The following is a 57,671-nucleotide window of genomic DNA, read 5'->3' on the forward strand; positions in this document are numbered from 1 at the left end:
CCGCGCGGCGGCGACGACCGGCCGGAAGGCGTGCGGAACGCGCCCCAAGGAGCCCTCGCGCTCGATGTATCCCTGGGCGTCGAGCCCTCTGTGGTGAACGGTTCCGGCCATGGGATCACTGTGCCGGGAGACGGGCCTCCGGGGAGTGCTTTTCCGGCCGCCGATCGGGGTCATCTCCAGCGGAACACCCGTAACCCGTGGCTGTAGTCGCCGGCCTCGCAGCCCACCGCGACCAGGTCGCCGGACGCGGCGACGAGCGAGTCGAAGGCGGTGCCCGGCAGCCTGCGCCGGGCCACCACCCTGCCGTCGGCGGGGTCGAGCACGCTGAGTCGGCCGCCGTACTCGTGCACGACCAGCAGCCGGCCGCGGTGGGCGAAGACGCCGTCCTGGTACGTCTCCTTGCCGTGCCACTCCCACAGGAGCTCGCCGGAGGCGACGGAGTACGCCCCGAGCCGGTTGCCCCGGTCGAGCTCCGCCCTGTCCTTGGGGACCAGGCCCACCACCAGGACGTCACCGGCCACGGCGACCTGCTCGCCGAACCTCTCGTACCCCTCTGGGAGAGCCAGCGTCACGGCCCCCGTCCCGCCGTCGGCCAGGACCAGGAGGCTGTGCCCGCCGCGCACGCCGCGCGTCCTCAGGGAGGCCACGAAGGGGCGGGCGCTGATGACGGACGCGCTCTCCACGCGCGGGTCGGTGAGTTCGTATGTCCAACTCACCTCGCCCGTGTCCACGTCGAGGGCGCGCATCACCGGCCGCGCCTCCCCGTCCTTCCAGGACTCGCCCGCCGTCGCGAGAAGACCCCCGCCGAGGGCGACCTTGGACGGTATGTGCCCCAGGGGCGCCGTGTCCTGTTTCCGGCGCCGTACGACCTCGCCCGTGGCGACCGCCAGCGAGGTGAGGCCGACGCGTCTCACGTCCCGGCGCCGGCCGCCGTCGTAGTGCATCACCACCCCCACGCCGCTCTCGGCGCCGGCGGACACCAGCCCGACGACCTGGCCGCCCGGCGGACGCCAGGTCCACAGCGGGTCGCCCGTGGTGGCCCGGAACGCCCGCACCCCGTCCGCGCGGGCGATGACGACGGTGTCGTCCGTCAGCCACAGGCCCAGCGGTCTTCCGCCGAGGTCGCCCTTCTCGTCGGGCGTTCTCCACAGCCGGCGCGCCGATCTTCGCCACCAGGAGTGTTTCCAGGCCGAATCCGACGCCTTGTCCTCGTACATCCCCACCCCTGGCGATACGCGAAGGGCCCCGCCGTACGAGCAGGGCCCTTCGAAGTCGTACGAAATGCTGTGGCTAACGCGAGCGCTTCGCCAGCCGCTCCACGTCCAGCAGGATCACCGCGCGGGCCTCCAGGCGCAGCCAGCCGCGGCCGGCGAAGTCGGCGAGGGCCTTGTTGACCGTCTCGCGGGACGCGCCGACCAGCTGGGCCAGCTCCTCCTGCGTGAGGTCGTGCACCACGTGGATGCCCTCTTCCGACTGCACGCCGAAGCGGCGGGAGAGGTCCAGCAGGGCGCGGGCCACGCGGCCGGGGACGTCCGAGAAGACCAGGTCGGACATCGCGTCGTTGGTCTTGCGCAGCCGGCGGGCGACCGCGCGGAGCAGCGCGGAGGCCACCTCGGGGCGGGCGCTCAGCCAGGGCTGGAGGTCGCCGTGGCCGAGGCCGAGCAGCTTGACCTCGGTCAGCGCGCTGGCGGTCGCCGTGCGCGGGCCCGGGTCGAACAGCGACAGCTCGCCGATCAGCTCGCCGGGGCCGAGGACGGCCAGCATGTTCTCGCGGCCGTCGGGGGAGGTGCGGTGGAGCTTCACCTTGCCCTCGGTGACCACGTAGAGCCGGTCGCCGGGGTCGCCCTCGTGAAAGAGGGAGTCCCCGCGCGCGAGGGTCACCTCACTCATGGAGGCGCGCAGCTCCGCGGCCTGATCGTCATCGAGCGCCGCGAAGAGCGGGGCGCGCCGCAGAACGTCGTCCACGAGTTCTCTCCTTGTCGACCTGCTCAGGGGATGGTGTTCCCCCTTGGTACCAGGGGACCGTGCTCCCCATTTTGCTGGACCGTCCAAACAGTGTGATCTGTCACAAGGATGCCGCACTGGTGTCCCGAGGTAAGCGGCAGGGGTCCAATTGGGGGCTGATCTTCGGGGTCCGGGGCGGATGTCAGTGGCGGGCTCTAGGCTGGCCGGGTGTCCAAATCGCCGGTGAGAGCACAGGCCAAGGGGGCTGGGCGGATGGTTGTACCTCGTGATTCCGCTGTGGGCGAACAGGGCCCTGACGGCGGCAAGGGTGGCGGCAGGAAAGTGACAAAGGGGGCAAAAGTGGTGGTCGGCGTGAAGAGCGAATCGCACACCGCCCTCGTCCGCCGTGCCCGCCGTATCAATCGCGAACTGACCGAGATCTATCCGTACGCCCACCCGGAGCTCGACTTCGAGAACCCCTTCCAGCTCGTGGTCGCCACGGTCCTGTCGGCGCAGACCACCGACCTGAGGGTCAATCAGACGACGCCGGCACTGTTCGCCAAGTACCCGACCCCCGAGGACCTGGCCGTCGCCGACCCGGAGGCGGTCGAGGAGATCCTCCGCCCGACCGGGTTCTTCCGGGCCAAGACCAAGTCGGTCATAGGGCTCTCCAAGGCGCTGGTGGCGGACTTCGGCGGCGAGGTGCCCGGGCGGCTCGAAGATCTCGTCAAGCTGCCCGGTGTGGGCCGTAAGACCGCCTTCGTGGTGCTCGGCAACGCCTTCGGGCGGCCCGGCATCACCGTGGACACGCACTTCCAGCGGCTCGTACGGCGCTGGAAGTGGACCGAGGCGACCGAGCCCGACAAGATCGAGGCCGCCGTGGGAGCGCTCTTCCCGAAGAGCGACTGGACGATGCTCTCGCACCACGTGATCTTCCACGGCCGCCGGATCTGCCACGCCCGCAAGCCCGCCTGCGGCGCCTGCCCCATCGCCCCGCTCTGCCCGGCGTACGGCGAGGGCGAGACCGACCCGGAGAAGGCGAAGAAGCTGCTCAAGTACGAGAAGGGCGGCTATCCGGGCCAGCGCCTGAACCCGCCGCAGGCCTACCTGGACGCGGGCGGGAAACCGGCGCCGCCGCTCGGGTCGGCATGACGGGAATCGTCATGACATCGGGGGCCGGATGACGGAACGATCTCGGAGGTATCGGGCGTTGATCAGTGGGAACGGGGGTGGGGGATGACGCACGCGAGCAATACCCAGGGTGTGGGGCTCAGCAAGGACGGGCTGCCGGGCTGGCTGGATCCGGTGGTGCACGCCGTGGAGACGGTGGAGCCGCTGCAGTTGAGCCGGTTCCTGCCGCCGGAGGACGGGGCGGGGCGGCAGTCGGCGGTGCTGATCCTCTTCGGAGAGGGCGATCAGGGGCCCGAGCTGCTGCTCATGGAGCGGTCGACGTCCCTCAGGTCGCATGCCGGGCAGCCGTCCTTCCCCGGTGGTGCCCTCGACCCCGAGGACGGTGATCCGACGGGCGACGGGCCCTTGCGGGCCGCTCTCCGCGAGGCCGAGGAGGAGACCGGGCTCGACCCGGCCGGAGTGCAGCTCTTCGGGGTGCTGCCCAAGCTGTACATCCCGGTGAGCGGCTTCGTGGTGACGCCGGTGCTGGGCTGGTGGCGGGAGCCGACACCGGTGGGCGTGGTCGATCCGAACGAGACGGCGAGGGTGTTCACGGTTCCCGTGGCGGATCTCACGGATCCGGCCAACAGGGTCACCGTCACGCACCCCAGCGGCTTCCTGGGTCCGGCATTTCTGGTCGAATCGGCCCTCGTGTGGGGCTTCACGGCCGGAGTCATCGACCGCCTGCTGCACTACTCCGGTTGGGAGCGGCCCTGGGACCCCGAGAAGCAGGTCCCCCTCGACTGGCGGTCATGACAAGGTGTCCGTCGTGAATGTGCTGGACATCCTGCTGTTGGTCGCCGCCGTGTGGTTCGCGATCGTGGGCTATCGCCAGGGGTTCGTCGTCGGCATCCTGTCGGTGATCGGGTTCCTGGGCGGCGGTCTCGTCGCCGTCTACACGCTGCCCGTGATCTGGGACGCGCTGACCGAGAAGGCGGAGGTCAGCACCACCGCGGCCGTCGTCGCGGTCATCGTCGTCATCGTCTGCGCCTCCGTCGGCCAGGCCCTGACCACGCACCTGGGCAACAAGCTGCGCCGGTACATCACCTGGTCCCCGGCCCGCGCCCTGGACGCGACCGGCGGCGCCCTCGTGAACGTCCTCGCGATGCTCCTGGTCGCCTGGCTGATCGGCTCCGCGCTGGCCGGCACCACCCTGCCGACGCTCGGCAAGGAGGTCCGCAGCTCCAAGGTGCTGCTCGGGGTCTCCCGGGCGCTGCCCGCGCAGGCCGACACCTGGTTCGCGGACTTCTCCTCGGTCCTCGCGCAGAACGGCTTCCCGCAGGTCTTCAGCCCGTTCGCGAACGAGCCGATCAACGACGTCCAGCCGCCCGACCCGGCCCTCGCCTCCAGCGCGGTCGCCACCCGCGCCCAGCAGTCCATCGTCAAGGTCATGGGCACCGCCCAGAGCTGCGGCAAGGTCCTGGAGGGCAGCGGCTTCGTCTTCGGCGACCGCCGTGTCATGACCAACGCGCACGTCGTCGGCGGCGTCGACGAACCCACCGTCCAGATAGGCGGCCAGGGCCGCAAGTACGACGCCAAGGTCGTCCTCTACGACTGGCACCGCGACATCGCCGTACTCGACGTACCGGACCTGAAGGCGCGCTCACTCCAGTTCGCGACCAAGGACGCCACGAGCGGCAACAGCGCGATCGTCGCCGGCTTCCCGGAGAACGGGTCGTACGACGTCCGTGCCGCACGCGTGCGTGGCCGCATTACGGCCAACGGTCCGGACATCTACCACCGCGGCACGGTCCGCCGCGATGTGTACTCGCTCTACGCGACCGTCCGCCAGGGCAACTCCGGCGGCCCGCTGCTCACGCCCGAGGGCAAGGTGTACGGCGTGGTCTTCGCGAAGTCCCTCGACGACCCCGACACCGGGTACGCGCTCACCGCGGACGAGATCCAGGCGGACATCGTCAAGGGGCGTACCGCGAACGAGCAGGTGGACAGCGACAGTTGCGCGCTGTGAGAGGTACCCGCCGTGAAAGGTGTGCGCGCTGAAATGCGTGCCCTGTAAGAGGTGGGTGCGTCAGCCTCGGGGATGACGCAGCCGTACCGAGACCCAGCGGGCCCGGCGGCGCAGAATGCGCGGGATCCCCACCCTGAGGTCTGTGCCCTGGAGTTGCGGGGCGCCCCGTTGGTGGGAGCTCAGACCGTGGTCCGAGCGGCGATTGCGTGCTGCGTCACTGTAGTCGTGCGTCCAGCCCATACCCCGACGTCTGCCCCTGCCCCAAGGTCGATAACCACCCCTTGGGGCCCCAATTGGCCTATGCGCGAGGCAAGTAGCCGTTCGTAGAACGGGTGTTCAGATCCGGATACCGGGTGCAGCGGACCGGTCACGCACCGGTCACGCGTCGGTCATCCACCGGTCAACGATCGGGTTCGGGATCCTTGAGCCAGTTGACCAGTTCGGTCGAGAAGACCACCGGGTCCTCCTCGTGCGGGAAGTGCCCGAGACCGTCGAACAGCCGCCAGCGGTACGGCGCTTCGACGTACTCCCCGGAGCCCGCCGCGCTGCGGGTGCGCAACACCGGGTCGAGGGAGCCGTGCAGATGCAGCGTCGGCACCCGCACCGGCCGCTTCATGCGCCGGTTGAACTGGATGCCGTCCGGGCGTGCCATCGACCGCACCATCCAGCGGTACGGCTCGATCGAGCAGTGCGCGGTCGACGGGATCAGCATCGCCCGCCGGTACGCCTCGACCGCCTCGTCGTCGGGCAGGCTCGCGCCGGACCAGTCCCGGATCAGCTTGCCCACCAACTCGGCGTCGTCGGCGAGGAGTTGCCGCTCGGGGAGCCAGGGGCGCTGGAACCCCCAGATGTAGGAACTCGCCGCCGACTGCCTGACGTCGGACAGCATCGCGTTGCGCCAGCGCCGGGGGTGCGGCATCGAGGAGACGGCGAGCCGGCGCACCAGCTTGGGGCGCATCGCGGCCGCCGTCCACGCCAGATAGCCGCCCAGGTCATGCCCGACCAGCGCGGCGTCCGGCTCGCCGAGGGAGCGGATCACGCCGGTGATGTCGAGGGCGAGGTTGGCGGGGTCGTAGCCGCGCGGGGTGCGGTCGCTGCCGCCGACGCCCCGCAGGTCCATGGCGACGGCCCGGAACCCGGCGTCGGCCAGCGCGCCGAGCTGGTGCCGCCAGGTCCACCAGAACTGGGGGAAGCCGTGCAGCAGCAGCACCAGCGGTCCGTCGCCCACCTCCGCGATGTGGAAGCGGGCGCCGTTGGCCGCGACATCCCGGTGGGTCACCTCGCGCCCGCCGGGAATGTCGAGCCGTACGACCGAAGCAGGTTGCGCCCAAGGATTGGCGGGGTCCGTCATGAGGACGAGCGTGCCACAGCCTCGATGGCTTCGGGGACACGGTCCTCGATCGCCGCGCGGGGATGCGGCTTGGCGTTGCCCAGGACGCCCGCGGTCTCCTTCACCGAAGCGGCCACCTTCTGCGGGCCCTTGCTCTTCGCGGCCTTCTTGAAGAAGAGCACGCCCACCAGCCCGAGGACGACCGCGACGAGCACGTTCGCGGCGAAGGAGAGCAGGAAACAGAGCGCCATGTTCCAGCCGCTCCAGGTGCGAATGCCGTACGCCAGCGCGAAGTTGAGCATCGGCAGGGAGAACAGCAGCACCACCGCGGCGACCGTGAACGCGCCGCCGCCCGCGACACCGCGCTTGACGTCCTGCTTGAGCTGCGCCTTCGCCAGCGCGATCTCGTCGTGCACCAGCGCGGACATCTCGGTCGTCGCCGAGGCGAACAGCTGGCCGATGCTGCGTTCGGCGCCGACCGGGCTGCCGTCGGGTGCGCTCATCGCGTACTCCCTCTTCTGCATGTGTTTGTACCGTCTGGTCAGATCATGCCGGACCGTCGTTGTCCTCGCCTGCCCCGCCCGCCACTTCGGCAAGCCCGCGTCGCTCGGCGGCCTTCACCTCGGCGAGCCTGCGGTGCTCCGCGGCCTTGCGCTCGTGGATCTCCGCCATGCGCAGGTGGTACGACGGCTCGTCCTGCTCGTAGATGTCGGGGATGCCGTCGAGGTCCTCGTCGCGCTCCTCGTCCTCGTACATCCTGCGGTACCTGGCGTTGCGCAGCTTGAGCAACACGGTCGCGCCGAGGGCCGCGATGACGGAGCCGACGAGGACGGCCGCCTTGACCTCGTCGGTGAGCATCTGGTCGCCGTCGAACGCGAGTTCCCCGATGAGCAGGGACACGGTGAAGCCGATGCCGGCCAGCGAGGCGACCGCGAACACGTCCGGCCAGGCCAGGTCGTCGCTGAGTGAGGCCCGGGTGAAACGGGCCGTCAGCCAGGTCCCGCCGAAGATGCCGACCGCCTTGCCGACGACCAGTCCGAGGACCACGCCCAAGGTCTCGGGCTTCGTGAATACGTCCCCGAGCGCGCCGCCCGAGATGGCGACCCCGGCGCTGAACAGCGCGAACAGGGGGACGGCGAGGCCCGCCGACAGGGGCCGTACGAGATGTTCGACGTGCTCGCCGGGGGAGTGCTTCTCGTCCTCGCGGGTGGTGCAGCGCAGCATCAGGCCCATCGCGACACCGGCGATCGTGGCGTGGACGCCGCTGTTGTACATCAGGGCCCAGTTCACGAGCGCGAGCGGGACGTAGACGTACCAGCCGCGCACGCCCCTGCGCAGCAGCAGCCAGAAGACGGCCAGGCCGATGGCGGCCCCGCCGAGTGCCACGAAGTCGATCCGGGCGGTGAAGAAGATCGCGATGATCAGGATCGCGAACAGGTCGTCGACGACGGCGAGCGTGAGCAGGAAGGCGCGCAGCGCGCTCGGCAGGGAGGTGCCGATGACCGCGAGGACGGCGAGCGCGAAGGCGATGTCGGTGGCGGTGGGCACGGCCCAGCCCTGGAGGGAGCCGCCGCCGGTGAGGCTCGTGAGCGTGTAGACGAGTGCCGGTACGGCCATGCCGCACAGGGCCGCCACGACGGGCAGGGCGGCGGCCTTGGGGTCGCGCAGGTCGCCGGCGACGAGTTCGCGCTTGAGCTCGATGCCGGCGACGAAGAAGAAGACGGCGAGGAGGCCGTCGGCGGCCCAGTGGGCGACCGAGAGGTTCAGGCCGAGGGCGCCGGGGCCGAGGTGGTAGTGGCTGACGCTCTCGTAGCTGTCGTGCAGGGCGGGGACGTTGGCCCAGATCAGCGCGGTGACCGCAGCGATCAGCAGGAGGACACCGCCGACGGTCTCGGTGCGCAGCGCGTCCGCGACGAAGTTCCGCTCGGGCAGGGACAGCCGTCCGAGCACCTTGCGGGCGGCGGTGGGGCGGGGCGCGGTCACGGGGAGACCTCCGGGGTGGCGGGCAGCACAGAGCACTTGCCGACCAGACTTCCCGGCGCACCTTGTCGCGTCCTTGACGCTTTACTTAGCTTACCTAAGGTGCGGCGGGATGAGCCCTGCGGATCTCACGGTATGCGCGAAAGGGGCGCCCGGCACGTTCGCCGCCGGGCGCCCCTCGTCGTCGTATGCGCAGGTCAGTCCTCGCTGGATGCGGCCGGGAGCTTGTCCTGGATGAGGTCCATGACGGTGGAGTCGGTCAGGGTGGTGACGTCTCCCAGCTGCCGGTTCTCCGCCACGTCGCGCAGCAGGCGGCGCATGATCTTGCCGGAGCGGGTCTTCGGCAGCTCGGCCACCGGCAGGACCCGCTTGGGCTTGGCGATCGGGCCGAGGACGGTGCCGACGTGGTTGCGCAGGTCGGCTACGAGGTTCTCGTCCTCGGCGTTAGCCGTGCCGCGCAGGATGACGAAGGCGACGATCGCCTGCCCGGTGGTCTCGTCGGCCGCGCCCACCACGGCCGCCTCGGCGACGGCGGGGTGGGACACGAGCGCCGACTCGACCTCGGTGGTGGAGATGTTGTGCCCGGACACGAGCATCACGTCGTCCACGCGGCCGAGCAGCCAGATGTCGCCGTCGTCGTCCTTCTTGGCGCCGTCACCGGCGAAGTACCTGCCCGGGAACCGCGACCAGTACGTGTCGAGGAACCGCTGGTCGTCGCCCCAGATCGTGCGCAGCATCGACGGCCACGGCTCGGTGAGGACCAGGTAACCGCCGCCGCCGTTCGGGACCTCGTTCGCCTCGTCGTCGACGACCGTCGCGGAGATGCCGGGCAGCGGGGTCTGCGCGGAACCGGGCTTGGTCGCGGTCACGCCCGGCAGCGGCGAGATCATCATCGCGCCGGTCTCGGTCTGCCACCAGGTGTCCACGATCGGCGTCTTGTCGGCGCCGATGTGCTTGCGGTACCAGATCCACGCCTCGGGGTTGATCGGCTCGCCGACCGAGCCCAGAATGCGCAGGCTGCTGAGGTCGAACTTCGCGGGGATGTCGTCGCCCCACTTCATGAACGTACGGATCGCGGTCGGCGCCGTGTACAGGATCGTCACCCCGTACTTCTGGACGATCTCCCAGAAGCGGCCCTGGTGCGGGGTGTCCGGGGTGCCCTCGTACATGACCTGGGTCGCGCCGTTCGCGAGCGGGCCGTAGACGATGTACGAGTGCCCGGTGACCCAGCCGACGTCGGCCGTGCACCAGTAGACGTCGGTCTCCGGCTTGAGGTCGAAGACGGCGTGGTGGGTGTACGCGGCCTGGGTGAGGTAGCCGCCGGAGGTGTGCAGGATGCCCTTGGGCTTACCCGTAGTACCGGAGGTGTAGAGGATGAACAGCGGCTGCTCCGCCTCGAACGCCTCGGGCGTGTGCTCCGCCGACTGCCGCTCGACGATCTCGTGCCACCACACGTCCCGCTCGTCGTTCCACGCGACGTCCTGGCCCGTACGGCGGACCACGAGCACGTGCTCGACGCCGCTGTCCGCGCGGTCGACCGCGTCGTCCACGGCCGGCTTGAGCGCGGACGGCTTGCCGCGCCGCCAGCCGCCGTCCGTGGTGATGACGACCTTGGCGTCCGCGTCCTGGATGCGGGTCGCGAGCGCGTCCGCCGAGAAACCGCCGAACACCACCGAGTGCGCGGCGCCGATGCGCGCGCAGGCCAGCATCGCGACCGCGGTCTCCGGGATCATCGGCATGTAGACGGCGACCCGGTCGCCCTTCTGAACTCCCAGCTCCAGCAGGGCGTTCGCGGCCTTGGAGACCTCGTCCTTCAGCTCGGCGTAGGTGATCGCGCGGCTGTCGCCGGGCTCGCCCTCGAAGTGGATGGCGACGCGATCGCCGTTGCCCGCCTCGACGTGCCGGTCCACGCAGTTGTACGCCACGTTGAGCGTGCCGTCCTTGAACCACTTGGCGAACGGCGGGTTCGACCAGTCCAGCGTCTCGCTCGGCTCCTTCGCCCAGCTCAGGCGGCGGGCCTGCGCGGCCCAGAAGCCGAGCCGGTCAGCCTTGGCCTGCTCATACGCCTCCGCCGTGACATTGGCGTTCGCCGCCAGGTCGGCGGGGGGTGCGAACCTGCGCTCCTCGCGCAACAGGTTGGCCAGGCTTTCGTTGCTCACGGCATCTGCCTTTCCCAGGGTGTCCGTTGTGTCCCGGGCCAGCTCATCAGACCCGGGGGTCCGATGACAAGGGTCGCCGAAATATTGGTTTAGACCTGTCATCGGACCCGCGGGCAGAGACATGTGGAGCGGGTCTTTCGTACCCACGGACGCCGGGTGAACAAGGTTCAGGCCGACATGTCCGCCACCCCCACACCGTCGAACAACTCGTCCCCGTCCTCCTCGGTCAGCAAGTACGCCTGCGCCTCACCGACATGGAAATACATCCCGTGCAGCTCCAACGCCCCCTCCCGCAACGCCCGAGCCACCGACTCGTGCCCCCGCAGATGCTCCAACTGCTGCACCACATTGGTCAGACACAACTGCTCTACGGCGTCGGCGGGCGCCCTTCCGGTCAGCCGCGCCCAGGGCCGGCCGTCGTCGGCCATCCGCTCCAGGCTCGGCAGCCCGTGCCGCAGCCACCGCTTGAGCGGCGTCTGGGCGCCCCCGGGCTCGGAGTTGAGCAGCGCCTGCATGGCCCCGCACCCGGAGTGCCCGCACACCGTGATCGATCTCACGCGCAGCACGTCCACCGCGTACTCGATCGCGGCGGCCACCGAGTCGTCGCCGCTCTCCTCGCCCGGTGGCGGCACGAGGTTGCCCACGTTCCGCACGACGAACAGGTCGCCGGGACCACTGGAGGTGATCATCGACGTCACCAGCCGCGAGTCGGCACAGGTCAGGAAGAGCTGCGAAGGTCGCTGCCCTTCCCTGGCCAGCCGGGCCAGCTCGCCCCGCACGAGCGGCGCGGTGTTGCGCTGGAACGCGCTGATGCCACGGGCCAGTTGGTGACCGCCGGGCCCGGTGCCGGTGTCCTTGCCGGCGCCGGGGCGGGCGTCCGTGCCGGTGCCGCTCGGGGTGGCGGTGCCGGGTGCGGAGGTGCCCGGTGCGGGACGGTCGGTCGATTCGGTGGTGGGGTCGTTCAGGGGCGCGGACCGCGGGGGCTCGCACTGGTGGTTGCGCCAGGGCGTCCAGGGGTGGCAACGGCAGGCGGTGGATGCGGTGGACGCGGTCGGGGTGCCGGTCCGGGCCTCGCTCGTCGCGCCGGTCGCGGTGTCGGCCGGTGTTGCGTCACTCCCGGTGCGGCCCGGCTCGGTGACGCGAACTCCCGTACGCCGCCCGGTCAGTTCGGCGGAACCTCCGCGCGCGGTGTGCGCGTTCTGCCAGTCCTGCAGTGACTCGTACGCCGCGTGGTCCATGAACGAACCGTCCAACTCCACGACGGCGTGGGCGCCTTGGGGTACGAGATGCAGGGTGCGGCTGAGCCGCGGCACCGCGAGGAACGTCAACTGCCCCCGGACGTGTACGTGATGGACTCCTTCCTTCTCGTCGTGCGTGATGCGGGTGTGGGCAAGGCGGTTGAGGGCGACGGCAACGGCCACGGTGACCCCGAGGAGCACGCCCTCCAGGACACCGAGGAAGACCACGCCGAGGGTGGTGACGGCGTAGACCAGCACTTCGCGGTGGCGGGTCACCGTGCGGATGTGGTGCAGGGACACCATCTGGATGCCGACGGCCATCACGAGTGCGGCGAGCGAAGCGAGGGGAATCAGCTCCAGCACCGGGACCATCAGCAGCGCGGCTACCACTACGAGAACGCCGTGCAGCATCGTGGAGTTCCGGCTCACGGCACCGGCCTGCACATTCGCCGAACTCCGTACGGCCACGCCCGCGACCGGCAGTCCGCCGAGCGCGCCGGAGACGATGTTGGCGGCGCCCTGGCCCAGCAGTTCGCGGTTCAGGTCGGAGCGGCCGACGCGGGCGGAGAGCCCGGGCTGCCCGGCGACCAGCTTGTCCACGGCGACGGCGCCGAGCAGCGACTGCACGCTGCACACCAGCGTGGTGGTGAGCACGGCGGCGGCGATCCCGAGCACCGGGCCCTCGGGCAGTCCGGCCAGCGCGTGGCTGCTCCAGGACGGCAGGTCGACCTTGGCCAGGCTCAGCCCGGTGAGGGAGGCGGTGAGGGTGGCTCCGGCTACGGCGACGAGCGCGGCCGGGATCTTGCGCATCAGGTGCCCGAGCCGGCCGGGGACGCGCGGCCACAGCAGCAGAAGGGCCAGGGTGAGCACGCTCATCGCCACGTCGGCGGGGTGCAGGTCGGCCAACTGGGCGGGCAGCGCGCGGAGGTTGGCGAGGACCGAGCTCTGCGGAGTGCCGCCGAGCACGATGTGCAGCTGGGCGACGGCGATGGTGACACCGATGCCGGCCAGCATGCCGTGCACGATGGCGGGGCTGACGGCGAGCGCGGTGCGGGCCACGCGCACGCAGCCCAGGGCGAGTTGGGCGAGTCCGGCGAGGACGGTGACCGCGCAGGTCGTACGCCATCCGTAACGGTGGATCAGGTCAGCGGTGACCACGGTGAGCCCGGCGGCCGGGCCGCTGACCTGGAGGGGGCAGCCGCCGAGCAGACCGGCGACGAGGCCGCCCGCGGCGGCGGCGACCAGGCCGGCCTGCAGGGGCGCGCCGGTGGCGAGGGCGATGCCGAGGGACAGGGGGAGGGCGATCAGGAAGACCGCGATGGAGGCCGACACATCGGCGCCCGCGATACGGAAGCGGCGGGGCGCGGGCGGCGGTGGGCTGTGGGGTGGGTGGACGCGCTTCGTCCGATTCGCGTTCGCATTCGAATCGGTGGCGCGGGTGGGTACGCAGGCTGACATGTCTTCCCGTCTCCTCCGGGGCAGCGCGGTCGCGGAACTGGTGGTCCCCGTCGATGGCGGGGGTCGGTCGCGGCCGTGGGTCACGGCGTGCAGCGGCGGGATATCTCAACGCTCGGTAAATGGATCGTAATGCAGAGTAAAGGTCAAGCATAGACTTTGCGGGCGAATGGGCTAATAAGTCACCTCGGTGAGTGAAGTGGAAATTTCATCGGCTTGTCGTACTAATCCCACCTTCGGCCCCGTGCGACCTTGGCGGCGCTGCCGGGATTCCCGGCACATCGCCAGAAAACGCCCTGATCGGCGTCGGTCCGAACGAAGGAAGAAGGTGGGCGGACATGGCCGCCACCCAGAGGATCACCGCGGGCGCCGTGATCGCCGCGGCCTGTGCCGCGTCGCTCGCCGGTTGCGCGATCGGTGACAAAGGTTCCCCGCAGGGAGCGCACGGTCCGCACAAGGCGGCGCCCGCCCCGGCACCCAAGAGCGGAGTCCGCCTGATCGGGGACGGCTCCACGTCGTACACCGGGGCGCAGCCGCATCTGCCCAGACCCGAGCGGCTCAAGCCCGGCCAGAAGCCCCCGCAGTTCGTGGTCTTCTCCTTCGACGGCGCCGGCGAGGACAGCCAGAAGCTGTTCTCCCACTTCCGCAAGGTCTCCAAGGCCAACCACGCGAACATGACGTACTTCCTCAGCGGCGTGTACATGCTGCCGGAGGACAAGCGAGACCTCTACAAGCCCCCGGAGCACTCGCCGGGCAGCTCCGACATCGGCTTCAACGACGAGCAGGGCATCGCCGACACCGTGAAGCAGCTGCGCCTGGCGTGGCTGGAGGGCAACGAGATCGGCACCCACTTCAACGGTCACTTCTGCGGCAAGAACGGCGGGGTCGGCGAGTGGTCGGTCGCCGAGTGGAAGAGCGAGATCGCCCAGGCGAAGCAGTTCGTGAAGACCTGGAAGACCAACTCCGGGATGAAGAAGGCGTCTTCACTGCCCTTCGACTACGACAAGGAATTGGTCGGCGCCCGCACGCCCTGCCTGGAGGGTCAGGCCAACTTCATGAAGGCGGCCAGCCAGCTTGGCTTCCGCTATGACACCAGCGGGGTCAACGACCAGATCTGGCCCAAGAAGAAGGAGGGGCTGTGGGACCTGTCCATGCAGCTCGTCCCCTTCCCCGGCCACACCTACGAGCAGCTGACCATGGACTACAACTTCATGGTCAACCAGTCCGGCACGCAGACCCAGGGCGACCCCGACAAGTTCGACCAGTGGGGCGACGAGATGCGTGACGGCCTGCTCAAGGGCTTCGACCGGGCCTACGACGGCAACCGCGCGCCCCTGGTCATCGGCAACCACTTCGAGTCCTGGAACGGCGGCACCTACATGCGTGCCCTCGACGAGGTCATCGAGAAGGTCTGCAACAAGTCCGAGGTGCGCTGCGTCTCCTTCCGGCAGCTGTCCGACTGGCTGGACGCCCAGGACCCGCAGACCCTGGCCAAGCTCCGCGGTCTGAACATCGGCGAGGCACCGAAGGCGGGCTGGACGTCCTTCCTGACCGGCCGCCCCGCCCCGGCCCCGAAGGGCGTCCCCGGGGCGCCGGCGGTCAAGCAGTAGGCGCTACTGGTCAAGCGGTGAGAGGTAGTTGGGGGAGAGCGCGCTTCATGCGGTGGCGGTGACGCTCTCGTCGAGCACGAACCCGGGGTCGACCTGCGCGGCCAGGTCGGCCCCGGTGCGCTCGTTGCCCCAACTCTGCGCGTTCTTCAGGTGGAAGTGCACCGTCTGCCGCGTGTAGCGCTCCCAGTCGCGCAGTTCGTACGTGGCGTCGGCAGCGATCTCCAGCAGGCGCAGGGCGCGGCGGTTGGCGTCCTCCAGGAGCTCGAACCGGGGCGGCCGGCCCTTCTCCATGGCGCGCACCCAGTCCGAGTGCCCCACCGTCACGAGCAGGTCGTCCCCGACCTCGGCGCGGAGGAAGTCGAGGTCGTCCTGGTCCCGCACCTTGTTGCCGACGACCTTCAGGACGACTCCGAAGTCGCGGGCGTACTCCTTGTACTGGCGATAGACGGAGACCCCCTTCCGGGTCGGCTCGGCCACCAGGAACGTGATGTCGAAGCGGGTGAACATGCCGGAGGCGAAGGAGTCCGAGCCCGCCGTCATGTCCACCACGACGAACTCGTCGCGCCCGTCCACCAGGTGGTTCAGGCACAGCTCCACCGCTCCCGTCTTGGAGTGGTAGCAGGAGACCCCCAGGTCGGCGTCCGTGAAGGGGCCCGTGACCATCAAACGGACGGCGCCGCCGTCGAGTTCCACCGGCCGCGCGCAGGCGTCGTAGACCGGATTGTTCTCGCGCACCCGCAGCAGCCGGGAGCCCTCGCCGGGCGGGGTGGTCTTGATCATCGTGTCGGCGGAGGCGATGCGCGGGTTGGTGCCGCGCAAGTAGTCCTTGATCAGGGGGAGGTGCTCGCCGAGTGCGGGCAGTGCGGCGGCCTCGGACTCGTCCAGGCCGAGGGCGGGGCCCAGGTGCTGGTTGATGTCCGCGTCGACGGCGACGACCGGTTGGGAGGTGGCCGCGAGGTGGCGGACGAACAGGGAGGACAGGGTGGTCTTCCCGCTGCCGCCCTTCCCGACGAAAGCAATTTTCATGTTCACGAAGCGTAGTCGTGACATAGCTGTACGTGGCAGGTGTGCGTGAAGAAGACCACTCAATCGTGGGGCGCGCCCCCGGGATGGCTACTGTCGTACTCATGAGTACGACAGGTGCGACCGCCGATCCGCTCGCGGCCCTGGGCACACTGCCCGGAGTGGCCGAGTCCGTCGAGTCCATGCGCAAGGCCGTGGACCGGGTCTACGGGCACCGCGTCATGCGGCGCCGCAGCAACGAGCTCACCGCCGAGGCGGCACTGCGCGGCGCGCGTGGCTCGGCGGCGCTGTCCGGGGCCGACTGGGCACTCGAAGAGGTGCGTCGGCGCACCGACTTCAGCGGTGACACGGAGGCCCGCACGATGGGCGCGGCTCTCCGGCTGTCCTCCGAGGCGGGCCAACTGCTGTCCATCTGGCGGCAGTCGCCCCTCCGGGTGCTCGCCCGGCTGCACCTGGTGGCGGCCGCGAGCGACGAGGACGCGGTCGGTCGGCCGCGACAGCAGGGCGAGCCGGTCGACGAGCCGCTCGTCGAACTGCCGCTGCCGAGCGCGGCCGAGGTGTCCGGACGCCTGGACGGACTCGCGGACCTGATCATCGCGGGCGGCTCGGCACCGGCGCTGGTGACAGCCGCCGTCGTGCACGGCGAGCTGCTCGCCCTGCGCCCCTTCACCTCCCGCAACGGCCTGGTCGCGCGCACGGCCGAGCGGATCGTCCTCATCGGCAGCGGCCTCGACCCGAAGTCCGTGTGCCCGGCGGAGGTCGGCCACGCCGAACTGGGGCGCGCGGCCTATCTGGCGGCGCTGGACGGTTACGTATCGGGCACCCCGGAGGGCATGGCCGCCTGGATCGCGCACTGCGGCAGGGCGGTCGAACTGGGGGCGCGCGAGTCGACGGCGGTGTGCGAGGCGCTTCAGCGCGGGGCCGCTTAGTAGCGAGCGCCGATATGAAAAAGGCCCCCTACTGGGGGGCTGTTACAGAGGTGCGGCGGTACGAGGATTCGTACCGCCGCTGGCATGTTCCACCGGGTTACCAAGCGTCCTCGAAATATTGCCCATCAGGTCGGGACATTGCCCGTCACCTGGTGCGGCTGGCCCGTAATCGACGGGTCGACGTCGCGTGGGTGCTCGGTGTTCATGCGCGGTCCGTGGGGCCAAATGCGGTATTAAGGTGATCCTTTCGGATGTCCTTGGTCTCGCGGGCCGTTGAATCCTTTGTACTCCAGCCCTGGAGGAAGCGGAACCCCTGGCGGTGGTTCTTTACTTTTACGTTCAAAGGGTCACTAACCGGCGTAAACGGTCGCCGCTTTGCGTCGGCTCGCGTACCAGACGAGCCCCGCCGTGGCCGCCGCGGCACCCACGGCCGCCGCCACGACCAGCGCCGGGCGGGGCGGAACGGAGAGCACGGGCAGCCGCTGCTTGAGTCGGACCGGGCGGTTGAAGTCCAGAATCGGCCACCCGCGCGCGAGTGCCTCGCGGCGCAGCGTGCGGTCCGGGTTCACGGCGTAGGGGTGGCCCACGGACTCCAGCATCGGCACATCGGTCGCCGAGTCGCTGTAGGCGTAGCAGCGGTCGAGGTCGTACCCCTCGGACTGCGCCAGCTCCTTGATCGCCTCGGCCTTCGTCGGGCCGTACGCGTAGTACTCCACCTCGCCCGTGAAGCAGCCGTCGTCGCCCACGACCATGCGGGTCGCCACCACCCGGTCCGCGCCCAGGAGTTCACCGATCGGCTCGACGACCTCGGCGCCCGACGTGGACACGATCACCACGTCGCGGCCGGCGGTGTGGTGCTCCTCGATGAGGGAGGCCGCCTCGTCGTAGATGATCGGGTCGATCAGGTCGTGCAGTGTCTCCGCGACGATCTCCTTGACCTGCTGGACGTTCCAGCCGCGGCAGAGTGCGGACAGGTACTTCCGCATCCGCTCCATCTGGTCGTGGTCGGCGCCGCCGGTGAGGAAGACGAACTGCGCATAGGCGGTCCGCAGGGCGGCCCTGCGGTTGATCAGTCCGCCTTGGTAGAAGGACTTGCCGAAGGTGAGCGTGCTCGACTTCGCAATGACCGTCTTGTCCAGGTCAAAGAAGGCTGCTGTGCGGGGCAAGGAGTGGTTTTCCACAACCCAGAGCATAGGCGCAGCCCATTCGGCGTAAGGTGAGGCGCGTGGGTTTGCCTGAGAGGCCTCTCGGGTACACCATGGAAGTCACGGATCGTTCGCGACCGTGCTAACGCGGTCCGGCTCCTCCCCCCCCCGAGTCGGCCGTGAAGGCGACCCCCACTCTCCCCCCCGGTGGGGGTCGTCGCATGTCCGGACGCGTTTTCCCTCCCTGTACGTGGTCGTGAGGCCAACCCGAGGCGGCTGATGCCGCCTTTTTTCATGCCCAGGACTCGTCACTGTGTGTAGTTGGCGGGCTGCGCTGCGGAACTCGCACAGAGGTCGGTACGGGGGTCGCCGGTATGGGTGAAGGCGATATTCACAGGCCCTGAGTTGTCCACAGTTTTCGACCAAGATCCACACGATTTCCGCGATGCCCGCACCGTGATTCCAACGCGTCCTCGCTCGCGGCGAGTTCATGGCCCGTTCCGTTTGTCGGACGCGTTTGGCCGGTTTCTGTCGGCCGTGCATATGGAGGGCCGGTCGCCGGTTCTCCGCACCTTTGGAAATCGCGGGGCCGCAGGGGTGACGCGAGAGACACAGCGATGGGGGATGGAAAACATGGCCGGAACCGTCACACACGATCCGCCGCACGCCGCCGGAGGGCGACAGGGCGGACCGCTGATCGTCACCGAGGACGTCGATCTCCTCGACGACCTGCTGCGCCTGTGCGCGGCGGCCGGCGCGACACCCGAGGTCCATCACGGGGTGCCGGAGCGCCAGGGCGGCTGGGAGACGGCCCCGCTCGTCCTGGTCGGCGACGACGCGGCCCGCCGGGTGCGCGGGGCCGCCCGACGGCGTGGGGTGGTGCTGGTCGGCCGGGACCAGGACGACTCGGGGGTCTGGCGGCGGGCCGTCGAGATCGGCGCCGATCACGTCCTGATGCTGCCCGACGGCGAGCAGTGGCTGGTCGACCGCATCGCCGACGTGGCCGAGGGCGTCGGCCGCCCCGCGCTCACCGTGGGCGTCATCGGCGGCCGCGGCGGGGCCGGAGCCTCCACGCTCGCGTGCGCCCTCGCCGTCACCTCCGCGCGTGAGGGGCTGCGAACGCTCCTGGTGGACGCGGATCCAAGTGGAGTGCGCGTGGGTTCGGCGGTGGCCTCCGCTGGAGGAAAGTCTGCATTTCAGCACGTGGGAGACCTGCGTTCGAGTCGTCCCTCGGTCGTGTGAGATTGCTGCGATTACTCGCAGATTCTGCGAGTGCCCCTCGTAATCTGCGTGTCCGTGGTGGATTCCGAGACTCGTCACCTGGCGGTGGTTCCCGCTCCGAGGGATGACTCCGGCCCGGGCGGCTGTGAGCCAGGCCTGGCGGACGTGCTGACGTTGCAGCGGCGCCGGGCGGCCGAGAGCGATGCGGAGGACGAGCAGGGCTTCTTCGTGGACACCCTCGCGGAGTACCAGTGGGCGCGGGACGCTGCCGGGCTGATGCCCCGGACCATCGACAAGCTGGTCAAGCCGGTGATCGAGGTCTGTGAGTACTTCGGTCTTGTGCCGTGGCGGTTGCAGCCCCGGCATGTGGATCACTACTTCGCGGGGCCGGGGAAGCGAGCCCGTTCGACGGTCCGCACGAAGATGAACATCATCGACGGATACTTCGCGTTCCTTGAGCAGCGATATGCCGGCGAGATCGCCCGCCGCTTCGGCGTGAGTGTCGAGTCGCCGATCGACCCGTTCAACAGGCCGCGTCACCGTGGCGACTTCGGATTACGGATCCCGCCGTCGCAGCAGGCTATGAAGGAGTTCTTCCGGCGCTGGCGCGAGGAACTGCCGCATGTCCGCAAGCAGTCGGTGGCCTGCCGCAACTATGTGATGGCGAAGATCGCCTATATCTCCGGTGTCCGGGCGGCCGAGTTGTGCACTCTCCGCGTCGCGGACGTGCACTGGGAGGCCGGGGAGTGGGGCCGGTTCTTGGTGCTGGGCAAAGGTGCTAGAGGTTCGGGTCCGCGGCAGCGGGAGGGGTATCTCTTCGCTGAGGGCCGCGATCTGCTGTGGTGGTATGTCGAGGAAGTCCGCGGCATGTTCCAGGACGATCCCGACCACCCCAGTGCCCCGCTGTGGCCGTCGGAGAGGACCCCGAAGGCGATCGCGGCCCTCAACATGCCGGTCGCCCCGGCGATCGTTCCCTCGACCTTCCGAGGGGCCCTCAAACGGGCGGGCTCGGACTACCTCCCCGGCCCGGTCACGGACCTGTTCCCTCACCTCCTCCGGCATGCCTGCGCGACCCACAACTACGAGAACGGCATGTCGTTGTGGGAAGTCCAGAAGTTGCTGGGCCACGACTGGGCAACCACCACGGTTCAGTACCTGGCCAGCGCTCATGCCGACCCGGAAATGGCATGCCGGGAGTCATCCGGGCGAGCGGCCCAGCGGCTGATCATGGACAAGGGGAATCTGCGATGAAGTGGAACTTGCGGTGGGCCGCGGCCAAACGCGACATCTGGCGGCCCACCGATCTTCTGGTGGCCTTCAAGGAGGTGGGGTTCACTCCCTCGCTCAGCAAGGTCGCGGCTTTGTGGGGGAACACGCCGGTGACTGTCCGCCTGGAGGACCTCGACAAGATCTGTGCGGCCCTGAACTGCAGTGTCTCCGATCTGTTGGAAGCGGAACCCGTCGCGTCGGCGACCGGCTCCCAGGACATCCAGAAAGCCGTGGGTGCCCCGGAGGGCGGCCCGGGGCCGGTGCGGCCGATCGCTCGACGCTCTGGTCCGCGACGGCTCCAGCCCCCGAACTGATCACATGCTGAACCAGCGGGCCAGACAGTGCAGTGAGTGCCTGAAGTGGGGTTTCTTCAAGAGTTTCACCTGTTATGGGTGCCGGTGCTGGCGGAAGAAGTATCCCGATCGGGGGCAGTGCCGTCGTTGTCGACATGTTCAGCACCTGGGCGTCGACGGCTTCTGCCGGTCCTGCTTGATCGCCCTGCGTGAGGCGGGCGGACTCGCCCCCGTTCCCGGTGACGTCCTCGTGCCGCAGCCCTCTCAACTCGCAGTGTGGTGGGCCGGCCTGCCCGTGGCCGAAGCACAGCCCTTGGCCAAATCCACCCGCCGACGCCGAAAGCACCCCCGCAAGGCCCTTCTCCTGCCTCCGGCTCCCAAGCCTCGACGGGACGATCCGCAGGTGATCTGCTCGGCCATCTCCGGGCAGACGACACTGTTCACGATGCCGCGGACGATCACGAGCGCTCACCTCGACCGCATCAGTGACCGCTCCTGGCCGGAGTGGGAGGCCCTGACCGCCGTGGTCGCCGAGGTTGCCGCAGAGCGGCAGGTCGGCGATGTATGGCGCCGGCTGGTCCACCGTCAGCTCCGGGGCGTCCTGTCGATCAGGGACTCCGACGGTGAGACGGTCGTAGCCGAAGAGGCCCTCGATCAGGTGCCCCGTGGAATCCCGGGCGGCACTGCCGAAGTTCTGCGGCGAGCGGGCCTCCTCCGCCCGAGGACACGGCGTCGGGCGGCACGGTGGCCCGTCGGCAGCTGCCAGGACTGTGGATGCTGGGGCATCACCAGTCGTCTGTGTCCTGGCTGTCGCAGCTGGGGGCGTCCCAACTTCGGTCTTTGCTGTCCGCCCGGGCGGTGCGACCGGTGCAGGCGTTCGATGCTGTCGGTGTCGACCGAGTACGGACTCTGCCGGGGATGCCTCATCCACGTTCGCGAGAACGGGACGGAGGACCACCCGGACTTCACCCAGCTGCAGGTCGCTCTCGGCGGTCGCCAGGCTCGCCAACTCCGCAATTTGGAAGGGAGGTTGGGGTATTCGCCCGATCGACACCCGGTGCGGTCCCGTGAGGCGCAACGGCAACGGGCCCGGCGGCCGCGGCCGCCAGTCTCCGACCACTTGGTCGATCCGCGCCAGCTGATCCTGTTCGACATGGACAGGGACTGGAGCCGGGTGGCGCGTCTCACCGCCGATGAACTGCCCTCCCTGACCTCGGAGTCCGAACAGGTCGCGACCGAGTTCATCCGCGTCTCGCGACGGCAGAGCCGCCTGATCGTCCCGGACCCGCACGGGCATAAAGCGTCCCTCCGTGCCTTGCGGATCGTCCTGGCGTGGCTCGGTGCCGAGGCCCCCGTCCAGGAGCGTGACTTGCGGACCCTGGCGACCCTCGACCCCAATATCAGCGGGCAGCGAGTGATCTGGTTCCTGGCCGAACGCGGCCTGCTCGAACCCGATCCTGCCCTGCGGATCGATCGCGATGCCCTGACCGCCGAGGAGATCATCAACCAGTTTCCGGTCCCGATGAGGGACGAACTCCGCTCCTGGACCAAGGTGTTGAGGGGGGAGGGGCGGCGGAAACACCCTCCACTGACGTCCCATCGCATTCTGGTGTATCTGCGGATCGTCCGGCCCGTCCTGGAGGAGTGGGCCAAGCGCACGGAGACCTTGAAATCCATCACCACCAAGGAGTTCAAGAACGTTCTTGCCGCCAGAAAACCGGGAACAGCGCGGGCCGTTCACCATGCCTTGCGCAGCCTCTTCCAAGGCCTCAAGCAGGAACGGGCGATCTTCCGGGACCCGACCCGCGGCGTCACTCTGCCCGGCGTGGTCACCCTGCCGGCATCGGTGCCGAGCGACCGGCTCGCCGGACTAATGGGGCGGGCCCGAACTCCCCTGCATCGGCTGTTGTTGGCCCTGGTCACCATCCATGCGCTCACCCCGACCCAGGCCGCCCGGATCCACCTCGACGACGTCGACCTCACCCGAGGTCAACTGATCGTCAGACACCGGTATCACCGCCGGACCGTCTATCTCGACCCGCTCACGGTCGAACTCCTCACCGACTGGCTTCGCGAACGACAACATACCTGGCCAACCTCCGGCAACCCGCACCTGCTGGTCACCAGTCAGACCGCCCTGGACATCGCCCAACCGCCAGTCAGCGGAGGCCTGTTGCAGCATGTCTTCGAGAAAATCGGGATCCCTGCCCGGACCCTCTGGCAGGACCGCGTGCTGCACGAAGCCCAACTGACCGGCGATCCGGTGCACTTGATGAGGCTGTTCGGCATCGCGGCCGAGACGGCGATGAAGTACATCCGGGCCGCCCACCCCGAAAAGACAGGGCGAACTACCACAAGGTAAGCGGATTACGCAACCTCAACTGGTCAGACTTTCTTCGCCTAACGGGTTGAAGTTTTGTTGATCGGGGGCTCGGGAGTCCCGACCGCCCTCTAGAGTCGACCCCGGACACCTCCTCCGGGCGGCACCGACCTTCTGATCCACGTGGACGGAAGGAGGTGAGCACGTGCTCGAAGAAGAACCGCCGAACTGGGAGTTCTGGACCTTTCTGGTCGCCCTGATCCAGCTGCTACTGGATCTGACCAGGTAAAAGGTCCGAACTCGCCAGTCCGGCAAGTCCACCCAAGGGGGTCGGCCAGCCAGGCCGGCCCCCTTCTCTCTGTATATCGATCGTGACTCTGCGCTTACGTTGTGTCTCGCATAGTCATCCTCGCGTACGACACTGTACGACGTGATTGCTTAGTTGGACTTGAGAACGAAGTGAATCGGCTCACGCGGAGTGAGCGGTTCCGCTGCGCTGGGACGCCCATCAAGCAGCCCAACTCCGCCCTGTGTTACGCACCAGGGCCCATGCACAGTTCAGTTCCCCCTCGAACGCGTCCAGGAATCCGCGAACCCACGCGCTTCACTGGGCGGCGGACTCGACGTACTCCTCGGCGGCGAGACGGCGGAGGGCCTGCGCTGGCCCGCGTTCGCCGCCTCGCGCGGCCGGGTCGGCGGCGGCGCCCTGGAGGAGTCCCTGCCCGAACTCCACTCGCTCCGGGTGCTCAGCTGGGACCGCGGCGACTGCGTTGCCATCCCGCCCCAGGCGGTGCGCGCGGTGCTCGCCGCGGCCCGACGGCGCGGCGGCACGGTCGTGGTCGACCTGCCCCGCCGCATCGACGACGGGGTCGCCGAGGCCCTCGCCCAACTCGACGTCGGCCTCCTCGTGGTCCCCGCCGAGCTCCGCGCGGTCGCGGCGGCCGGACGGGTGGCGTCCGCCGTCGGCATGATCCTGCGCGACCTCCGCGTGGCGGTACGCGGGCCGTACGCCCCCGGCCTCGACGACCGCGAGGTGTCCCGCCTCCTCGGGCTGCCGCTGGCCGGTGAAGTGCCGGTCGAATCGGGGCTGTTGCGGCCGCACGAGGGCAAGTCGCCGCCGGGCACGGCAGCGAGGGGGCCGTTGGCGCGGTTCTGCCGGGAGTTCCTGGAGCGGGCGTTGGTCGAGGTGGGTGGCGTATGAGGCGGCCGGCGAGGAGCGCGGGGAACTCCGAGCGGGGTGGTGCGGCCTTCCGGGGTGGTGCGGCGGGGGTCCTGGGGAGCGGGGTGCCTGGGCTTGCCGGGATGGGTGGTTCGGCGGGCGCGTCGAGGGGCGCGTCGCTCGGGGACGGCGGTTCGACAGGTGTCCCGGGGAGCGGGGCGGTCGGAGTTGAGCGGGTGAAGGACTCGGGGGGTGCACCGGGGCGGTGGCCTTCGGGTGGGGCCGGGGTGAGTGGGGCCGTCGCGGTCGGTCGGGTGCGGGATTCGGTGGGGAGTTCGGGGCGGTGGGCTTCGGGTGAGGGCGGGGCGAGTGGGGCCGTCGGGGTCGATCGGGTGCAGGGCTCGGCGGGTGCTTCCGGGCGGTGGGCTTCGAGTGCTGGTGGGGCGAGTGGCGGGGCAGGGATGCCCGTCGGACTGCTCGACGGTGTGCGGCGGTGGCTGGCCGAGAGCGGGGGTGAGCCGACGCCCGCGCGGGTGGCGCAGGCCTTGCGGGAGCAGGGGCGGGTGCTGGGTGACGCCGAAGTGCTGGGCGCCGCCGAGCAGTTGCGGTCCGAGCTGGTGGGCAGCGGCCCGCTGGAGTCACTGCTCGCCGACCCCTCCGTGACAGACGTCCTCGTGTCGGCCCCGGACCGGGTGTGGGTCGACCGGGGCGGCGGCCTGGAACTGACCACTGTCTCCTTCCCGGACGCGGCAGCCGTACGACGCCTCGCGCAACGTCTGGCCGCGGTGGCCGGACGCCGGCTGGACGACGCCCGCCCCTGGGCCGACGCCCGGTTGCCCGACGGGACCCGCCTGCACGCCGTACTGCCCCCGGTCGCCGTCGGCTGCACCTGCCTGTCGCTCCGCGTCGTACGACCGCGCGCGTTCACGCTGGACGAGTTGGTCACGGCGGGCACGGTGCCGCCGGGCGGGGACCGCATCCTGCGGGCGCTGATCGAGGCACGGCTGTCTTTCTTGATCAGCGGCGGCACTGGCACCGGCAAGACGACGTTGCTGAGCGCGCTGCTGGGGCTCGTCGGACCGGGTGAGCGGATCGTGCTCGCGGAGGACTCGGCGGAGTTGAAGCCGGACCATCCGCACGTCGTACGGCTGGAGAGCAGACCCGCCAACCAGGAGGGCGCCGGGCTCGTCACGCTCCAGGACCTGGTCCGCCAGGCACTCCGGATGCGGCCGGACCGGCTGGTGGTCGGCGAGGTGCGGGGGCCTGAGGTAGTTCATTTGCTCGCAGCCCTTAATACGGGCCACGAAGGCGGCTGCGGGACTGTCCACGCGAACGCGGCGGCCGACGTCCCCGCCCGCCTGGAGGCCCTGGGCACGGCCGCCGGCCTCGACCGGGCGGCGCTGCACAGCCAGTTGGCGGCGGCCCTGTCGGTGGTCCTGCATCTCGTACGGGACCGGGCGGGGCGGCGACGGATCGCCGAGGTCCATGTCCTGGAGCGGGATCCGTCGGGGCTGGTGCGGACGGTGCCGGCGTTGCGGTGGGGGGTGGAGACGTTTGCGTACGAGCGGGGGTGGGAGCGGTTGCGGGAGTTGATTCGGGGTGGGGGTGACGGGGGTTAGGGCGGGCGTTGGGCGGCCGGAGTGGTCGTGGGTTCCGTGCGGGACGTGCGGCAGGTGGGCCGGAGTGGTGATGGGCGTGGGTGCGGGACGGGCCGTAGTGACAGCGAGTGGGAGCGGTGATGGGTGAGGTGTCGGTCGGGGTGGTCGCGGTGTGTGTCGGGGGCCTGGTCTGGTTGATGGGTGGGCGGCAATCCGGGGCTCGGCGGGCGGAGTTGTTGTTCGCGGGTGGTGGAGCGGTGGGTGTTGGGCCGCCCTCGTGGGAGCGGGCCGTCGGCGAACTGCGGCGGATCCGGGGGCGGTTGCGGGTCGAGTGGTGGGCGCTGGGTGTCGGGCTCGTGTTGGCGGTGCTGGGGGCTTCGGTCATTCCGGTTGTCGCGGGGGCGGCCGGGGTGCCGTTGCTGCGGCGGGCGCGGCTGGCCGGGGAGGCGCGGCGGGCGCGGGAGTCGTGCGGGGACGCGGTGATCGCGCTGTGCTCGGCGCTCGCCGGGGAGGTGCGTGCTGGGCGGCAGCCGGGGGAGGCGTTGCTGCGGGCGGCGAGTGACTCCGGTGGGCTCGGTGAGGCGCAGGCCGGGGTGTTGGCGGCGGCGCGGTTCGGCGGGGATGTGCCGGGTGCGCTCACCTCGGCGGCACGACAGCCGGGCGCGGAGGGGCTGTTGGGGCTGGCCGCGTGCTGGCGGGTCGCCGTGGATCAGGGTGCGGGGCTCGCGGCGGGACTGGACCGGCTCGAAGGGGCGTTGCGTGCCGACCGGGACCAACGGGCCGATCTTCGTGCCCAGTTGGCGGGGGCGCGGGCCACCGCGGTGATGCTCGCCGGGTTGCCGGTCCTCGGGTTGCTGCTGGGCGCGGCGATGGGTGCCGATCCGCTGCGGGTGTTGCTGCACAGCGGGGCGGGGTTGGGGTGCCTGGTGGTCGGGGGGTTGCTGGAGGGCTTGGGGTTGTGGTGGGCGCTGCGGATCGTGCGGGGGGTGGAGGCGACGTGAGCGGGGGTGGGGTGAGCGCGGGGGCGGTGGTTGTCGGGTTGAGGGTGGGTGGCTTCGGTTGGGTGCGGGGTGAGGGTGCGTGGGGGCTTGTCGCGCCCGCGCGGCGGAGCCGCATATCGATACAGCCCCGCGCCTCTAGGGCATCAGCGTGTGCGTGGTGAGGGGGTGCGAGTGCGTGGAACTGGGCGCGCCTTCGCGGCGGAGCCGCATATCGACGCAGCCCCGTGCCCCTAAGGGCATCACGGTTCGCGGGGTGCCAGGGATCCCTTGGTCGTCGCGGGGCTTGAGGGGGGCCGGCGCTCGGCGAGAGCCCGGAGTGGTGTGGGCGTGGAAGTGGAAGTCGGTCGGAGTCGGAGAGAGAAGGCGGCATGAGTGCGGAAGTTGTCCACAGGCTGGGGGTCGTTTTGGGGGCGGTGTTGGTCGTGGGGTGGTTGGTGCGGTGGCTGGACGGCGTGCGGTGTGAGCGGAGGGCGCGGCGACGGCTGGCCGGGCTGCTGCTTCGGGACGTTCGGGACGCACGGGAAGTGGCGTCTGCCTTGCGGCGGTTCGACGTTCGGGACGTTGCGCGGCGGTGGTTGCCCGCGGTGGGTGTGGTGGGCGCCGGGTGGGTGTTGGTCGGTGGGGTCGCCGGGGTTGTGGTGGGTGGGGTCGTCGCCGTCGGGCTGTGGCAGTGGCGGCGTCGGCAGGTGGCCGACGACACCGTCGCCGAGCGCGATGCCGCCACCGCCACCCGCCAACTCCCGCTCGCTGCCGATCTGCTGGCCGCCTGCATCGCCGCCGGAGCCTCGCCGGTGATCGCCTCCCAGGCTGTGGGAGAGGCCCTCTCAGGGCCCGTGGGGGAACGGCTGGCGCGTGCGGCGGCGGAGGTGCGGCTCGGTGGTGAACCGGCCGACGCCTGGCGGAGGTTGGCCTCGCTTCCGGGCGCCGGCCCGCTGGCCCGGCTGCTCGAACGGGCCGACGAGTCGGGGCTCCCCGCCGCCGGACCGGTCGCACGGCTCGCGGCGGAGGCCCGCGCCGACTGGACCCGCACCACGACAGCGCGGGCCCGGCGGGCGGCCGTCCTGATCACCGCGCCGGTGGGGCTGTGCTTCCTGCCCGCGTTCATCGCGGTCGGCGTACTGCCCGTGGTGATCGGGCTCGCGGGCGGGGCGGTGGGAGGGGGTGGCGGCTGACGGGAGGAGCGAGCGGTGACGGACGTGTGACGACGAACGGCTGACGACGAACGGCTGACGTATGACGGGCGATCGCTGAACCTCAGCGGTCGGCCGAGCGGGCAAGTGAACCGACAGGAACCTCACGGGGGTTGAGATGTACAAGGCAGTGCAGGCGATGCAGGCAGTAGCGGTACGGGTCGTGCGAGCGGTGCGGGTACGGGTGCGGATGGGTGGCTCGGCGCGCGGGGATGCCGGGATGGCCACCGCCGAGTACGCGATGGGGCTGGTCGTTATCTCTAGTCTTGTACAGACCTCTGGCACGTGAGTGCTGAGCGTCTTCTTTCATGTCTCTGAAAGGTATCTGATAGGTGTCTGGCACCTCTGTTAAGTATGACGACATAGCCCCTCCGTACACGGCGGAACGGGCGGTAGACCCCGCGACGGAAGCGGTCCGGTGGGTGGTGATCTCGGCCGCCTATGAGTTGCACATGGAGGCGTGCGCCTTCCTGGCTTCTCTCCGGAGGGTGGACCGTTCGGTCAACACGGAACGGATCTATGCGGGCCGGGTCGCGTTGTACTTGTCGTACTGCACGACGCGCGGTTTGGACTGGAAGGAGCCGGGTCTGCCCGCGCTGGCTCGGATGCTTCACTGGCTGGTGGATCACCCGGCGCCTTCGAAGGGACGGAAGCCCGGTCTGGAGCCACGGTTCCGCTCGAAGAACACCGCGAATCAGATCATGACCACCATCTGCGGGTTTCTTCAGTTCTGCGGCCAGCAAGGCTGGGTGCCGTCCGAGACGGTCGGTCAGCTGTCCGAACAGAAGTACCTGGGCTACATCCCGCCCGACTTCGACCCAGGCGAGGACGGCCAGTTCCGGACGGTCAGGGCCAGGGCGATCAAGTTCTCCGTGGCCGTTGAGGGCTACGAATGGCTGAATGCAGACCAGTTCGCAAAGCTGGTCGGGTTGACGACGCGTGCCCGCGACCGCTTCCTGGTCGTGCTGCTGGGCGGCACCGGCATGCGGATCGGTGAGGCCCTGGGCTTGCGCCGGGAAGACATGCACTTTCTTTCGAACTCATCGGCCCTGAACTGCCAGCTGGCCGGCCCGCACGTGCACGTGCGGCGCCGGAAGAACGTCAACGGCGCACTGGCCAAGGCTCGCTCTCCCCGATGGATCCCGGTGACGGCCGAGCTGGTGACGGCCTACTCCGAGTACGTCCACGAGCGTGACGCGGTGGCCGAGGCCGCCGACTGCGACATGGTGTTCGTCAACCTGTTCCGTCCGCCGCTGGGCAAGGCGATGACCTACCACAACGCCAAGGACCTCTTCGACCGCCTGGCGGCGAAGGCCGGCTTCCCGGCCCGGCCGCACATGCTGCGGCACACGGCGGCGACCACCTGGATACGCTCGGACACGCCGCGGGATGTGGTGCAGAACCTGCTGGGCCACGTCTCGCCGTCGTCGATGGAGCCGTACATCCATGCCACCGACGAGGACAAACGCGAAGCCGTGGAACGGGTGGCGGCGATCCGCAGGAGCCAGGCATGACCGGGAATCTTGCAGTCGTCCTTCCCATCGGTGAGGACGACGGAATCGATCTCGGTCCGTGGGCCGAATGGCTTCGTGGCCAGCTGGCGGAGGACTGGCGGCCGGGCGAGTGGAACAGTGAAAGCTGGCTGTTCACAGGGGATTTCGAGAATCCGAACACGACCTCCTGGCGATGTCTCACTGAGGCATGCGGCGCGATCGAGAAAGTTCGCTACCGCCGTTGCAAGACGTGCGACAGGGCTTTCCAGATCAGCGGAATGAGTGCGGACGACTTCCATAAGACGTTCGTGCCGGAGGTCAACCGTCGCTATACCGAGGTTGATCTGTGTGCGGTGGAGCGGGACGGGAAGCGGTGTGCTCGAGAGCGGTCCGTGTGGGGGCTCTGCCGGAGCCACTCGACTCGGTGGGTAGCGGCCAGCCGGACGAACAAGACGCTGTTCACCGGCCCGCTCGAAGAGTGGATCCGGGACGTGGCTCAGCCCTTCGACGGATGGGCGCGATGCCTGGTCAAGGGCTGTGAATTGGAGGGGTGGCCTGGGGAGGGGCTGTGTCGCATCCACACCAGGAGGCGGAAGATCCACCGAGAGGCGAACAAGACTGCTGATCTTGCTGGTTGGGTGGAGCATCAGCCGCCCTACCTGGCCGGTCACCAGTTCTCGTTGGCGCCGCTGGGACAGGTCGCCCGGCTGGAGGTGCTCTTCATGCTTCAGCAGCGGGAGGCCAGGAACCAGAAGATCGAGCCGTCAGCCGTTCGCGCGGTGGTCCAGCGGCTCGAGGGTATTGAGAGTGTTTTGACTGCGGAGCGCGAACGGGTCGATGCGACGGGGTGGAAGGCGGCCAACAGCGCGACTCACCTGCGGGAACTCGCCTGGGCTGTCGAGCGGGGCCACGAGCGGTTTCTCGGTATTGAGCCCACGGACAAACTCGTCTGGGACATGACCGCCGTCGGTCATCAGTCGTTCTACCGCAAGGCTGGGCCTCCCGGCGTCCGGTCGACCAAGGTCGACTTCTCCGTCATCAAGCAGCTGTGGCTTCGCGAGGCGGCGATGGAATGGGCCCGCTCGACGCGTCCCAACAGCAAGCGGTTCCGCCACCACGTGTCGGCCTGCCTGATCGCAGCCAAGGCCCTGGGGAGGCTGCCGGGCGGCGGAATGGACCCCGCAGCCCTGTGGTTCGGCGACATGACCGCAGTGGTCGAGGGCTTCCGCACGCTCACGGACGACGAAGGGGAACCGCGCACCAACAAGTACCGCCGAGATCTGCTTGCCGGACTGTTCACCGTGCTGGACTTCGGTCGCAGCGCGGGCATGCTGGCGACCCTTTCGGGCAGCTTCGGCAGGCACAAGTCGCACCGGATCGTGGTGGATGAGTCGAACGAGGACGAGATCGGCAAGGCTGTTCCGGAATCGGTGATCCGGCAGCTCGATGCCCAGCTGGGCCTCTTGGGCCAGGGCATTTCCTACGGCTCGTGGGCGGGCCCCGAGGACGTGGTGGCCATGTTCCAGACGGTCTACCAGGTTCTGCGCGACACCGGCCGACGGCCCCGGGAGGTGCTGAGCCTGCGGCGTGACTGCCTGGAGTTCACCGGCAATGACTGCTTGCTGATCTGGAACAACTACAAGGGCAAACGGCTGCGGAGACGTTTGCCGATCACCATGGAGACGGCACGGATCATCCAGCAGTGGGACGAGCGCCGGGGCAAACTGAAGCTCGCACCGACCCGCTGTGAGGCCTTGCTGTTCCCCGCCATCAGTGACATCAGCCGCGACCCGCATCTGGGCACGGGCAATTTCGGGCGGGCCATGCGCAAGTGGGTCACCGAGATCCCGGAGATCCACTCGGAGGGAACCGGCCAGGACGGGAACCCGATCCCCTTCGAACGGGAGAAGATCTACGCCTACGCCTTCCGGCACTCCTACGCTCAGCGGCACGCAGACGGCGGAGTGGCCATTGACGTGCTCAAAGAACTGATGGATCACCGAAGTGCCGACACCACGGCCCGGTACTACAAGGTGTCCCTGAAACGGAAGCAGGAGGCCGTGAAGACGATGCGGCTGCATGTCGTGGACCGACATGGAAACCCGGCGCCGATGGCCTCGAACCGGGCATACGAGCTGCGGTCGGTGGCGGTGCCGTTCGGCGGCTGCACTGAGCCGTCCAACGTCAAGGCCGGCGGGCAAGCCTGCCCGATCCGCTTCCAGTGTGCTGGCTGCGGCTTCTACCGTCCGGACCCGTCCTACCTGGCCGCGATCGAGGACCAGATCCGGGACCTGAAGGCGGACAAGGAGACCGCCGTGGCCATGGACGCGGCCGAGTACGTCATCCGCAACCTCCAGGACCAGATCGACTCCTTCAAGAAGGTTGCCGTGACCATGCGCGAGCAGATCGAGAAGCTGCCCGCCGACGAACGAGAGGCTCTGATGCAGTCGGTGAAGATCCTGCGGAAGACCCGGGCGGCGGTCGGCCGGGCCATGCTGCCGCTGACGGTGATCAACCGCAAGGAGTCCCCGGCGTGACGGCCAAACGGAGCCCTGGCGAGGTGCTGACGGACGCCCGCCGCAAAGACAGCCGGGAGAAGCGGGCGAAGGTGCTGGCCGTGGTGGAGGAGATGATCGCCCGCGGCGACGCGGTCACCTTCGCCTCCGTCGCCAAGACCGCAGGGGTCTCGAACTGGCTTGTCTATGCCGAGGGAGTGCGCGAACACGTCGAGACCGCCCGCAAGCAACAGGCCGGGAAGGGACGCCGGGACCGTCAGGAAGGGTTGTCGCCGAGTGCCGCGAGCCTGCGGACGGATCTGGAACTGTCCCGGCAGGAGGTCGCCGCTCTGCGGGGCGAGCGGGACCGGCTCAAGGCCGCTACGCAGCGGCATCTGGGTCAGCAGCTCGATCAGATCGGCTCCGCCGGCCTGATCGCACGGGTGGAGGAGCTGACACGGCAGAACGAGGGACTGGCCTCGGAACGGGACGGCCTGCGGTTGGAGAAGTCCGAGCTGGAGGCCCGGGTGGAGGAGCTGGAAGACGACCTAGCCGCCGTCCGCAGCAGCTTGCGGCGGATGATCCGGGCTGAGAACAGCGGCCCGGCCCCGGCCTGAGCCTACATCGGTACGCCATCTGCGACGTTCGCCCGTGCTTCCCCCTCGAGGAGGTGAGGAAGTACGGGCGAACGTGCTCAAGCGGCGATGCCGAGTTCGGTGCGGGTGCGGTGGATGATTTCGCGGACGGCCGGCTCTCGCCGCCGAGGACGGTGTTGAACTCGCGGAGGTAGTCCTTGGTCCGGGAGGACTGGACGCGGGCGAGACCGACGGACCGATTCCCCAGCTCCAGGCCGTGGTCGAGATCGCGGGCCTGAAGATGGGCGGTTCCGACGATCGCACGAGGATGTCAGGCACCAGTCAGAGGCAGAGTAGTCGCACCTTCAACGAACCGTGGCATCGGCCTCGCCGCCCCGTCACCGCCCACATGGGCGGTGACCGACTATGAATCCAGGCTTCTGAGACGGGAAATCTCTGCGTTGGCAACTTCGAGGAGAAGTTCGAGCTCTCGATTCCTTGCCATCAACTCCGCCATTTCGTGTCGGCACCTGGCGGCGTCATGGTTATTTCGAGTCAGGCGAGCGGATATTTGGCCGCTGTGTTCACCCGCGGCAGTCTGCGGCACTTCCGACTGCTTCCTTGAGCGGAGTCGAAAAATTTGGGCAGCGAGGTCCGGCTGTTTTCGCAGATAGTTAGCCGAGACGCCAGATGCCCGAGCCACGGCCGCGAAATTCACCGCCTCGCCCGAGCCAATTACTGCGGCCAGACCGGCTTCCGCGGCCTGCCGAGCTCGCCTGGCCTTCCTGACTGACGCTTGGCGCAACCCCCTGGTTTGGCGATCCGGTCGGGAGCTGGACTGACTGGATGGCACTGAGAGGCGCCCGCTCATTGCGATGACGTGTCGCCGCGTCCAGCTCCATGCAGCTGCACTACCTCGGCCAGATGGGACTCGGTGGCCGCAACCGCTGTTTCAGGTTCGCGCGTCACGTCGCGCGCCCATTCGGTGACTTGGCCCTCCAGCAGTTGCCGCACCAAGTCGGGGCGCCAGGAGAAGATCTGCTCTCCCAGGCTGTCGACCGTTACAGACTTTCCGAATGCTTTCTCGGCCACGGTTGCAAGGAGCTTGGGACGTTCGACTTCCCGGTCTCGCCAGCCTGGTTCCCGCACCCGCAGACGCTCACCTGTCGATTGGTCACGTCGATTGGAAAGCTGCTTATACAGGTTTGTGCGCTGCCAGTCTGACAGTATTCCCGTGCGATATCCATGCTCAATCAGCGAGGCAAGAGACATGCCATAAACTCGCTTTAGCGGCAGGAGGGACATCAAGGTTGGAGTCTCGGGCCACTCCCGCTCAAGCACATGCTGAGGCAAGAGGAACTCTGCGCCGAAGGTATACGCCTCACGCTCCAGTTCGCCTTCACGCCGCGTGTGATGCATGGCCAGGTGGCCCAGTTCGTGAGCGATGGAAAGGCGTGTCCTCTCCCACGAGTCTGTTGCGCGAACGCCTACAAGCGGGCGATCCAAAAGGAAACCGATCCACGTGGAAAATGCGTCGTGATTTCTCGCGTGAAGGTCTCCTTCGAAATCGATCGTCGCCACATAGACTCCTCCGCGTTCCAGGGTTCGGATGAGATGCGGCACTGGTGCATCCGGTTCGATTCCGAACGATTTTCGAGTGATCTGCGCTGCCTCGACAGGGGGCATGTCCGACGGGATACGGGGGACGCGGAGATATGGCAGCCGCAATTTGGGTTCAGCTGAGTGGACGAGGTCGCCGACTAGTCGAGCCCAGGAGACCAGCTGGTCCTCCTCTGATTTGGGGAGGCTCTTCTTGGCGCGGAAGAGGAGGCTCCCTCTTTGCACCTGAGTCACCGGCGTCGCGGACAGGAATTCGATCGAGAAGTTCAGGGCAGATGCCAACCGTTGGGCCTTCGGCTTCTCAAGCATCGTCGACACGGTGTGCTCAACCTTGGAATACCAAGATTGGGAAACCCCAGCCTCCTTCGCTACGTCACCTGACCGTAGTCGCTGGATCAGGCGAGCATCGCGAAGCCTTTCCCCGAAAATCTCGACTTCATTTTCCTGCCACAGTGGAATCGCCTTCGTCATTACGCTCGTCCTCGTCGCGACCATCGGAGATCTCTTGCTCCGACTGCCTCTCCTCGGCCTCGCCCCACAGGGCGACGACATCGGACAGGTCGTCGTCCTCGTTTCGCGAACCTGCTGGAACGGCATGTGTCAGTGGGTTGATCAACGTCTCCATCAGTGGAGCGTTGATGGCGATCTCTTCCAGAATGGAACACTTGATTCCCCAGCGTCGCATCGACTCGACTCGAGTCAGGGAAACGGAGCGAACCGCGCCAAGGGATTTGCTCCAGTCCCACATCACGACGAGAGAACCAGCCGGCCCCTGCAGCGTGTCCTCGTCGAACAGCCAGGGGTCTGTGAGCCTGGCCTTCGGGGGACGCATGCGCAGCCGTGGTGAGCATCCCGATCCCTCCAGCCCGACCCGGACCCACTGGTCCCCGGACTCCTGGAGCCGTAGACGGGAGTTGGCCACCAAGGCCGAGTCCTCGGCGAGGCCCAGAAGTTCCGTCCGTGCCAGAGCGGACATGGCCGGACCGTTCGGGCGCCGACGGGCCCTCTTGGTCATCTTCGCCACCTGCTGCACCGCCTGATCGAGCAGGTGATGCAGCAGTGACAGCTCGCGGTCGTACGTCGATGCGACGTTCTGCAGGAGGAGGGGTGATCCCATGAGGAAAATTTATACCCGGAATTTCACATGGGGTCCACTGTGATCCTGTCGTCTCAGTGAGCTCACGCATGGAACGATGTTAGCATGCAATCAGCGTCTTGACCTGCAATGATTTACCGTCTCTGGTGACAGTTTGGCCCGGCTTCCAACATCAAAATTCACTCAGGGCTGGACGCGGGCAGGCTGTCCGGCTGGCTGGCCGACCACCACGCGGCGGCGGTCCGAGAGGCACGGGAGCGCCTCAAAGTCGCCGTTCAGCGGCACCTGGGCCAGCAGCTGTATCAAGCGGGGGCGAAGGATCTGGCGGCCCGCGCCATCGAGCTCCAAGAGGCCAACAAGGACCTGGAGAAACGACTCGCGGATTCCGAGGCCGACCGGCGGGGCCTACGGGACTCCAACCAATCATCCTGAAGGCCGTGGTCGCCGATCGAACAGATGGCTGAGCACGGACAGGTGCCGGCGGGACTGACGGGACCCAAGGGCAGATGCTTTGGCGATCCATCTGGAACGAGCGATACAGCCGTCGGCGGCACCCACCCGGCCGTACAAGCCGGGTACGAGCCGCGCACTGGGCACTGCACCCGGCCCCACTGACCGTGGCCCGAGCCGCACCGCCCGCGTTACAGCTGACCGCTCTTGTACTGGCCGCGCACACAGCGGCTGGCACCGGACTGGGCCGACGCCGAGAACCTCACCCGCCTGTGCGGACTGTCGCAGCCCCAATTGGACGACCTCTTCGACCGGCTGATCCGTACGAACGTCCTGGAAACCTGGAACTGCGACCGCGACGCCGGCGAAGTCCACTGGAAGCCGTGTCTGAGACATCAGCCTGAGCCGTAGCAACCGACGGCTGCGGGCTCTGTGGAACGAGACAATGTCTGTCTCTGAGGAAACCGTCCGCCACTGCCAGGAACTCGTCGCCAGCAACAGTGCCACCTACCTCCCCAACCGCGCGGCGTCGCTGAGCAACGACGCGATGCGGCTGGCAGAGGCGGACCTGCGAACCAGGCGGTAGCGGTTTTAAGAACGCCGGTCAGGGCCCTGCTGGTCCTCACGAGCAACGAAGTCGCCCGCGGACCGGTGATCTTCACGAGGACCATGACCCGTGACCAGCCCGAGCATTCCGCGACCTACCTGCACCGGACCACCTGGCCCGCGATTTTCACGATGCACACTGATCAGTCGTCGAGCGCGTCCTGGCCATCGGGGCCTGAGAAGACAAGCTGTGTGACCGTCGGCCCGTAGTCGGCCTTAGCAGTCACGCGGTAGAGACCCGGGCTCGGCAATGTGACCTGGGCGCCGAGCTTGTCGTCGTCGGTGGCTTCGAGTCGCACTGTCGTCTGCCAGTCGGTGTCCGTCGCTGCGACGGTGCATGCAACTTGGGCGGGGTCGTCGGTACCGGTGACGATGCAGTCCCAGAAGGTACCGGCGGGGACGTAGTCGGGCACATTGAGGCCGATGCCGTCCTCGGCCTGGTCGGGACCAAGGTGGTCGTCCTCAAGGAGGAAGTCAGCGATGATGCGGCGCGCTTCGCGGCCGCTGGCGATAGCGCCGTGTTGGGCGAAGACGGGGATGGTGCGGCGGGCGAGGGAGGCTGATTCGCGGTGGACGGTGCCGTCTCCCCAGACCTGGTAGCGGCGTGGTGCCCCATTGGCATCGCATTTGACGGTGTCGTCGGAGTCGGTGCGGAAGCAGTACTCGGAGGCGATGACGAGTCCGTCGATGAGCTTCATCGACTGGACAGTGTTCTGGCGGATGCCGACGACGGGGCGGTGGTGGGGCAAGGGTTGGTTATAGAGGGCGGTGAAGAAGTCCTCGGCAGCCTTGGCCAGATCCTTGTCGCCTCCGAGGTCGGCGACGTCTGAGGGGGTCAGGCGACGGACATCGAGGGTGTCTTCCAGACAGAGGAAACGAGGGAGAAGCTCGTGGACGGCCGGCATGGTGGCGGCTGCGGTGGCGAGGCGGCCGTGGGGCAGCGGCAGGGGCCCGCCCTGGATGGCGTTGAGGATGTTAGCGGCGACGACCGAGCCCTGGAAGGGGGTGCCGAGCGTCATGACTCCGCGGGTGTCGTTGGGCAGGTCGCTGTCGTCGCCGAGGGTGAGGGCGGCATAGGTGACCAGGCCGCCCATGGAGTGGGCGATGAAGACGAGGCGGGCTGGGCGTTCGTCGACGGCTTGTTGGCGAGCGGCAGCGTGGGCCGGATGAGCGAGCCAGCGCTGGAGGTGGTCGCGAGCGTTCCGGGCGAGCCTGCGGGCGTTGACGGCGACGGGCAGGCGCCAGTCGTAGGGGAATGTCATGATCGCGTCGCGATGGGCGACGGTGTCTTCGATAGTGCGCAAGAGTTTGTGGTACGGCTCGATGCCACGGAGGAAGGGGCTCCAAGCCGGGGTCTGCAGCAGACGGGGGGCCCTGATGCGGCTGTAGTCGCCGGCGAGTTCGGCGGGGGTGAGCTGGAGCGGAGCGAGCCCTTTGCGAGTGAGCCAGGCTTTGGTGAGCCAGCCGGTGTTGGCTAAGCCCCAGATCACCTTGTCGGTGGAGGCGTCATAGAGCTCGCTGCCCATGATGCCGGGGACGACGACGACCGCATCGTGCGTGACTGCAGGGGTCAGGCCAGGTTCCGTGTGCGGTGCTGGATTTGGCAAGGTTCCCCCCGAGAGTGAGTGCATGGCTGTCACACTAGTGACATGCAACACACGGGGGATGAAGTTCTGCAGGATCCTGCGTTAGCGGGCGAGGACCCGTCGGCCCAGCGTGTCCTGCTTACTCTGGCGGTGCGCGACTACGGCAACGATGACGATGCCGACGCGTTCGCCGAGGGCATCGACCAGCAGTTGGATGCCGTGCGTGATTGGTGGCAGACGTCGGGCCCACTGCCGGCATTCCGGCAGGTTCGACCCCCGGAGCTGAAGACGCGGGACGACGTTGAGGACTTCCTGCGGGAGCAGGGCGTCAGGGAGTTGCGTGGTCACGCACTGCTGCTTTTCGTGACAGGACATGGCATCCCCGGCAGGTCGGACACCCACTTTCTGCGGCTGCCTGCATCGGTAGAGCAGCGGCCTCTCGCCACAGCGGTGCGCACGTCGGACATCATCGCCGCAGCCTTGGATTCACATGTAGACAATGTGCTGGTCATCGTCAACACCTGCTTTGCGGGCGGCATGCACGGCGAACTCGCGGCATTGCACAAGGACATCCGGCACAGCCGCCGGCGCAAGTGCAACCTGGATGTCCTGGTCACTTGCGGTCACGACAGCAAGATCCAGGTTTTGCGGTTCCCCACGTTGTTGCGGGCCGCGTTGGAGCGCCTGCGCCGCAACGCCGGTATCACCACTCCGTACCTGAGCGTCCCGGATTTCATGGCTGAGTACGCCCGTGGACTGCGGGAGGATGAGGAACGGACGTTCAAGCTGCAACGCCTTGTCGACGGTGGCGACTACCAGCCATCACCGTGCCTACCCAATCCTGGCTACGTGCACCTGACAGAGGTGCTGGGGGCGACGCAGCGGCACGAACCGCTGGCCGCAGAGTACTGGTTGGACCGGGCCACGGGCCGGACCCAGGAAAGCGATCATGGCTGGTACTTCCGCGGGCGCAAGAGGCTGAACCAGACTGTCGCGTCGTTCCTTGGCCCACACTCCCCGCGGGGCGTATTACTGATCACCGGGTGTGCAGGCAGCGGTAAGTCGGCGGTGCTCGCCAGGGCGGTGACCCTAAGCGACCTGGTGTTCCGCAACGAGCCTTTGTACAAAACGGCCCAGGATTCGGCACCACTGGAAACAATTCCACCGGAGGGATCGGTAACCGCCGCAGTACTTGCTCGCCATCTGGATGCTGCGCAGGTCGCTGCCGACCTACTCCGCGGCCTGGGGGAGAGACCAGCAGCGGTGGAGGCAACCAGCGATCCAGCGGAGGTGTGGTCGCGGCAGATCCAGGACTATGTGCGAGCCTGCGGACAGACCGTGACTATCGTGCTTGACGGCTTGGACGAGGCAGAGGAACAGCTCCGGATCATCGGGGATGTACTCGCCCCGCTGGAGCCATTCTGCCGTCCGCTCGTGCCCGGGCAGCGCCATGAAGAAGGCGTCACAGCAGCTGTGCCCGCAGTGCGGCTGCTGATCGGCGTGCGCTCCAGTCGGCCGGACGGAAGCAGCCCGGGCGGCTCAGCCAGTGACGAACTGGGTCTGCTGAGGACGCTGAAAGACACGTTTCCATCCGCCAGCGTGCAGCGCACCGACAGCGACAGTACGAAGGACGACATCGCGGAGTACATCGCGGCGCTGATCGGTGACGCCATGGACGCCAGCAGCGTTCAGGACGTCGCGACTGCGGTCGCCAAAGCCGTATGGCCTTCGTTCATCGACGCAAGACTGGCAGGAGATCAGCTCCGCAGCACCACGGACCCAATGACACTGGCGCGCAGCGAGGGCTGGCACACAAAACTCAGGCGCGGTATCCGGGGGTTGCTGCAACACGATCTGCAGCAGGTCCAAGGCCTATCCCCAGACGTTGCCCTGGCGCTGCTGCAGGCCGCAGCGTACGCCAAAGGGCAGGGGGTGCCCTGGGGGGAAGTGTGGCCGGCCATCGCCGGCGTCTTCCTGATGCCGAAGCGGTTAACGGCTGAGGAGTGGGACACCATGATCGAAAAACTTCTCAGCGGAAGGCTCAGCGGCTATCTCGCCCATGCGGTTGAGGACGACCGGCGGGTCTACCGGCCCGCGCACGAGGAACTGGTTGACGTGCTACTCGACCCGGATGCAGGCCTGCTGGATTCCGGAGGGCGGAATGTCTGAGAGCGCCGACAGCCGCCATACAGCAATTCACCGTGAGATCGCCGCTGCGCTTGCCGGACTGGTTCACGCTGATCCGACCATTCCGCCCCATCCGTATCTGCGTCGGCATCTAGCCGAGCATGCCGCAGACGGTCATGTGCTGGATGACGCGCACGTACCACCGGCCTTGCTCGCCTGGGAGACCAGCTCCGAGGTACGCCGACTGCTGGCGACGGATGGCAACAGATCAGAACGACGGCAGTGGCTGCAGGCTTGGGCCATGGTGGAGCAGTTCGCACGTCACGCAGATCCGGTGTCCCGTCTGACCAGTCTGCAGCTGTCCCACTACGCTGCAGCCTCGCCGTCACGAGCGGGGGCAGAACCGGTGGCGCCGCCGCAAACGTTCAACGCGTCGCCTGTGACTCCGTTGTGGAGCCACTACGCCAGCCCGGTGCCAGCCTGGACCACCACGCCCAGCGACGTCGCGTCGCTCGCCACAGTGGAGAACGCAAACGGCACGGCCACCGCCATCGCTGTCGGCGACAAGGCCGGAACCCTGCGTCTCCTGCGACTCGATGGGAGCCTGGCTCACGCTCCCATCGACGTACATCAAGGGGCCATCAGCCACCTGATGGCACTCAGAGGCGGCCTGATCATCACCGGGGGCACGGACGGCTGCGTCGCCGCCGTGGACGCGGTCCACGGCCAGCTCATCCGTAAAGTCGTCATGTGCCGGGAGCGCACTTGGGTCAGCTCCCTCACTGCCTACCAGCCCAGTGGACACCTGCCGTTTCTGCTTGCCGCGTTCAGCGACGGCCATATCCGAGCCTTCGACCCGGGACGGTTCCAGACCCACGCCCTCCGACTCCCTGAACTCCAGGACTCCTCCGCAGTCCTATGCAGCGTCCAGATGCCTGACGGGCACGCATGCCTGCTTTTCACGCAGCGCGGCACCGTGAACTGCTTCGACGGCCACACAGCCTCCCTGCACTCCCGCCACCCAGCCCGCGTCCGTGCCCTGTTGCCTATGCCCCAAGAAGGCCAGTACGCCGTAGCCGACGAAGACGGCAACGTGTCCCTGTACGACCTGACGGCCACCGCAGGCGAGCCGGCACCCATCGCCACTGCGCACCATGCCGCCCCCGTTACCGCTTTACTCGTCACCTTCCTTGACCAGCGGCCAGCCCTTGTCTCAGCAGCAGGCGACGGCACACTGCGCCTGTGGGAGATCCCGAACCTAAAACCCATCGAAGGAGCTTTACCTGCGCATACGGCGCCAGTCACTGCGATGACCCGGTTAGAACACGAGGGCCGGGACCGTCTCTTCACGGCAGGCGCAGACCGCATAGTGCGCACTTGGTCAGTTGACCGCCAGACCTTCAAGCTGGCATCGAAAGCCTGGAATCACATCACCGCCAGCGCTCTGTCACCCGCTCCGGCACGCCTCCTTGCCGCAGCACGAGCGTCACGAATCGTTGTCTGGGATCTTGCGACCAACCGACATCGGACCCTCCTGAAGGGCCGGAAAGTTACCGCCCTGGCATGGCCCCGCCGACAAGGGCGTCTCCTACTGGCTGCAGCCTTGAGCGACAACAGCATCGTCTGCGCTGACCTCGACGCCAAGCAGCAGACCGGGCCGGTGCTGCGGGGCCACTTCCTGCCGGTCAATGCACTGGTGGCATTGTCGACTGGCCGGGGCGACCTGCTGGCCAGTGGTAGCGCTGATGGCCGGGTCTGTGTGTGGGATCCGCAGACAGGAGAGATGCTCAAAGACTTCGGCCAGCACAAGCTCAGCGTGCGCTGCCTGGCCACCCAACACTCCGCTGGCAGGACCCTTCTGGCATCCGGCGGAAGCGATGGTGCCCTCCGCGTGTGGGACGTCGATGACCTCAGCCAGTACGGGCGAACGATCAGGTGTGATCAGGACATCATCAATGATCTCGCATTCGTTCCCTGGCATGACGGGAGGCTGCTCATCGCCAGCGCGGGGCAGGACGGGACCTTGAAACTGTGGGACGTGGAAACGGGGCGCGCCGCCAGCGAGCTCACCCTCAACGACGGCGAACTCGGAGCTGTCACAGCCCTGCGCCTGCCGCTGGAGAGAACTGCCCTCGCAGTAGCAGGCCGGACGAGCATCCACCTCTGGGATGCAACAGCCGACCGCCACCTGCTGCGCATCGTGACCGGTGCGCCCCTGCGCACCCTGAAGACGGTGCAGGATCCCGATGGTGCGGCGTCCTCGATACTGCTGGCTTCCGGCGAAGCAGGGACCATGGCCTTCCGCCTCCACCATGATCAGCTGTGAGGCCCGTGCGCCGCCCCATTGCACCAACGCTCCGCCTGTGCGCCGCACACGATCCCTGCTGGCAGCGGACACACCGGATCGCGTAACGAGAGAATCTTCAGCCACGTTGGTCAGACATCCATGCCCTGACCACCCCCGCCAGTGCGGCACGAGTGAGGATCCATGACTGTTGCGTTAGCCAGCCCGCCCCTGGGACTTGATGCTGCAGCGCGCCCTTCGACGGACGCAGCGCAGCAGGAAGCGAGACAAGTCAGTAAGCAGGAGGGGCACCAGCAATGACCATCCCACCCGTAACTCTGACGGCTGCCCCGCCTAAGGGCGTGTGGCGTCTTGGCTGGGCCCACAACCCCGTCGAGTACAACCGAGTGGAACCGGACACTTTCGATGGCTCGGCAGCTGGCCTGTACAGCCTGTACTCCTACAGCACGCTCTACTGCGCCTCGACCCCGGCCGGATGCTACGCAGAAGAGCTCGCCCGGTACCGAATCGGCCCCAAGATCCGGGAGCTGATGGGTAACGCTGGCGTCAACAAGCCGCACCTGATGGCTATGGGCCACATCCCCTCAAGCTGGCGGGAGGAGCGCATCCTGGTGCGCCTCATCCCCGCTGCCTGGACCCAGTTCCTCGACATCGAGACGGAAGAGACCCGGGCCGTCCTCGCCGCTGACCTCAAGGACGAGCTCAGCGCCTTCGGTGTCACCGGGCAACTGACAGACGATCACCTGCACGGTCCCGACCGGCGGATCACACGCCAAATCGCCGCATGGGCCGTCGCCCAGCGCAACGCTGACGGTCACCACCTGGTCCAGGGAATCACCTTCCGCTCCGGCTATGGGGGACGACGCTGCTGGGCCATCCTCCGAGACACGGACCTCACGGAGGCGGAACGTTGCGCCATCCGGGTGGAGGACGTCGCCCTTCAAGAGGTGGCCGACGAGTACGGGCTCACCGTCAGGTGAGCAAAATGCGTCGCTTGGCCGTACGTACTGTCGCCCGATCAGGTTGTCGCGCACACCGGTCGTCACACTTCTGCAACTTGATGCACCGTCACAAAAGCGCAGCTCACGGCGCCACACAGGCAACAACTAGTGGAATTTAAGAGTGTTTTTAGTGTGGAAAACCGTAGTGTAAGTACACCCTAAACGGGTACTCTTTCGTCAACGCCACTGAGGAGTAAGCATGTTGACCAACAGCACCTTCAAAGCGCGCCACTTACCCAGAGGTACACAGCGGTGCGAACAAGGCGCCGCGAGCGCGTCCCTCATCGTCAGCGTCTCCTCCAAGCCGAGGTGGTGTGCTGTCTTCAGCAGCCAACCGGACACCGGCGACCGCGGTACTGCTCACCACAGTCGCCGCGGCTTCCAGCCGAGCCCGACCACCCCCGCAGCTTTCGCGCTCTGAGCGCCGATCCTTTGCCCGCTTCACCAGCTGGCGAGGAAACGAGGAGTTCATGCAGACTCAACAAGAGACCACCGCAGAAGCCGAGGCCCGCGCACACAGCGACACGGCCGGCCAGCCCGTCGCCGAGATCGCCCGCTTCCTGCAGGAGACTTTCAGCCAGCGCGTTGCCGCACTCATCGCAGGCGTAGACGACCCGCGACAGGTCGGTCGGTGGGCGAGGGGCCAGAACGCTCCGCGATTCGACTCAGAGTTCCGCCTGCGTACCGCGTACCAGGTCTTCACTTACATCTCGAACTGCGAGAACCGGCACACCGCCCGGGCTTGGATGATGGGGATGAACCCTCAGCTTGACGACGACTCCCCCATCGAGGCCATCGCCGGTGAACGCTTCAAGGACGTCATGGCTGCCGCCCGCTCCTTCCGCCGCGGTGACCTGTAGGGGCGCACAGAACGCCGCCGTGTCCGTCTGAGGCAGTTGATGGAGTTGTTCACAGCTCTGCAGTTGGCGGCTCTGCGTATGTTCATCGGTTTGGTCCGCTTGAAGAAGCAGACCTTGCGCCGTTGTGCGTGACTGGCCTCGAGAGGTGGGGCTGAACGTCCGCGCGACGGCGCGTGATCGTGGGCAGATAGGACTGCCACTCTCTTTCAGGTCGCCGCGATACAGGCTTCACAAATTAGGGTCCTCCGGAGGCGCCCCAAGCTGTCTCGGCGAGCCGGTCAGCGCGCAGGACCTTGCGGTTGCGCAGCCAGGTCTCCAGCCGTTTCACGCCACCTGCGCGCGCTGTGTGAAACCCTCGTCATCCACATGCCCGCGACCAGCGTTGCCGAATTCGTCACCGACCAGGTGCCCGAGCCGCGCAGCGCGCTGGTCCTCGCCTGTGTCCTGCAGCTGACGGACACGGACGACGGGGCACGCTACTGGTGGCAGTACGCCGCCGGCGCCGGACAACCCGCGGCCGCCTACTGCCTCTACCTGCACCACCTGGCCCTGGGCGAGACATCTGCCGCCGCGTGGTGGCACCGCCAGACCGACCACGTCCAGCTGGCACCAGAAGTACCCGCTCGAGCGCACCCCTTCATCGCGCAGCCCGTCTACTCCTGGTTCGGGCAGGAAGTCGAGGCCTCTGCCACCTCGATCCTGCGGGCCCTGCTCGCCATCACCAAGTACACCGCCCGGCCCCGCCCGGCGGCGGTCACGGAACTCATGGCCTACGTTCCCCTCGCGGTCGCCGCCGGCTACCTGCGCCAGCCGGACATGGAACTGCCGCTTCCCGGAATGGGGTTCGCCCGCAAGATCCGCGCCCTGCTCGCCGCGGCTGCCCACAAACCGTGCGTACCCGGCGCAGTCCCTGCCCGTCCCGACACCCGCACACATCCAGGGCAGGGCCCTCACCAGCCTTCGGCCGAAAAACCCTCCGCCGAACACTCAACGGCAGTCACCTCACAGATGGGAAAGACCGCCACACATTGATCAGGACCCCGAGAGCCCGGCCGGAGGCGAACTCCTCACACCCAGCCATGGGTTGAACGGGGCGCCGAGGAACGGAGGGTACGACCGCGGCGAAAGGGCCGACGGCCATTAGGTCGCCGGCCCTTCAGGATCAACAACTGTCATCTGCCAAGCTGCTTGTGCTGGGCTGCGCCAGTTCAGGAAAGGCTTCTTCCCATACCTCGCGGACGTGACGGCCGATCAGCTTGCGCAGGACGGACCACTGCTCGACCAGCAGACCGCGGTCGAGGCACGCGATCAGATCGCCACGCTGTCCCTCGGCGAGCACTGTCCGATACAGGCTCATCCGTGATTTGGCCCCGTCCAGGGCATAGCTCGTACGCCCCGACCAGGCCACGTGCAGGGGAAGCGCGACCGTGCCACAGGTGGGGCCTGTCAGATCATCGAGCCTCTTGGGAAGGCGGCGGCGGTAACGCGCCCGGAGGATCTCTCCGACGTCCGCCAGCTCTGTCGGAGTACCCGTGTCCATGCCTTCAGTGTCTCCCGGGCGGCATAGTCCCGAAGTCGACAACCGGTGGCTGCGGCGCACGGCGAAGGACCAGAAGGCCACGGTGGGTCCCGAGACAGAATGCTCGTGAGTGCGCCGCCGTGTATGTGGCATTGGCCCGGCCCGGGGCGCACGTATGAAACCAGACCCGCCTCGATCTTGCAGTCCTGTCGCCGCGGCGGCATGGACCCACTGCATCCGGGGGACGGTCCCACGCCACGGGGGCGATCGCTGGTAGGTGTCTCGGCGTGATCACCCCACGCTTCGGGCGTCGACTGACCGTTCCTGTTCTCGTTGCCCTGTCCATGCTCGCTCCGCTCGTCACCACGCAGGCCACCGCCGCGGCCGCGGTCCCCACCCGGGCGGCTGCCTCCTCAGCGGTCCGCCGGGATCTTCCGGAGCCGCCGCCCACCGACATCGCCCGCGCCGAACTCGACGAGCTGACCGTTGCCGCCCCGCACCCGATGACCGGCTACTCCCGGTCCAAGTTCCCCCACTGGATCACCCAGCACGGCACCTGCGACACCCGAGAAACAGTTCTCGTCCGCGACGGCCAGGATGTTCTTCAGGACGACCAGTGCCGTGCCGTCTCCGGCACGTGGACCAGCGCCTACGACGGGAAGGTCTCCTCCAAGCCCTCCACCGAGGTCGACATCGACCACATGGTGCCCCTCGCAAACGGCTGGCGCTCTGGCGCCGACGAGTGGACCACCGTCAAGCGCCGACAATTTGCCAACGACCTCGAAAACCCCCAACTCATCGCCGTTTCGGCGTCATCGAACCGGCAGAAGGGCGACCAGTCCCCCGACCAGTGGACACCGCCCCTGCGCACCTACTGGTGCACCTACAGCCGCGCCTGGACCCACGTGAAATACGTCTACTCCCTCAACGTGACCGCGCCGGAGAAGGCCATGCTCGACACCATGCTGGACACCTGTACCCCGTGACCGGCAGTCCGGACAGCAACTCGTACCAGGACGCCCTCACCGCCGGGCCCGGCGGGGCGATGACCGACGAAGTCGGCATCATCACCGGTAACCTGACCGTCCGCACGACGCTGGACGACGACAGGCACTGTGCCCATGCCGCTGTCCAGTACACCGGGGCCGACGAGTGGTACACGCTCACCGGCAGCCCCTCCCCCCTGCCAGACGATGACCTGAGCACCTATCACGACGACCTCCTCGACCGCATCCGACACGGCGAGGGCGCTCACGCCTGACCCGGCTACACACGGCATCCTGCCCGGACCACAGCCAACTGGACGAGGACGATGTGGCAGACCATCGTGCTCAACTGAACGTGGGAAGCCGCACCAGCGACTGCGGACACAGCCTTGCACCGCAGGTCACATGTGAGAACTCCGCACAGCCCATCACTCCCGACGCACTCGTACGGGCCTCGCAGCCCAGCACCTGACGCCTGGATGAACGACAACGTGGGCGGAGCCGCCACTTCTGTCGGCATGAGCGGCGCGCCCCGGAAGCATGACGGCGCTGCTCATGGCCCCTCGACCCACTCGTAGTGCTCATGCGGGACATCGACTTGGGCTGCGCTTGGTTTGGACGGTGCGGCAGAGCTCGCGGTGATGCGCGCCGGGGGTTCTGGAACAGTGGCGGCGGAGGGGATTGCAGCGGCGCACGCGCCGCAGGCATCGGCGAGGTGCCAGGTCCTGCCGTGGTCCCCTCGAATGAGCAGGAGCCGCAGGAACCCGGAGCACGGTCCTTGACGTCGGTGCCACGTGCAGGACCGCTCGCGGCAGTGGCAGATTCTCAGGTGCGCGGGCAGTTGGGACTCGATGAGGTGTTCTGCAAGGTGCCGACGGATCTCCGCGGCCCCCGTCACCCGAGCGGGCAGGGGACAGGCGCTGCACGTCAGCGCGGGATGCCCCGCTGCACTGGTGATCGTGACACTCCACGCGCGCGAGGGCAGGGCGGTGGTCAAAGGTTCCCTCCAAGCCGTGATGGACGGTTGCCGGTCCGCCTCCTGAGGGGGCTCCGGGCGCGGCCACCGTAGTGCAGACCCCTGCCCTGGTGGAGGCGCCGCCGCACCCGTACAAATAGGGCAGAGGTCTGCACTGTCAGGGCAGGGGTCTGCACCGTCCGATGGACTGGTGACGATCTCCCCGCCGCCGGAGCCCGACCCCATGGCGCTGCGGCAGTCCCTCTCCCGCCTGCGCGCACAACGTGGTTGGAGCTACGACCAGCTCGCCGCCCACAGTGGGCTGTCCCGCCGAACGCTCATCGAGATCGAACAGGGCCGGACCATCGGCACGCTGGCTACCTGGCACGCCCTCGCTCACGCCTTCAATGTCCCTCTGGGCGAGCTCCTCGACCCTCTGTGTAGCGGACACGAACCCCCAGGCCTCGAACGCTGAGCCACCCGCTTTGCGGTCACCCGAAGGGGAACCCCGGATCGCACGCCCGCGCGAGAAACATATGCATGTCTCGTTCCTGACACCCGATCGAAGGCACTGGACGGTGCGTACGCGGGCCGTGGGTGTGTCTGCTGGCACTTTTCACTCCGGCATCTGCCTCAAAAGATCAGGCCCTCTCTTTCGCCCGCGCTGAGCGTGGCGGGGGGCCGCCACGGCTTCCGGAGTCCCCCTTCATGGCTTTCACCCCCACCGACGAGCAGGCCGCTGCCCGGGATGCGTTCACAGAGGGCGACCATCTCGTCATCCAGGCCGGCGCCGGTACAGGCAAGACGTCCACGCTGGCCTTCCTGGCCGAGCAGACGTCCGCCCGCCGCGGCCGCTACCTCGCCTTCAACCGCTCCATTGCCCTGGACGCCGCCGCCCGCTTCCCTGCGACGGTGCGGTGCAAGACTGCCCACTCCCTGGCCTACGCAGCCCTCGGCTACCGCTACCGCGATCGCCTCAACAGCCCTCGCAGGCCCGGCTGGAAGGTGGGCCAGGATCTTGGGCTGAACGCCCCCGTACGCATCCACGGGCGCGACCTGATGCCCGCCACCTTGTCCAACACGGTGCTGCGGACCGTCACTGGCTACTGCCAGTCAGCGGATGCCGAACTGGCCCACCATCACGTGCCGCGCCTGCGCGGCATCGACGGCGACGAGGCCCACGCGGAACTCGCCGACCTCCTGCTGCCGTATGCCGCCAAGGCCTGGGACGACGTGCAGGATCCCAAAGCGGGCACGGTGCGCTTCGAACACGACCACTACCTGAAGCTGTGGGCCCTGACCGAACCCGTGCTGCCCGGCGACTTCCTACTGCTGGACGAAGCCCAGGACACCAACCCCGTCCTCGAGCAGATCGTCCTCGCACAGCGGGAACGCACCCAGATCGTCATGGTCGGCGACTCCGCCCAGGCCATTTACGGATGGCGCGGCGCCCGCGACGTGATGACCGGCTTCGACGGCACCCACCTCACCCTGACCCGCTCCTTCCGGTTCGGCCCGAGGCTCGCCATCGAAGCAAACCGCTGGCTCGCCCTTAGCGGCGCCGCCATCGAACTCACCGGAACTCCCGAGATCCCCACCACCATCGGTCCCCACACGGGCCGCCCGGACGCGGTGCTGTGCCGCACCAACATCGGGGCCGTCACCGAAATCCTTGACCTCCTCGACGCTGGCACTACAACAGCCCTGGCCGGTGGGGGCGACGCCCTGTGTGCCTTGGCCCAGGCCGCCCGCGACCTCATCCAGGGGCGGCGCACCAATCACCCCGAACTCGTGCTGTTCACCACCTGGCGCGAACTGCGCGACTACGCCGAACTCGACCCGGCCGGCGCCGACCTGCAGCCCTTCGCCAACCTTGTCGATGAGCACGGGCCCGACGCCATCCTGCGGGCCGTCGACCGTCTCGTCCCCGAAGACCAGGCTCAGGTCACCGTCTCCACTGCCCACAAAGCCAAGGGCCGCGAATGGGGCAGCGTGCGCATCGCCCCCGACTTCACTCCGCCGCCCGACACCGACGAAGTCGACGATGCGGGCCGACCCGTTCCCGGCCCCGTCAACAAGTCGGAAGCCCGCCTGGCCTACGTGGCCGTCACCCGCGCACGCCGTCACCTCGACCCAGCGGGCTTGGACTGGATCCATCACCACCCCGACAACCCCGTGCTGTCCGGTCCCTGAAGACACCGAACCACGCTCTCAGCCGTCCGGGGCGATCCCGCCGCAGACGACGCCAGCGGATCAGGACACCACGGTCAAGGCGTTCGCGGATTACGTGAACGCCTACTACCTGGCTCTGGACGCCAGCGATGGTCGACGAATGGCTCGGTGACCTGCGCTCACCGCGGGACCTGAAGTGCTCCACGATCCGCTCGTACTCCGAGGCCGTGCGGGCTTCTGCCCACTTCGTGGCCGATCCGCTTTACAAGTGGACGGCAGGACCAGGACGCGGGAGTGTGCGCTTGTGGTCGTGCACGCTGAGCATGCCGATCATTCTGGTCGGCACGCCGGCCACGGTGTCCTCAACCCTGCAGATCTGGAATCGACGGGGTTCACGGGAGGAAGCCAGGTCGGCCGTCGGCGGCGGTGAAATGGTAGGTGGTGGCCTCGGAGAGGACACCGAGGGGTGGATCCCCGTTCTCGATGATCACAGCCTGGCCGGGGAAGGCGAGCATGTCTTCGTAGAAGCGGTCCACGACGGTGGATGTGATGCGGACGTCGGGCAGGTCGGGGTCCTGTGGGGTGTTCTTCACTGGCTGGCGGTAGGTGACCACGGGGGAGTCCAGGATGACGAAGCCGAGATGGGGGAGGTCTCGGTCGATGCAGAAGCGGGCCAGGGCGGTGGTGAAGGCCGAGTGAAGTACGGACCGCACGCCCTTGCCACGACCGGCGCGCGGGCGGCCCCCGGCCCGGATCTCGGCGTTGTACTGGTCGTACCCGGAGTTGTCGACTGCCGGTACTTCCCAGCTGCCCAGGGTGCGCTGGAGAACCGAGTCGAAGTCGTTGACGACCCGGGCGGCGATGTATTCCGCAGGCCGGGCAGCGGGCACCGCTCCTTCCCCGTCAAGGCGAGAGCGCTTGTCCTCAAGTTCCGCGATCCGCGCATGCAGTTCCAGCCCCCGCTCGACTACAGATCGTGCGTCCAACAGCTCTTGAAGGCCTTCCCTGAGCGGTGCGAGCTGGCCCTCGGCTTCAGCGATGACTTCGTCCAGCGCCTCCAGGTCGCTCTTGACGGTCTGCCAGGTCCGGGTGCCTTCTTCCTGTTCGCGGGCGAGGTCGGCGATGGTCGGCAGAAGGTCGTTGAGCAGGGCGGTCGTCTTCACAGCCTCTGCCTGCACCGCAGTGTGGAGCTGAGTGGCCTCCTGCTGGCTGTGGCCAGGGTGTTGATGCTCGGGATCCGCCCCGCAAAAGACGCAGGTTCCGACGCGGAAGTAGCCGAGGATGCTGCCAGCCTCGTTGACCATGACCAAACGCTCCAGATCCGAGCGGTATTGGTCCTCCAGCAGGCTGAACCGTCCCAGCAGATCGCTGACCTCGGCCAGCCGCTCGTCGAGCACAGCAAGTCGGCGGGCGTGCGCCATGCGCTCGCGTACTGCTTCGCGATGACCCGCGTCGGCCGTGCGCAGGGCAGTGTTCTGCGCGTCGATCGCGGTTTTGACCCGCGCCAGGCGGTCCTTGAGGTCACGCTCAGGCTCGTCCGACTCAAGCTTCGCCCATAAGTCGATCACGAGCTGGTCCAAGAGGTTGATCTGTCCCCTGTTCACACGCCGCTGTCCCGCGTTGGGCCCGGTGTCGACGGCAGGGTCCCCCTCCCCGGTTAGGAGGAACCGCATGACCGACGTCTCCGCAGTGCGGGTGCTGGCGGTGCCGGTGCGCAGGACCGGAGAGGGCATGGCGATCATGCGGTCCTCCGTCACCACGGACAGGTGCACCAGATCGGTCAGCGCCAGGGAACGGGTGCCACCGGCTTCGTTCTTGCGGATGAGAACCTCATCAAGACCCATGGCGCGCATCAGGTGGACCGAGAGGCTGTTCTTGCTACGGACGTTGTGCACCGAGTTCACGATGACGTCCGCCGGGCGGTGAACCCGGTCACGGAGGTCCTCATAGTGCAGATGCGTGGAGTTGGTGCCGGGGCGACGGACGAGCGTCAGCGGACTACCGTCGGGCAGTAGCAGCCCGAGCAGTATCTGGGTATACCCGTCGGCCTGCGGGACCATCTCCAACTGGGCGCCGCCGAGCATGTACTCGACCGACCTGACGATGAAGGTCTTTCCGGTGTCGGATGCACCGTAGATGGTGGTCAGCTCGGGGCCGAAGACGATGTGCGCTGATGGCTTGTCCGAGCCGGCGTAGGTGAGGTGGACCAGCTGGAGATTACCCACGATGGTCCTCGAACGGGCGGCGGGTCATGGGGGTGGAGGGAGCCGTCATCAGGGACTGGGTGGTGGCGCGTACGTCAGTGTCCGGGGCCCAGTGGTGGACAGCCCACTCGGCGCGCTCGCGGAGCCGCAGGACGTAGGGGGCTTCGAGAACGTCCACGAAGGCCGGGCCGCGTTCCGTGGCCCGGTAGACCAGGCCGGTCCCGTCCGCTTCGAGTTCGGCCAGGCCGGCGCGGATGAGCACCAGAAGTGCCTGTTCGAGGATGGCGCGCTTCAGGCCGAGCTCTCCGGAGCGGGCGGGCAGGTCCGGGTGCAGGCTGGGCGGTCCGTCGAACTCGGCGCTGTGCAGCACAGCATGGTCCAGGAGTGCGAGTTGGGCCAGGTCCAGAGCATCGGGATGGCTTTCCGAGAGCAGCACCAGTGCCCGCACCCCGATCTCCAGCGGGCTGTTCAGCGGTTTCATGTCCCTTCTCCCTCGCACCACGTGAGCTCGTTCTCGTTCGCCAGGTGATGGCATACCCCGGTACGGTCCAGAGTTCTCACGTGCTGAGCGAAAATCGTCTGCGTCAGCCCGGCACTGATCGCCTGGGAGGTGACAGCCTGCAGGCGCTTCCACCCCGTGGGGTGGTCATCCCTTGCCACGTCGACCACGGCGTCGTATATGTCCTTGACGATGGCCTCGAAATGACCTTCGGGGTAGGCCTCCTCCCCGAAGCGGCGCAGAGATTCGGCGCTGAAGAACGCTTCGCGCTGATGGCGCAGGTGCGGACCAGCCGTGGGGTGCTGCGCAATCTGGTTAATGGTGCTGGCATTGCTGGGCCAGCGCTCGGCGTAGACCTGGACGAGCTGCTGTACGTAGCGGGCCTCGCGTGGCTCCGGCTTCTCGGGCGGTTCCATGACAGCCGGGCGGGGCGGGGACTCCGGCGGGAATCGCTTCACCCAGAAGTCAGTCGTCTTGTGCTGTTCGAGCATCTTCTTCATGTTGACGGTCTGAAAGATCTCGAACGACGTGTCCGCCGCCAACTCCTCGGCCTCGTGCCTCAATTGGGGGCTCAGGTCTGTGATGACCTTGTCTGTGGTTTCACGCAGCGACTCCACGAAGTCCTTGCGGGTACGGAGCGGGCGTTGCAGGGCCTGTTGCAGGCTGGGGCCGATGGACGGGGCGACGAAGGTGTACTGCTCCGGCACGATGAACTGACCGGTGACTACACCCGCGAACATCTTCCGGATCTCACCCGCGGCGGTGCTCCATGCCAGTGTTCCCTTGTAGCGCTTGCACTGGTAGTTGTGCCAAGGACCTTCCAGGCCCTGGCGGGTGAGGAATCCGGCCACGTCGATGCCGTGATCGCCAGCGCCTCCTTGGCGCTCCACCCGTACATACAGGCTGTTCAGCGAGGGCACCCACTCCTCGACGAACTTCTCGAACTCGTCGGGATCGTAGGTGAAGACCAGCTTTTCAGGCGACGGCATGGCTGGAAACTGCATGGACGTTGGATAGTTGAGGATGAGCGGCGGGGCATCTGCCCGACCGTCTGTCTTCCGCGGTCCCTGACTCGGATCCAACATCTCCCCCTGAATGCCGCCGCCATTTCCCGCGATGGACCCACTAGAGGTATCACTGGCAGGTCGTTCACGAAAAGACCACAACCGGGCGAATGGGAGCCAGGGACCGGGGCGCTCAGCGGACAGGCACACGTGTCGGGTGTGGGTCGGTGGTTCGTCGGCTGGCCGGCTCCCGCGCCGGACGGCCAGCCGTCCAGCAGCGAGGTCGACGTCCTTGCGCAGGATGGTGGTTCTGGCAAGTGCGTGGACGGCGACCAAGATGACGATGAACCGTTCGAAGGGGTTGCTGGCGTGATCGAGGATGTCTGAGCGTGAAGGCCCCCAGATGGCAGTGGGGGCCTTCGGGGCTTGTAGAAAACTCCATCGCCGCAGGTCAGCGGATGGCCAGGAGAGTGCTCCAGAACGCACATCCCTTGATTCGGAGACGCTCAGTCGATTACTGCAGGTCAGGACCCGTTGCCGGATCAGGCCAGGGCGGTCGCACCGTGAGCAGCACAAGGTGGCCAGCTGAGCGCCTCACCCGGTCCTGAATGTGGCCGTTGCTTGCCTCGTGCTGGAGTTGCTCCTCCAAGCCAAAAGATGTGGTGCACTGTGGAACGTCACGTAATTCCCCACCGGTGGCGCCAACTTCCCCGCCCTAACGTTCGAACGTGCGGATCAGGACTCGGGGGTCCATTCCACGGGAGCGGGTGTGCGGCTGTAGTGGGCTCCCCAGGTGCCGTAGCTGACGAGGTGGAGGGTTTCACCGTCGATCTGGATCTCTGCCGGTGGAGGGTTGGGAACGGAAATCCGCGGGTGGGCGTAGCGATGGCCGTCGATGAAGAGAGCCTCCCGGAAGTGGTTCCGGGCATCCGCCCGGTCCTGGGCCCGCTCGCGGGTCCACGGGTTCTGCAGGGTCCGCGGGGCGGCCGGGTCGTGCTCGTAGCCGTTGAGGCTGCGCACCAGAGCTTCGCTGTAGACACCCTTGACCCGGAAGTTCTCCAGGTCATCCGCGCGTACGATCATGTGGACGTACCGGCGGCCGTTGCCTCGGTGCCGGCCCACCGCAGGCCAGCGACCGTGGCCAGGGTCCCAGCGGACAGGCGGGAGCCAGAGCAGGGCGCCTGCGCGGAAGTGCTTCGTGCCGTGCTGGATGTCGAGGCCGCTCTCGCCGTGCGCCGTTTCTCGCGCCACGTTGGCCACCAGGCACCAGCCCAGCAACCCGTCCGGCGTCTCTTCTTCGGTGGGTCCCGTGTCTGTCACGCCGAGAATTTTGAGGCACGAGACGGGGCGCGAGCTAGCTGTTATCAGCTAAGCCGACCGGAGACCCCCTGCCGATCACCAGCCGCAGGAGACATCGGCCCTGTTCGAACGCGCGGGCGGGGAAGTTGGGGCTCCTAGTGGGGAATTACATGACCGCTGACACTGTTCGTCGTCCGAGGTCGCGGCGATGATCGAAGGCTGCTGCGGCGCCTCCTGGCAGCGGTGCCGTGTGCCGTCTACCGGTACCAGTACTTGACGCCCCGGTGGTGGGAGCACGTCCCGCGGGCGTGGGCACTGAAGGAGTAGCTGCCGTCCTTGCACTTCGCGGTAGCCCCGCGCGGATGCGGCGAGTTCGCCTTGCAGACACCCGTCGTGTGCCGCGCGCACGACGCGGCCGCCGCATCGGTCGCCACGACTACAGGTACCAGCAACGCCCCCGCCATCACTGCCGCCGCAACAGCTCCCCGGACTTTCGTCAGCATGATCTGCCCCTCTGGTGGTTCGGAGAGGCGAGCATGTATCCGCCAGCTGCGGCACCAGGACAGACCCGGCGGACCGTCACGCAGCAGTGACCCTCGTAGCAAGGCCGTCACCCTGGGTTCGAAGCACACGAACAAGCGGGCGGGCCAGGGCGCTTCCCAGCGGAGTGAACTGGGCGACGGAGTGCAGCAAGGGGGGTAGCGGTGGTTGCGCAAGCGCCGACGGCTACCGCACGGCCTGAAGGCGCTCGTCGACCAGGGCCCGCAGCGTGGGCGTCAGTTCAGGGTGGTCACCGCATGAAACGGACTGCAGCAGTTCGGCGCATACGACCAGCACAGCCGCGCGCCCGGCGGCGCCCTCGAGGAACGAGGAGATCTCGCGGACGCCTCGCGCTGTGGTCGGTGACGTCGCCCTCGGGAACCGGTGCGACGGGTGCTGGGTAGGGCGTCATGAAGGGTCGTGGCAACTCGTGATGACGGCGGCTGCTTGGCCACCATCCGACTCATCGTCGGCGTGACGACTACGAATTGGATGCGCGGTGGCCAAAGAGGACCTCTGGGGCCGTTGGCTACTTCAGGTTGAGGGTGTCCCCGGCCGACGCCTTCAGCGAGGTGGTTGTGGTGCCGGGGAAGTACCAGCGCCAGCTGCCTGCCGAGGTGACGGTCACCTTGGTCGTCAGTTGCCCGATGTTGCCCGTCGTGACGGTCTTGACCGTGCTGTAGTGGGCGGCGCCCGTCTTCCTAAACTGGAGCTTGACCTGCTGCCCGGGGAACCCGTGGTACTTGCGGTCCTCCCAGTTGGCCCGCGACAGCTTGCCGGTGACCGTCACCTTGGCGTTCTTGGCGACCTTCTCGGGTGCGATCACTGTGGTGAGCTGGGCGGCCCGCTTGACCTTGTACTCGGCGATGTCGTCGGAGATCCAGTAGTCGCTGTCCTTCGCCTTGACGGTCGCGTTGACCTGCCAGACGCCGGCGAGCTGGTTGGAGTCGATGTCGTCGCTGTCGGCGATCCAGGCAGGGTCGATGGTCATCGTGGCCCGGCACACCGAGGTCGTCGCGCTCTTCCTCATGCAGGACGAGTCGCCGTTCCAGTCCGCGAAGCTGTAGAGGCGCGTCCTGTTGAAGGTGCTGACGTGCGTGAGCCCCTTCACCCCCGAGTTGTCCTTGACGGTGATGTCGACCGGGTAGCTGATTGCCTTCGCCGTGCCCACGATGACGTTGCCGCCACCATTGACGACGGTCTTCACCACCCGGACGTCACCCCGCCCCTCTGCGTGCGCCCCGGTCGTCGACGTCAGCACCAAGGCCGCAGCCCCACAGGCCGCGGCCCAGGCCGTTCTGCCTCTCATGGCCCTCCCCTTGTCGTGTGTATGCCAGGAGAGGCTATGTGATCAGAGACCATCCACCGTCTTCGGTTTCCGAGGCTGCGGCCCCTCAAAGTCTGTTCAACAGGGAGCCATCCTCCAGCCCGACGAGAGCTCTCCCTCCTTCAGCCGCCTCTATCCGCCGAGGTGAAGGACGCTCAGAGCCGTGGTCCAGTCGGTGACGATGGCCTTCTGAGCGGCGGCGAGGGTGACAGTGCCCTTGCAGACCGCGGTGTGCAGCTTCGTCTCCACAGGATCCTTGGCGTTGTTGACCCCGGAACCCTTCTTGTGGCCGGGATCGGCGGGCTCCACCCACAAGTTGCGGTAGTCATTCGGGTCCCCGCCCAGCTGCAGGCTGATCAGGTGGTCGTACTCGGCATCGCTCATGCGGCCGGTGAAGCCGTAGGAGGCGGCATTCAGCTTCTTCTCCCTGCCCGTGACGGACGTGGAAGGGCGGATGCCGGAGGTGTAGCCGCCCTTGCGGCAGATGGTCGACTTCAGATTCGACTGCGTGACCGCCGGGGAGATCGCACCGGGCGTGCACTTGGGGTCCTCCAGCGGCTCGCCCTTGAGGTACCGGTAGTGGCAGGTGCCCGCGGTCGGCTGCTGTTGGACCGTGTACGTCTTCTGCGGACCCGCACCCACCGCGATCGCCCGCCCCGAACTCCCGCCCTGGGCACCCGTGCCCGCCCCGCCGGCGGCCGGACTACCACCCCCAGAGGCGCCCGAGCTCGAACTTGAGCCGCCGAGCGACGTGGGCGAGCAGCCCGCGAGCACCAGGCAGGTGAACAGCACGGATGATGCGGCGCGGCGGGTGGAACGCATGATGACCCCTCACGGTCAGGCGGAAGCTGAGCAGATGCTGCCCTACCGGGCTGCCGTCCTACCGCGCGGGGGTACGGCGCGCAGGCGCACAGGTGTCACACGACCGACGCCGTCGGCGTGCAACACC

General features: G+C 67.9%; 47 protein-coding genes and 2 pseudogenes (1 of these 49 running past the window's edge). 27 read left to right on the forward strand and 22 right to left on the reverse strand.

What is annotated here, in order from left to right:
* The 3 genes from OG496_RS30990 to OG496_RS31000 form a co-directional block, all read right to left on the reverse strand.
* A protein-coding gene (locus tag OG496_RS30990; RefSeq protein ID WP_405973247.1) for a nucleotidyltransferase domain-containing protein crosses the window boundary here: on the reverse strand, nucleotides 1-111 show its 5' portion. The gene continues 714 nt to the left of window position 1, outside the view; 111 of the gene's 825 nt are visible here — the first part of the coding sequence; it begins with the start codon at nucleotides 109-111; its stop codon lies beyond the left edge, outside the window.
* Nucleotides 112-170: 59 nt separating this feature from the next.
* On the reverse strand, nucleotides 171-1,217 hold the full coding sequence (locus OG496_RS30995) for a PQQ-binding-like beta-propeller repeat protein (protein ID WP_405973248.1): 1,047 nt from the start codon (nucleotides 1,215-1,217) through the stop codon (nucleotides 171-173).
* Between the two features lie 73 nt (nucleotides 1,218-1,290).
* Nucleotides 1,291-1,965 (reverse strand): Crp/Fnr family transcriptional regulator, encoded by a 675-nt coding sequence (locus tag OG496_RS31000; protein WP_019063754.1) that lies wholly within the window; start codon nucleotides 1,963-1,965, stop codon nucleotides 1,291-1,293.
* Between the two features lie 252 nt (nucleotides 1,966-2,217).
* Here OG496_RS31000 and nth point away from each other — a divergent pair, with 252 nt between their 5' ends.
* The 3 genes from nth (at nucleotide 2,218) to OG496_RS31015 (ending at nucleotide 5,083) form a co-directional block, all read left to right on the forward strand.
* Nucleotides 2,218-3,096, forward strand: a complete 879-nt coding sequence (gene nth / locus OG496_RS31005; protein WP_405973249.1) for an endonuclease III — start codon at nucleotides 2,218-2,220, stop codon at nucleotides 3,094-3,096.
* An 84-nt stretch (nucleotides 3,097-3,180) separates the two neighbouring features.
* Nucleotides 3,181-3,870, forward strand: a complete 690-nt coding sequence (locus tag OG496_RS31010; RefSeq protein ID WP_366494431.1) for a CoA pyrophosphatase — start codon at nucleotides 3,181-3,183, stop codon at nucleotides 3,868-3,870.
* Between the two features lie 13 nt (nucleotides 3,871-3,883).
* Nucleotides 3,884-5,083, forward strand: a complete 1,200-nt coding sequence (locus tag OG496_RS31015) for a MarP family serine protease (protein WP_366494430.1) — start codon at nucleotides 3,884-3,886, stop codon at nucleotides 5,081-5,083.
* Between the two features lie 60 nt (nucleotides 5,084-5,143).
* Here OG496_RS31015 and OG496_RS31020 read toward each other — a convergent pair whose 3' ends face one another.
* From OG496_RS31020 to OG496_RS31045, 6 genes are all read right to left on the reverse strand, one after another.
* Nucleotides 5,144-5,323: a hypothetical protein gene (locus OG496_RS31020; RefSeq protein WP_078623198.1), complete on the reverse strand. Its 180-nt coding sequence runs from the start codon at nucleotides 5,321-5,323 to the stop codon at nucleotides 5,144-5,146.
* A 160-nt stretch (nucleotides 5,324-5,483) separates the two neighbouring features.
* The gene (locus OG496_RS31025) at nucleotides 5,484-6,434 is read right to left on the reverse strand and encodes an alpha/beta hydrolase (RefSeq protein ID WP_366494429.1); all 951 of its coding nucleotides are present in this window, start codon (nucleotides 6,432-6,434) and stop codon (nucleotides 5,484-5,486) included.
* Nucleotides 6,431-6,916, reverse strand: coding sequence for a phage holin family protein (locus OG496_RS31030; protein WP_327402382.1), 486 nt, complete (start codon nucleotides 6,914-6,916; stop codon nucleotides 6,431-6,433). Before OG496_RS31030 ends, OG496_RS31025 begins: the two co-directional genes overlap by 4 nt.
* Before the next feature lie 43 nt (nucleotides 6,917-6,959).
* On the reverse strand, nucleotides 6,960-8,396 hold the full coding sequence (nhaA, locus tag OG496_RS31035) for a Na+/H+ antiporter NhaA (RefSeq protein ID WP_366494428.1): 1,437 nt from the start codon (nucleotides 8,394-8,396) through the stop codon (nucleotides 6,960-6,962).
* 194 nt (nucleotides 8,397-8,590) lie between these two features.
* On the reverse strand, nucleotides 8,591-10,552 hold the full coding sequence (gene acs / locus OG496_RS31040; RefSeq protein ID WP_405973250.1) for an acetate--CoA ligase: 1,962 nt from the start codon (nucleotides 10,550-10,552) through the stop codon (nucleotides 8,591-8,593).
* Nucleotides 10,553-10,719: 167 nt separating this feature from the next.
* Entirely contained in the window at nucleotides 10,720-13,248 is a 2,529-nt protein-coding gene (locus OG496_RS31045; protein WP_405973251.1) for a SulP family inorganic anion transporter, read from the reverse strand.
* A gap of 335 nt (nucleotides 13,249-13,583) precedes the next feature.
* Between OG496_RS31045 and OG496_RS31050 the strand changes: the two genes are divergently transcribed.
* A complete protein-coding gene (locus tag OG496_RS31050) occupies nucleotides 13,584-14,855 on the forward strand; it encodes a hypothetical protein (RefSeq protein ID WP_405973252.1) in 1,272 nt (423 codons plus the stop codon).
* 45 nt (nucleotides 14,856-14,900) lie between these two features.
* Here the strand turns inward: OG496_RS31050 and OG496_RS31055 are convergent, their stop codons facing one another.
* Nucleotides 14,901-15,881 (reverse strand): ATP-binding protein, encoded by a 981-nt coding sequence (locus OG496_RS31055; protein ID WP_405973253.1) that lies wholly within the window; start codon nucleotides 15,879-15,881, stop codon nucleotides 14,901-14,903.
* A gap of 101 nt (nucleotides 15,882-15,982) precedes the next feature.
* On the opposite strand from OG496_RS31055, the gene OG496_RS31060 reads away from it, so the two are divergent.
* A complete protein-coding gene (locus tag OG496_RS31060; protein WP_366494422.1) occupies nucleotides 15,983-16,807 on the forward strand; it encodes an oxidoreductase in 825 nt (274 codons plus the stop codon).
* A 350-nt stretch (nucleotides 16,808-17,157) separates the two neighbouring features.
* On the opposite strand, the gene OG496_RS31065 is transcribed toward OG496_RS31060, so the two are convergent.
* Nucleotides 17,158-18,000 (reverse strand): HAD-IB family hydrolase, encoded by an 843-nt coding sequence (locus OG496_RS31065; protein ID WP_366494421.1) that lies wholly within the window; start codon nucleotides 17,998-18,000, stop codon nucleotides 17,158-17,160.
* Nucleotides 18,001-18,585: 585 nt separating this feature from the next.
* Here OG496_RS31065 and ssd (OG496_RS31070) point away from each other — a divergent pair.
* The 11 genes and pseudogenes from ssd (OG496_RS31070) to OG496_RS31120 all read left to right on the forward strand — a co-directional run.
* Nucleotides 18,586-19,214: pseudogene (ssd, locus tag OG496_RS31070) on the forward strand (septum site-determining protein Ssd); the annotation flags it as partial.
* Nucleotides 19,215-19,278: 64 nt separating this feature from the next.
* The gene (locus OG496_RS31075) at nucleotides 19,279-20,424 is read left to right on the forward strand and encodes a tyrosine-type recombinase/integrase (RefSeq protein ID WP_405976744.1); all 1,146 of its coding nucleotides are present in this window, start codon (nucleotides 19,279-19,281) and stop codon (nucleotides 20,422-20,424) included.
* Nucleotides 20,421-20,756, forward strand: coding sequence for a helix-turn-helix domain-containing protein (locus OG496_RS31080; RefSeq protein ID WP_405973254.1), 336 nt, complete (start codon nucleotides 20,421-20,423; stop codon nucleotides 20,754-20,756). Before OG496_RS31075 ends, OG496_RS31080 begins: the two co-directional genes overlap by 4 nt.
* Before the next feature lie 1,132 nt (nucleotides 20,757-21,888).
* Nucleotides 21,889-23,097, forward strand: coding sequence for a hypothetical protein (locus OG496_RS31085; RefSeq protein ID WP_405973255.1), 1,209 nt, complete (start codon nucleotides 21,889-21,891; stop codon nucleotides 23,095-23,097).
* A 565-nt stretch (nucleotides 23,098-23,662) separates the two neighbouring features.
* Nucleotides 23,663-24,256: pseudogene (gene ssd / locus OG496_RS31090) on the forward strand (septum site-determining protein Ssd); the annotation flags it as partial.
* 419 nt (nucleotides 24,257-24,675) lie between these two features.
* Nucleotides 24,676-25,833, forward strand: a complete 1,158-nt coding sequence (locus OG496_RS31095) for a TadA family conjugal transfer-associated ATPase (RefSeq protein WP_405973256.1) — start codon at nucleotides 24,676-24,678, stop codon at nucleotides 25,831-25,833.
* A gap of 119 nt (nucleotides 25,834-25,952) precedes the next feature.
* Nucleotides 25,953-26,813 (forward strand): type II secretion system F family protein, encoded by an 861-nt coding sequence (locus OG496_RS31100; protein WP_405973257.1) that lies wholly within the window; start codon nucleotides 25,953-25,955, stop codon nucleotides 26,811-26,813.
* A gap of 368 nt (nucleotides 26,814-27,181) precedes the next feature.
* Nucleotides 27,182-27,985 (forward strand): type II secretion system F family protein, encoded by an 804-nt coding sequence (locus OG496_RS31105; protein WP_405973258.1) that lies wholly within the window; start codon nucleotides 27,182-27,184, stop codon nucleotides 27,983-27,985.
* A 440-nt stretch (nucleotides 27,986-28,425) separates the two neighbouring features.
* On the forward strand, nucleotides 28,426-29,517 hold the full coding sequence (locus OG496_RS31110) for a tyrosine-type recombinase/integrase (RefSeq protein ID WP_405973259.1): 1,092 nt from the start codon (nucleotides 28,426-28,428) through the stop codon (nucleotides 29,515-29,517).
* Complete coding sequence (locus OG496_RS31115) at nucleotides 29,514-32,033, forward strand: tyrosine-type recombinase/integrase (RefSeq protein ID WP_405973260.1); 2,520 nt, start codon at nucleotides 29,514-29,516, stop codon at nucleotides 32,031-32,033. The genes OG496_RS31110 and OG496_RS31115 overlap by 4 nt, the downstream gene beginning before the upstream one ends.
* On the forward strand, nucleotides 32,030-32,608 hold the full coding sequence (locus OG496_RS31120; protein WP_405973261.1) for a DUF6262 family protein: 579 nt from the start codon (nucleotides 32,030-32,032) through the stop codon (nucleotides 32,606-32,608). The genes OG496_RS31115 and OG496_RS31120 overlap by 4 nt, the downstream gene beginning before the upstream one ends.
* An 825-nt stretch (nucleotides 32,609-33,433) precedes the next feature.
* On the opposite strand, the gene OG496_RS31125 is transcribed toward OG496_RS31120, so the two are convergent.
* Both OG496_RS31125 and OG496_RS31130 read right to left on the reverse strand, forming a co-directional pair.
* Nucleotides 33,434-34,657, reverse strand: a complete 1,224-nt coding sequence (locus OG496_RS31125) for a helix-turn-helix domain-containing protein (RefSeq protein WP_405973262.1) — start codon at nucleotides 34,655-34,657, stop codon at nucleotides 33,434-33,436.
* Nucleotides 34,623-35,303 (reverse strand): hypothetical protein, encoded by a 681-nt coding sequence (locus tag OG496_RS31130; RefSeq protein WP_405973263.1) that lies wholly within the window; start codon nucleotides 35,301-35,303, stop codon nucleotides 34,623-34,625. The genes OG496_RS31125 and OG496_RS31130 overlap by 35 nt, the downstream gene beginning before the upstream one ends.
* A 636-nt stretch (nucleotides 35,304-35,939) precedes the next feature.
* Between OG496_RS31130 and OG496_RS31135 the strand changes: the two genes are divergently transcribed.
* Together OG496_RS31135 and OG496_RS31140 are read left to right on the forward strand one after the other, a co-directional pair.
* Nucleotides 35,940-36,143, forward strand: coding sequence for a hypothetical protein (locus OG496_RS31135; RefSeq protein WP_405973264.1), 204 nt, complete (start codon nucleotides 35,940-35,942; stop codon nucleotides 36,141-36,143).
* A 34-nt stretch (nucleotides 36,144-36,177) separates the two neighbouring features.
* Nucleotides 36,178-36,318, forward strand: coding sequence for a hypothetical protein (locus tag OG496_RS31140; protein ID WP_405973265.1), 141 nt, complete (start codon nucleotides 36,178-36,180; stop codon nucleotides 36,316-36,318).
* A 163-nt stretch (nucleotides 36,319-36,481) separates the two neighbouring features.
* Here the strand turns inward: OG496_RS31140 and OG496_RS31145 are convergent, their stop codons facing one another.
* The gene (locus tag OG496_RS31145; protein ID WP_405973266.1) at nucleotides 36,482-37,969 is read right to left on the reverse strand and encodes an esterase/lipase family protein; all 1,488 of its coding nucleotides are present in this window, start codon (nucleotides 37,967-37,969) and stop codon (nucleotides 36,482-36,484) included.
* A gap of 18 nt (nucleotides 37,970-37,987) precedes the next feature.
* On the opposite strand from OG496_RS31145, the gene OG496_RS31150 reads away from it, so the two are divergent.
* From OG496_RS31150 to OG496_RS31170, 5 genes are all read left to right on the forward strand, one after another.
* On the forward strand, nucleotides 37,988-40,093 hold the full coding sequence (locus OG496_RS31150; RefSeq protein WP_405973267.1) for an AAA family ATPase: 2,106 nt from the start codon (nucleotides 37,988-37,990) through the stop codon (nucleotides 40,091-40,093).
* Complete coding sequence (locus tag OG496_RS31155) at nucleotides 40,086-42,377, forward strand: WD40 repeat domain-containing protein (protein WP_405973268.1); 2,292 nt, start codon at nucleotides 40,086-40,088, stop codon at nucleotides 42,375-42,377. Before OG496_RS31150 ends, OG496_RS31155 begins: the two co-directional genes overlap by 8 nt.
* Nucleotides 42,378-42,652: 275 nt before the next feature.
* A complete protein-coding gene (locus OG496_RS31160) occupies nucleotides 42,653-43,336 on the forward strand; it encodes an RES domain-containing protein (protein WP_405973269.1) in 684 nt (227 codons plus the stop codon).
* Nucleotides 43,337-43,827: 491 nt separating this feature from the next.
* Complete coding sequence (locus OG496_RS31165; protein ID WP_405973270.1) at nucleotides 43,828-44,217, forward strand: XRE family transcriptional regulator; 390 nt, start codon at nucleotides 43,828-43,830, stop codon at nucleotides 44,215-44,217.
* A gap of 366 nt (nucleotides 44,218-44,583) precedes the next feature.
* Nucleotides 44,584-45,249, forward strand: coding sequence for a hypothetical protein (locus OG496_RS31170; protein WP_405973271.1), 666 nt, complete (start codon nucleotides 44,584-44,586; stop codon nucleotides 45,247-45,249).
* A 130-nt stretch (nucleotides 45,250-45,379) separates the two neighbouring features.
* Here the strand turns inward: OG496_RS31170 and OG496_RS31175 are convergent, their stop codons facing one another.
* Nucleotides 45,380-45,757 (reverse strand): hypothetical protein, encoded by a 378-nt coding sequence (locus OG496_RS31175; RefSeq protein ID WP_405973272.1) that lies wholly within the window; start codon nucleotides 45,755-45,757, stop codon nucleotides 45,380-45,382.
* 323 nt (nucleotides 45,758-46,080) lie between these two features.
* On the opposite strand from OG496_RS31175, the gene OG496_RS31180 reads away from it, so the two are divergent.
* From OG496_RS31180 to OG496_RS31195, 4 genes are all read left to right on the forward strand, one after another.
* Nucleotides 46,081-46,722: an HNH endonuclease family protein gene (locus tag OG496_RS31180; RefSeq protein ID WP_405976745.1), complete on the forward strand. Its 642-nt coding sequence runs from the start codon at nucleotides 46,081-46,083 to the stop codon at nucleotides 46,720-46,722.
* A complete protein-coding gene (locus tag OG496_RS31185; RefSeq protein WP_405973273.1) occupies nucleotides 46,719-46,997 on the forward strand; it encodes a hypothetical protein in 279 nt (92 codons plus the stop codon). The genes OG496_RS31180 and OG496_RS31185 overlap by 4 nt, the downstream gene beginning before the upstream one ends.
* A 924-nt stretch (nucleotides 46,998-47,921) precedes the next feature.
* A complete protein-coding gene (locus OG496_RS31190; RefSeq protein ID WP_405976746.1) occupies nucleotides 47,922-48,152 on the forward strand; it encodes a helix-turn-helix transcriptional regulator in 231 nt (76 codons plus the stop codon).
* 233 nt (nucleotides 48,153-48,385) lie between these two features.
* Nucleotides 48,386-49,870: a UvrD-helicase domain-containing protein gene (locus OG496_RS31195; protein WP_405973274.1), complete on the forward strand. Its 1,485-nt coding sequence runs from the start codon at nucleotides 48,386-48,388 to the stop codon at nucleotides 49,868-49,870.
* A gap of 371 nt (nucleotides 49,871-50,241) precedes the next feature.
* Here OG496_RS31195 and OG496_RS31200 read toward each other — a convergent pair whose 3' ends face one another.
* The 7 genes from OG496_RS31200 to OG496_RS31230 all read right to left on the reverse strand — a co-directional run bounded on the left by OG496_RS31200 (nucleotide 50,242) and on the right by OG496_RS31230 (nucleotide 57,544).
* Nucleotides 50,242-52,074: a hypothetical protein gene (locus OG496_RS31200; protein ID WP_405973275.1), complete on the reverse strand. Its 1,833-nt coding sequence runs from the start codon at nucleotides 52,072-52,074 to the stop codon at nucleotides 50,242-50,244.
* Entirely contained in the window at nucleotides 52,067-52,534 is a 468-nt protein-coding gene (locus tag OG496_RS31205) for an ABC-three component system middle component 2 (protein WP_405973276.1), read from the reverse strand. Before OG496_RS31205 ends, OG496_RS31200 begins: the two co-directional genes overlap by 8 nt.
* Nucleotides 52,531-53,556 carry an ABC-three component system protein gene (locus OG496_RS31210; protein WP_405973277.1) on the reverse strand — a complete coding sequence of 342 codons (1,026 nt, stop codon included), beginning with the start codon at nucleotides 53,554-53,556 and terminating at the stop codon, nucleotides 52,531-52,533. The genes OG496_RS31205 and OG496_RS31210 overlap by 4 nt, the downstream gene beginning before the upstream one ends.
* 735 nt (nucleotides 53,557-54,291) lie before the next feature.
* On the reverse strand, nucleotides 54,292-54,876 hold the full coding sequence (locus OG496_RS31215) for a hypothetical protein (RefSeq protein ID WP_405973278.1): 585 nt from the start codon (nucleotides 54,874-54,876) through the stop codon (nucleotides 54,292-54,294).
* A gap of 236 nt (nucleotides 54,877-55,112) precedes the next feature.
* Nucleotides 55,113-55,358, reverse strand: coding sequence for a DUF3761 domain-containing protein (locus OG496_RS31220; protein ID WP_405973279.1), 246 nt, complete (start codon nucleotides 55,356-55,358; stop codon nucleotides 55,113-55,115).
* Nucleotides 55,359-55,924: 566 nt separating this feature from the next.
* Nucleotides 55,925-56,704 carry a hypothetical protein gene (locus OG496_RS31225; protein WP_405973280.1) on the reverse strand — a complete coding sequence of 260 codons (780 nt, stop codon included), beginning with the start codon at nucleotides 56,702-56,704 and terminating at the stop codon, nucleotides 55,925-55,927.
* A 150-nt stretch (nucleotides 56,705-56,854) separates the two neighbouring features.
* A complete protein-coding gene (locus OG496_RS31230) occupies nucleotides 56,855-57,544 on the reverse strand; it encodes a hypothetical protein (RefSeq protein WP_405973281.1) in 690 nt (229 codons plus the stop codon).
* Nucleotides 57,545-57,671 lie beyond the last annotated feature (127 nt).

This window comes from Streptomyces sp. NBC_00988 (genome assembly GCF_045162645.1).
Classification (GTDB): Bacteria; Actinomycetota; Actinomycetes; order Streptomycetales; family Streptomycetaceae; genus Streptomyces.

Coding starts and splice junctions, on each gene's coding strand:
- OG496_RS30995 (WP_405973248.1), bottom strand. CDS start 1,217: ATGTACGAGGACAAGGCGTCGGATTCGGCCTGGAAACACTCCTGGTGG.
- nth (WP_405973249.1), top strand. CDS start 2,218: ATGGTTGTACCTCGTGATTCCGCTGTGGGCGAACAGGGCCCTGACGGC.
- OG496_RS31010 (WP_366494431.1), top strand. CDS start 3,181: ATGACGCACGCGAGCAATACCCAGGGTGTGGGGCTCAGCAAGGACGGG.
- OG496_RS31020 (WP_078623198.1), bottom strand. CDS start 5,323: ATGGGCTGGACGCACGACTACAGTGACGCAGCACGCAATCGCCGCTCG.
- OG496_RS31025 (WP_366494429.1), bottom strand. CDS start 6,434: ATGACGGACCCCGCCAATCCTTGGGCGCAACCTGCTTCGGTCGTACGG.
- OG496_RS31030 (WP_327402382.1), bottom strand. CDS start 6,916: ATGAGCGCACCCGACGGCAGCCCGGTCGGCGCCGAACGCAGCATCGGC.
- OG496_RS31045 (WP_405973251.1), bottom strand. CDS start 13,248: ATGTCAGCCTGCGTACCCACCCGCGCCACCGATTCGAATGCGAACGCG.
- OG496_RS31050 (WP_405973252.1), top strand. CDS start 13,584: ATGGCCGCCACCCAGAGGATCACCGCGGGCGCCGTGATCGCCGCGGCC.
- OG496_RS31055 (WP_405973253.1), bottom strand. CDS start 15,881: ATGAAAATTGCTTTCGTCGGGAAGGGCGGCAGCGGGAAGACCACCCTG.
- OG496_RS31060 (WP_366494422.1), top strand. CDS start 15,983: ATGAGTACGACAGGTGCGACCGCCGATCCGCTCGCGGCCCTGGGCACA.
- OG496_RS31065 (WP_366494421.1), bottom strand. CDS start 18,000: ATGCTCTGGGTTGTGGAAAACCACTCCTTGCCCCGCACAGCAGCCTTC.
- OG496_RS31080 (WP_405973254.1), top strand. CDS start 20,421: ATGAAGTGGAACTTGCGGTGGGCCGCGGCCAAACGCGACATCTGGCGG.
- OG496_RS31085 (WP_405973255.1), top strand. CDS start 21,889: ATGGACAGGGACTGGAGCCGGGTGGCGCGTCTCACCGCCGATGAACTG.
- OG496_RS31095 (WP_405973256.1), top strand. CDS start 24,676: ATGCCCGTCGGACTGCTCGACGGTGTGCGGCGGTGGCTGGCCGAGAGC.
- OG496_RS31100 (WP_405973257.1), top strand. CDS start 25,953: ATGGGTGAGGTGTCGGTCGGGGTGGTCGCGGTGTGTGTCGGGGGCCTG.
- OG496_RS31105 (WP_405973258.1), top strand. CDS start 27,182: ATGAGTGCGGAAGTTGTCCACAGGCTGGGGGTCGTTTTGGGGGCGGTG.
- OG496_RS31115 (WP_405973260.1), top strand. CDS start 29,514: ATGACCGGGAATCTTGCAGTCGTCCTTCCCATCGGTGAGGACGACGGA.
- OG496_RS31125 (WP_405973262.1), bottom strand. CDS start 34,657: ATGACGAAGGCGATTCCACTGTGGCAGGAAAATGAAGTCGAGATTTTC.
- OG496_RS31130 (WP_405973263.1), bottom strand. CDS start 35,303: ATGGGATCACCCCTCCTCCTGCAGAACGTCGCATCGACGTACGACCGC.
- OG496_RS31140 (WP_405973265.1), top strand. CDS start 36,178: ATGTCTGTCTCTGAGGAAACCGTCCGCCACTGCCAGGAACTCGTCGCC.
- OG496_RS31145 (WP_405973266.1), bottom strand. CDS start 37,969: ATGCACTCACTCTCGGGGGGAACCTTGCCAAATCCAGCACCGCACACG.
- OG496_RS31150 (WP_405973267.1), top strand. CDS start 37,988: ATGCAACACACGGGGGATGAAGTTCTGCAGGATCCTGCGTTAGCGGGC.
- OG496_RS31155 (WP_405973268.1), top strand. CDS start 40,086: ATGTCTGAGAGCGCCGACAGCCGCCATACAGCAATTCACCGTGAGATC.
- OG496_RS31160 (WP_405973269.1), top strand. CDS start 42,653: ATGACCATCCCACCCGTAACTCTGACGGCTGCCCCGCCTAAGGGCGTG.
- OG496_RS31165 (WP_405973270.1), top strand. CDS start 43,828: ATGCAGACTCAACAAGAGACCACCGCAGAAGCCGAGGCCCGCGCACAC.
- OG496_RS31170 (WP_405973271.1), top strand. CDS start 44,584: ATGCCCGCGACCAGCGTTGCCGAATTCGTCACCGACCAGGTGCCCGAG.
- OG496_RS31175 (WP_405973272.1), bottom strand. CDS start 45,757: ATGGACACGGGTACTCCGACAGAGCTGGCGGACGTCGGAGAGATCCTC.
- OG496_RS31180 (WP_405976745.1), top strand. CDS start 46,081: ATGCTCGCTCCGCTCGTCACCACGCAGGCCACCGCCGCGGCCGCGGTC.
- OG496_RS31190 (WP_405976746.1), top strand. CDS start 47,922: ATGGCGCTGCGGCAGTCCCTCTCCCGCCTGCGCGCACAACGTGGTTGG.
- OG496_RS31195 (WP_405973274.1), top strand. CDS start 48,386: ATGGCTTTCACCCCCACCGACGAGCAGGCCGCTGCCCGGGATGCGTTC.
- OG496_RS31205 (WP_405973276.1), bottom strand. CDS start 52,534: ATGAAACCGCTGAACAGCCCGCTGGAGATCGGGGTGCGGGCACTGGTG.
- OG496_RS31210 (WP_405973277.1), bottom strand. CDS start 53,556: ATGCAGTTTCCAGCCATGCCGTCGCCTGAAAAGCTGGTCTTCACCTAC.
- OG496_RS31220 (WP_405973279.1), bottom strand. CDS start 55,358: ATGCTGACGAAAGTCCGGGGAGCTGTTGCGGCGGCAGTGATGGCGGGG.
- OG496_RS31225 (WP_405973280.1), bottom strand. CDS start 56,704: ATGAGAGGCAGAACGGCCTGGGCCGCGGCCTGTGGGGCTGCGGCCTTG.
- OG496_RS31230 (WP_405973281.1), bottom strand. CDS start 57,544: ATGCGTTCCACCCGCCGCGCCGCATCATCCGTGCTGTTCACCTGCCTG.